This is a genomic window from Bacteroides sp. (genome assembly GCF_029057325.1).
In the GTDB taxonomy this organism is placed as follows: Bacteria; Bacteroidota; Bacteroidia; order Bacteroidales; family Bacteroidaceae; genus Bacteroides.
In genome coordinates this window covers 1-42,295 of sequence record NZ_JAICZW010000150.1, presented here as the reverse complement: position 1 = coordinate 42,295, position 42,295 = coordinate 1, and the positions used below count along the sequence as shown (strand labels likewise).

Below are 42,295 nucleotides of genomic sequence, written 5' to 3'. Positions count from 1 at the left end.
GTTTGTCAGTCAAGACCGTCACCACCGATTTATCCTCGGCCATGATGCTGACAGTCAGAAAGGCCTTTCCGGCGGCCGGTTTTTTGAAAGCACAAAAGAAGGAGACAATCCTGTTGTCATCGCCTATCGGGTTCGCAACAACCTGTTTTAATCTCCTTTTAAGAAAGCGGAAGCCCTTCAAACAAACATTAAAACGTGTGTTTCAAGTAGCTTTTTGCCCCTCCATTTTTCACCAGTATCGTTTTTTTTTGTAATTTTGAGACCGTAAACAAATAATCGATTTTAGAATGACTGAAGAACAGATTCACTCCAATAGCGGGAGCTATTCTGCCGAAAACATCCAGGTACTGGAAGGTTTGGAAGCGGTGAGAAAACGTCCCGCAATGTACATCGGTGATATTAGTAACAAAGGACTTCACCACCTGGTTTACGAAGTTGTGGACAACTCCATCGATGAAGCACTCGCCGGTTACTGCAACCATATCGAAGTCACCATCAACGAAGACAACTCCATCAGCGTACAGGACAACGGACGCGGTATTCCGGTGGACTTTCATGAAAAAGAGAAAAAGTCGGCACTGGAAGTTGTCATGACTGTACTGCACGCTGGAGGTAAGTTCGACAAAGGTTCTTACAAGGTGTCGGGAGGTCTGCATGGTGTAGGCGTATCGTGTGTGAACGCCCTGTCCACACACATGACCACACAAGTGTTCCGCAACGGAAAAATCTATCAGCAGGAATACGCCTGCGGGCATCCGCTCTACCCCGTCAAGGAAGTAGGCACCACAGATATCACCGGCACGCGCCAGCAGTTCTGGCCCGATGGCAGCATCTTCACGGAAACAGTTTACAGCTACGACATCCTCGCCACCCGCATGCGTGAACTGGCCTATCTGAACGCGGGTATCAAAATCTCACTGACCGACCTCCGCGTAAAAGATGAAGAAGGAAACGTAAAGCAAGAGGTATTCTATTCGGAAGAAGGATTAAAGGAGTTTGTCCGCTACGTGGACTCCTCACGCGAGCACCTGATGAACGACGTCATCTACATCAACACCGAAAAGCAAGGAACACCGGTAGAAGTAGCCATCATGTACAACACATCCTATAGCGAGAATGTCCATTCCTACGTAAACAACATCAATACCATCGAAGGAGGTACGCACCTCGCCGGTTTCCGCCGTGCGCTGACCCGCACACTCAAGAAGTACGCCGAAGACAACAAGATGCTGGAGAAAGCAAAAGTAGAAATCTCCGGCGATGACTTCCGCGAGGGTCTGACCGCCGTCATCTCCATCAAGGTGGCAGAGCCGCAATTTGAAGGACAAACCAAGACCAAGCTCGGCAACAACGAAGTAATGGGTGCCGTGGACCAAGCCGTGGGCGAAGCACTCTCCTACTACCTGGAAGAGCATCCGAAAGAAGCCAAGCTGATTGTGGACAAAGTGATATTGGCGGCACAAGCACGCATCGCCGCACGCAAGGCACGCGAATCCGTACAACGCAAGTCACCGATGTCAGGTGGCGGCATGCCGGGCAAGTTGGCCGACTGCTCCAGCAAAGACCCCGAAGAATGCGAATTGTTCCTCGTCGAGGGTGACTCGGCAGGCGGTTCGGCAAAACAGGGACGTAACCGTGCATTCCAAGCCATCCTGCCGCTCCGCGGTAAGATTCTGAATGTAGAAAAAGCCATGTGGCACAAGGCATTCGAAAGCGATGAGGTGAACAACATCATCCAGGCACTCGGCATCCGCTTCGGTGTGGATGGCGAAGACAGCAAGGAAGCCAACATCGACAAGCTGCGTTACAAGAAGATAATCATCATGACCGATGCTGATGTCGATGGGTCACACATCGGCACACTGATTATGACGCTCTTCTTCCGCTACTTCCCGAAAGTCATCCAGCAAGGCTACCTGTATCTTGCCACTCCTCCCCTCTACCTTTGCACCAAAGGTAAAATGAAAGAGTATTGCTGGACCGACCAACAACGCCAGAAGTTCATCGACACCTGCGGTGGCGGTTCGGAAAACGCCATACATACCCAACGCTACAAAGGTTTGGGTGAAATGAACCCGGAACAGTTGTGGGAGACCACCATGAATCCCGAAAACCGCATGCTGAAGCAAGTCCACATGGAGAACGCCGCCGAAGCCGACTACGTCTTTTCCATGCTGATGGGCGAAGACGTGGGTCCACGCCGCGAGTTTATCGAGAAGAACGCAACGTATGCAAACATTGACGCTTAAACAAGAGATAATAGAAAAATGATAATTTAATAACCAACCTCGCATCTTACAGCGAAGAAACCCCGGACAGGCAGGAGACTCCTGCTGACCGGGGTTTTTCTTTTGAACTTTAGGCTATCAATCTGAAAGTTCAAGTTCGAAATAAATATAATCCTTAATATTAAACTTTTCATACCATTCTGACGGATGTGTTTTTGAATTACGCACATCGCAAAAGCTCAATCCTGAATGATATTCTCCATCTATCAGAAACTTTTTCTCCGTTCCAGTTGTAAAAGCCATTATGGGCAGGCAGTCGGTATCAAAATAAGTTTTCGACGGATATGTTTCCATCAGTATTTGAGGAATAAGGAGTGCAGGAAGATTTATATTTACTTCCTCACGATACTTGCAACAAAGCTGTATCGTATCTTTAGACAAAGGTTTGGAAAGAAAGAGGCACTGTACACTATCAGCTCTGCAAGGCACTTTAGAACAAAGTTCTTTCCGTTCCGCTTTGTTTTCATGACATCGCACAATATATAATTTATAAAACTTATCCTTTAAGTTACCCTTCACTATTACTTCAAAACCGTCATTGAAATCTTACATCAACGCAGCATCCGGTTCTTTATAGTCTAACGAAAGGGGAGCTGCTTCTTGTGCAACCAACAATGTCAGATGAAGACTCATAAAAAACAAAGAGATTAGAATGCTTTTCATATACTTATTTTAGAATTAATAGCCTGATTACAAAGCTACTGATTTCCCGTAAATCCGCAAATTAATTTCTAAATGATGTATCAACACTGCCATTTCTTTCATTAATCTCACAGCATCCCTTGTTTCCTCAACTCCTCCGCTGCAATCTCCAGTTCCGCATACCACTCTTCACCGAACTTGCGGATAAGCGGTTCTTTCAGGAACTTATATACAGGTACGTTTTCCTTCTGGCCTAAGAACACGGCAGCCTTGCAAACATCCCAGCGATGGTAGTTCACCGCCTTGTAAGGTCCGTAATCCCCTACCCTTACCGGATAGAGGTGACAGGACACAGGCTTGTAGAAACCGATCCGCCCTTCCCGATAAGCCTTTTCAATGGCGCAATAGCAGCAGCCTTTCTCATCGTAGCAAGTAAAGACACAATCTTTGTTGTTGACAATGGAGGTCACCAGATCTCCTTCACAATCGGTATAAACAACACCCTGTTTTTCGATTACGGCACGGGCTTCGAGAGAAAGGTCATCCCAAATCTGCGGAAGCACTTCTTCCAGCTTTTCCACCTCGTCCAACTCCACCGGAGCACCGGCATCTCCCTCAATGCAACATTCGCCTTTGCAGGCATCCAGGTTACAAAGGAATTTCTCGCGCAACACGTCGAGCGAGATTACAACATCATCTATCTGAATCATACTTATTAAATTAAAAATTGAAAATTAAGAAATAAATGTTCCTGCCAAACAACTAAACATTCATTTATTTAAGGACTTTTTCATTGGCTTGACTATACTGACTAGTAAAGCTATTAATTCATTGCAATCTGCGGAAATGGAACAATAGGTACTTTCTTCTATGTAATGAGTGTCTTTCAGCAAAGAAAGCCAATAAGAGGTCTCGCTTACTTCTTTCAAAGCAATATTCATTTTGTTTAAGAAATCTGCACCGCTTTGCGCATGATGCGCTTCTGCCACCAATGCCCCAATAGCTGTGCCACTTCGAAGCACCTGTTTAGATAGGACAAACTCTTTTTGCGTACCCACCAAAAACTTGTATGCGTTTACTATACGAATAGCAAACGCATACGATTTAGCTTGGATAGGGTTATCCTCTGCTATCATTTTTTAATTCTTAATTCTCAATTTATCAGATCTTTACCCGTCATCTCCTCCGGCTGTTTCATACCCAGGATATGCAGGATAGAAGGAGCTACATCGGCCAGTACACCGTTCTCGACCTTGGCATCCTTGTTTGCCGTCACGTAAACAAACGGAACGGGGTTCAGGGAGTGGGCGGTGTTCGGAGTGCCGTCGGCGTTCAGGGCGTGGTCGGCATTGCCGTGGTCGGCAATGATGATGACTTCGTAGTCGTTGGCTTTGGCGGCCTCTACTGTCTCCTTCACGCAATCGTCGATGGCTTTCACGGCCTTTTCTATAGCTTCATAAACGCCGGTATGTCCCACCATGTCACCGTTGGCATAGTTCACCACGATGAAGTCGAACTTCTGCGTACGGATGGCTTCCACCAGCTTGTCCTTCACTTCGTAAGCGCTCATTTCCGGCTTCAGGTCGTAAGTGGCAACCTTCGGAGAGGGAACGAGGATGCGCTCTTCGGCATCGTAGGGAGTTTCGCGGCCACCGTTGAAGAAGAAGGTGACGTGCGCATACTTCTCCGTCTCGGCAATGTGCAGCTGTGTCTTGCCGTTGGCCGCAAGATATTCGCCCAGCGTGTTCTGCACGTTCTCTTTGTCGAAGAGGATGTGGACACCCGTAAAGCTGGCATCGTAGGGAGTCATGCAGTAGTACTGCAAGCCGGGGATGGTGTTCATGCCCTGTTCCGGCATATCTTGTTGAGTCAGGACGATGGTCAGCTCTTTGGCACGGTCGTTGCGGTAGTTGAAGAAGATGACTACATCGCCTTCCTTGATGGTGCCGTCGAATCCACCGTTCACAATCGGTTTGATGAACTCGTCTGTCACACCCTCGTCGTAAGATTCCTGCATGGCCTGCACCATATCGGTAGCCACCTTTCCTTCGCCGTTCACCAGCAGATCGTAGGCAACCTTCACACGTTCCCAACGCTTGTCGCGATCCATGGCATAGAAGCGTCCTACGATGGAGGCAATCTTGCCGGCCGACTGCGCACAATGTGCGGTCAGTTGCTCGATGAATCCCTTACCGCTTTTCGGGTCGGTATCACGACCGTCCATGAAGCAGTGGATGAACGTATTCTCGATGCCATACTCTTTGGCGATGTCGCAGAGTTTGAACAAGTGGTCGAAAGAGCTGTGCACACCACCGTTGCTGGTCAACCCCATGAAGTGGATGTTCTTGCCGTTCTGCTTCGCATACGAGAAAGCGGAAACGATTTCCTTGTTCTTCAGAATGCTTCCGTCGGCGCAGGCACGGTTGATTTTCACCAAGTCCTGATAGACGATACGTCCGGCACCGATATTGAGGTGGCCTACTTCGGAGTTTCCCATCTGGCCGTCGGGCAAACCTACGTTCTCGCCGCTTGCCTGAAGCTGCGAATGCGGATAGTCAGCCAACAGGCTGTCCCAATAGGGAGTCGGTGTATTGAAAATCACATCGTCTTTCTGATGGTCGCCACAACCCCAACCATCGAGAATCATTAAAAGAGCTTTCTTTGCCATACTATTAATCGAATTAAATTGTACAATCTTTTTCCATGACAGAAACGCTTCCACGGGGAAAGAGTTCGAATCATGCGGCAAAGGTACAAAAAAGAGCGGTTAAAGCGTACTGATTCAAGGGATTTATATTCTATTTAGGAAGTTATCGGGAGTTAAAAGGAGTTATCAGCCGACAAGTCGGCTTAGGAGTTAAAAGCCGGTACTTCTGTTTAAACAAGGCAACGATCGGCCGGGCGGCTTCATCAAATTTCCGGCAAAAACCACCCCATTATTTCCCGACTTGACAGACACTTGTGTCTGTCTTCCAGAAGTCCAGTGTCTGACGTGACAGACACAAGTGTTTGTCACGTTGAACACAAGTGTCTGTCAGGCCACCTATTCAACGCTGATAATCAATACATTAAAACATACCTTCATTTATATCCTCTCTCTAAAGAAGAGAGAGGCCTTATCCGAAATCCAGCGTCAGCTGCCCGTCCCCCAACAGATTGAACGTCATCCGATGATAGGGTGTGGTGCCGTATTCCGCAATGGCCGCACGATGCTTCTTGGTGGGATAGCCTTTGTTGCTATTCCAATCATAGCGGGGATACTCCGCATGCAGGCGGTTCATGTAGTCGTCGCGATAGGTTTTGGCAAGAATGGAGGCGGCGGCGATGGAAAGATACTTGCCGTCGCCCTTCACCACGGTGGTGTGAGTCAGGTCCCGGTACTTCTTGAACCGGTTTCCGTCGATGAGCAGATGCTGGGGACGCATCTGTAATTGGTCGATGGCACGGTGCATGGCCAGGAAAGAGGCGTTGAGGATGTTGATTTCGTCTATCTCTTCGGGAGAGACGATGCCTACCGCCCACGCCAAAGCCTCTTTCTCAATCACCTCACGCAAGGCATAGCGCTGCTTCTCCGTCAGTTGTTTGGAGTCGTTCAGCAGTTCGTTCTCGAAGTTTTTGGGCAGGATAACGGCGGCGGCATAGACCGCACCCGCCAGACAGCCGCGTCCCGCCTCGTCGCAACCGGCTTCTATCAGGTCTTTATTCAAATAAGGTAATAGCATATATATTCTTTTTTAAGGAGTTATCGGCCGATACTCCGCAAAACGATTGTTTTTTTGACTCCCGATAACTTCCTCCCATAAAGAGTCGCGGGCGCAAAGATAAATCTTTTTGGAAGAAACCTGACTTTTAAGAAGAAATAATTAAATTTGCAGACATAAAGGAGACCCTATGAAAAATGTGATGTATCTGCTGCTTGCCTGCTGGTTGATGCCGGTCAGCCTGCTTCAAGCGCAAAACACCCAATCAATCGAAACGCTGATTGAACAAGCCCAAAAAGACCTGTACAACAATCCGAAACAGGCTTCTTTCTATGCCGCCCAAGCCGAAGCCCTGCTACCGGAAAACGCATCGGACGAGAGCCGCGTACGGGCCATGCTGCTCTACTGCCACGCAGAGCAACTGCTGGGCAACTTCGACGTCAGCATCAAGCACCTCTACGATGCGGAAAAGTACATAGCTCCTGCCAACAAACAACAAAAAGCGCAACTCTATGCCCTGATGGGACGCATCTATACCAAACTGGGCGACCACAACAAAGCCATCGAACTGAACGACAAGGCAACCTCCATCTTCAAGGCCATCGGCGACTCCACCTCCATTGCCGACTGCTACAACCAACGCGGCGTGACACACCTTTTCATGAACGAGTCCGCCGTTGCCGACCGCTTCTTCCGCCGGGCATTGGCCATCAACCGCGCACAACGAGACCTGAAAGGGATAGCCGCCAACCTGAACAACCTGTGCCTGTATGAAGGGGACACGGAAGAGAAACTGACCCTTATCCAGGAAGCCATCACCATCAACAAGCACCTGGAAGCGCAATGGTCGCTCGGAGAGAACTACAACAACATGGGAAAGCAGTACTACTACGGCAAACGATACGTCCAAGCATTGGAAGCCTTGCAAAAAGCCTACGAATATGCCTACGACATCGGTGCCCGCGAACTGATTTGCGACAACTACGAATACTTGTCTATGGTCTATGCCGCCATCGGCGACTACAACCAGGCATACAAGTACCTGAACAAGATGTACAACCTGAGCACCGCGTTGCAAAGCAGCAACAAACTGCGCAACATCGAGCAGGAAATATCCTACAAAAGGCTGCAAGACCAGAAGCATGCCACCGAAATGCAGGAACAGGACTACAAGATAGAGCTGCTGAAACGCAACCTGTGGCTGCTGGGTTGTGTGCTGATGCTGGTGCTCGCCTCCTGCATCTTCATCTATATATGGTACAAACGCCGGAAAGACCTGCAACTGGTGGAGACGCGCTATCAACTGGAGCTGTCGGAGCGCGAAGTGTCGGAACTGAAGCTGCAACGGCAAGCGCAGGAACTGCAAAACGTGCAAAGCGCCCTCGACAACAGCCGCCAGGAAGTGACCAGCTTCGCCGTCTTCCTGAGAAGCCGGAACGAACTGCTGGATAAGATACGTGAAATGATAAAGGAGGGTTACAAGATGGATAGCCAGTCACTCGTCCCCCACCTGAAAAAGGTAAACGCCTTCATCAGCCAGTATCAAAGCGGCGACAAGACCAACAGCGCCCTGCTGCTGAACATCGAAGGGAAGAGCAAAGAGTTTTTGGAAAGACTCATGCAGAAACATCCCAACCTGACACAAGGTGAAAAGCACCTCGCCACGCTGCTCCGCGTCAACCTCTCCACCAAGGAGATTTCCATGATAACCGGCACCACCCCCAAGACCATCAACATGAACCGCTACCGGCTGCGCAAGGCCCTCAACCTTGCCCCCGAAGAAGATTTGACGGAATATCTGCAAAGCATCTGATGAAGCGGCTATCCACTTCGGCCGGATAACATAGGCAGTTGACCAACACAACATGCCATGTTTCCGGACGCTACAAAGCATGTTTTCGGATGAAACAAGCCATGTTTTCGAGTGATACGGCCATCGGTCTGCCTTCTTTCCGAAATGTTGTCTTGTAGATAGTACGAAGCTACATAAAAGCTGTATATCACATATTTACAAGAAAGCATGTAGATAAAAGAAATCCCCGGGAACGGAGTTTGTAGATACTTTATAGATAGTTCTCTTTTGCGTTCTTACTCTCAAATGCACTTTCTTTGCTGTCGTGAAAAACAAAGTAGAAACCTTAAAAAAACTTTATCACACATGAGTAAAATTACATTTATTTCCACGAAGCAAAGAGCATTGTTGACCCTACTCTTTGTTTGTCTGATGTCGCTAAGCAGTGCTTTGGCGCAAACCATTCAACTGACCGGTACAGTAACCGACACCAAAGGAGAAGCGCTGATTGGTGCCAGTGTGCTGGAAAAAGGAACCACCAACGGATGTATTACCGACATCGACGGTAACTTCACGTTGAACGTCTCTGCAAACGCCACGATGATTGTCTCATACGTGGGCTACGTGGCTCAAGAAATCGCCTTGAACGGACAGAAAAACATCAAAGTAGCTTTGAAAGATGATTCCGAGATGCTGGACGAGGTCGTAGTCGTAGGCTATGGTACGATGAAGAAGAGTGACATGACGGGAGCCATCACTTCGGTAGATACCGAAGAGTTGACTAAGCGTGCCACGACCAATCCCGCCGAAGCCCTGCAAGGCAAGATTGCCGGTGTCAACATCATGAAGTCGGGTGGCAATGCCGGTGCGGGCGTTTCCGTGAAAATCCGTGGCGTGAAGTCGTTCGGCAGCAACGAACCCCTCTACATCATCGACGGTTTTCCCGGCGACATCGACAACGTGAACCCGCAGGACATCCAGAGCATGGAAGTGTTGAAAGACGGTGCAGCCGCAGCCATCTACGGTTCGGTAGCCGCCAACGGTGTCATCATCATCACTACCAAAAACGGCAAGAAGGGTGAGACGCACATCGACTTCAATACATACCTCAGCATGACAAGCGTTGCCAACAAGCTGGAAATGGTAAACTCCGACCAGTACAAAAAGACCATCCTTGCCATGTTCGAGAACTACAACGCACAATATCCCGACGATGCCGCCACCATCCCGTCATACGCCACCACCAACACCGGTGTCAACACCGACTGGCAAGACCTGATGCTGCGCAACGGTTTCTCACAAAACTATATGTTCAGCGTGCGCGGGGGTGGCGAAACAGCCCAATACTCGGTTTCTTACAACCACGCCGACGATAAAGGTATCTTCCTGGGCAACCAGTTCCGCCAGGACAACGCCCGCATGAAGATGCACATGAACAAATACATCTTCGACATCGATGCCAACCTGAGCTTCCGCTACACCAAGAGCAAACAGCCTCAGTATAGCTTGCGCGAGATGTACGGTACGGCTCCGTTGCTCCCCGTTTACGACGAGAGCCAGAAGTATGGTTTCGCCCTGACTCAGACATTGGGTCTGCCCGCCAACAACAACGTAATGGCCGACCATCACTTCCGCGACGCCGCCACCAAGCGTTTCTACACCAACGCCAACGTATCACTGGGTGTGAAACTGGCTCCATGGCTCAACTTCAAGACCAGCTACGCTTACCGTGGCACACACTACCGCTACACGCTACACTATCCCGACTTCCTCTCTAACGAACAAAATCCCAGCACGCTCTATCCCTACCACGGTGAAAGCACCTACTATTGGGAAGAGCAGGTGATTGACAACGTGCTGAACTTCAACAAGGACTTCGACAAGCACAGCGTAAGCGCCATGGTGGGTTCTTCTATTACCGCCACCAAATATACCGAAAACGGCGTGAACGTAACCGGCAAGACTACCAAATACTACATAGACGATAACGGTAACCTCGCCACCCGTGACGAAGCAGCCGGTTTCCTCGATCCCGACTTCAGCACCATCAACGCCGGTACAGGTGGTACATACGCCGGCAGCGGTTCCAAGTACGAATACAACCGCGCTTCTTTCTTCGGTCGTGTCAACTACAACTACGACAACCGCTACCTCGTTCAAGCGACCATGCGCTACGACGGTTCTTCCAAATTCGGTTCCGACAACCGTTGGGGTTGCTTCCCCTCTGTGGCTTTGGGTTGGAGAATCAGCCAGGAAGCCTTCTATCCACAAGACTTTTTCATCAACAACCTGAAGTTCCGCGTCAGCTGGGGTCGCCTCGGCAACGAGAACGCTTTGGGATACTACGACTTCCAAGCCTTGATTACAAGCTACAACCGTTGGGAAGGTGGTTACATTCAGGGTGGAAACGCCTGGCCGGGCTCCGCATCCTGGGAGATGGAAAACCGCGGCCTGAAATGGGAGACTACCGATACAAAGAACATCGGATTCGATTTCGGTATGTTCAACAACAAGCTGACCGGTGCCTTGAACTACTACATCAACCAGACTGAAGACCTGTTGATTACCAAACGCCTCTCTCCGTCTGCCGGTTATCAGAACCCGATTCTGAACGTAGGTAAGATTCGCAACCAAGGTGTCGAACTGGAACTGAACTGGAACGACAAAGTGAAAGATTTCGAATACAACATCGGCTTCAACTTATCTACCACAAAGAACGAAGTTGTGGAACTCGCCGACAAGGGACAGGCACTTCCCTCTACCGGCTTGATTTACGATACCGACCACGTACCTGCCTACGCCAAAGAAGGAAAGCCCATCAGCGGTTTCTACCTCTACCGCACAGCAGGTATCTTCCAGAGCGATGCCGAAGCCGCCGCTTACGTAAACTCCAACGGCAACCGCCTGCAACCGGATGCTAAAGCCGGAGACATCCGTTTCGTGGACTTGAACGGCGATGGCGTGATTGACGAAGATGATAAAGACTTCTGTGGTACCGGAATTCCCAAATTCGAGACCAACCTCAACTTCTCCGGTTCTTACAAAGGTTTTGACCTCTCGTTCAGCCTGAGCGGTGTATTCGGCCACAAGATTTACAACGGCAACCGTTTCTTCTATGAATCCATGACCGCACCTATCAACATGCTGAGCAGCGTAGCTGACGCTTGGAGACCCGACCATACCAATACCGACATCCCTCGTCCGGTTTACAACGACCCCAACGGCAATGCCCGCGAAAGCGAACGCTTCCTGGAGAACGGCAGCTTCGTACGTCTGCGCCAGGCACAGATTGGCTACTCGCTCCCACAAGCTTTGCTGAAGAAGGTCAACATCGAGAAACTTCGCTTCTACGTCAGCGGTGAAAACCTGTTCACCATCACCGGTTACTCCGGTGTAGATCCCGAGTTCTCTACCAGCAGCCCGCTGAACGCCGGTATCGACCGTTACATCTATCCATTTACCCGTTCATTCACCGTGGGTGCACAACTTACATTCTAAATACTTAAACATAAAACGAAACAGATATGAAGAAATTTATATACTTGGCAGGTCTATGCCTCACGATGTCTTTCGCTTCCTGCGACGATTTCTTAACCGTTTCCTCTCCCGACCAGTTGACTACCGGCAACTTCTGGAGAGACCAAAAAGACGCTGAAGCCACTCTGGCATCGGCATACGCCCAACTCTATCACGGCGACAGCTACGCTACCAGTGAGGTAAGATGGCCGGTAGAAGAGTTCCGCACCGACCTCTACGACTTTGGTTACGATGCCACCAACTACCAGACTTGGACAGATATCTATAAGTTTACCTACACCAACGGTAACACACAATTCTCTTATTACTATCAGGATCTTTACCGTGGCATCAACTTTGCCAATCAGGTATTGGAATATGCTCCGCAGATTCCCGAAGGAAACATCTCCGAAGCCAAGCGTTCAGAGATTATCGCCGAAGCACACTTCCTGCGCGGCTACTATCACCTGATGCTGGTGTTGAACTGGGAGAAAATCATCATTCGCAACAATTATCTCTCTAACGCAGCCGATCTGAACAAGCCTTTGAGCGACCGCGTCACCTGCTGGGACTTCGTCATCGATGAATTGAAACTGGGTGCCGCACTTCCCGCTACCCGTCCCGGCAGCGAGCTTGGCCGTGCCACTTCCGGTGCCGCCAACGCTTACTTAGGTTTTGCTTACCTGACCCGTGCCTACGAAGAGCCGGCGCAGGAGAGCACTTACTTGGCCAACGCCTTGACAGCCTTGAACGCCGTAACCGGCTACGAGCTGGTAAGTGGCGAGAAACTGATTCAGATGTTTAACGGTAAGAACAAGAATTGCGCCGAATCAATCTTCGAATTGCAATACTCCAACAATACCGACAACGGTGCACGCTACTACTCTTGGATACACCAGTTCATAGCTTGTTCCGAAATGGGTGGTTGGGACGAGATTCTGCCTAACACACGCCTGATGGACGAGTTCAAGAAAGAGGGTAGAAAGGCTTCCGACGGTCTGTACGACCAACGTCTTTACAATACCATTTATTTCAAAGACGATTACTTCAACGATGCAGAGAATGGAGAATTGCTCTATGGCGAATATACTTACAATGAGATTTTCTGGAGTTGGAGACAAAATATCAACAAAGAGTATGTAGATGCAAACGGCAATGTTATCAAAATTCCGGCAGGAGAAAGTACATACGAATATCTGGAATCTCACGGAGGTGTAAAAGATGTATATGACCGCCCCAATTTCCGCCGCTTCACTGTGGAAACCACAGATGAGCTGGACGGCCGTTGCACATTCAACATTCCTTTGATGCGCTATGCCAACGTCATGCTGATGAAGGCTGAAGTGCTGAACAAGCAGGGATATCCCGAACAAGCCATCCCGTTGATTAACGAGGTTCGTGCAAAACACGGAAACATGCCTGCCATGACCGGCACCACACAAGCCGAAGTACAAGCTCAGATTGAGCATGAACGTATCATCGAGTTCCCGCTGGAAAGCTATCGCTGGTACGACCTGCGCCGTTGGGGCAAACTGAGCGAAGCGGTAGGAAACCGTGGCTACGTGAAGGGTACGCACGATTTCTTCCCCATCCCGTTGTGGGAAATCAATGCCAACCCTGCCTTGAATGACCTGGCCCAACCGGAAGAATAACCAATCTGTTTATCTAATACCTAATGCCACAAGGCGGCATTTGCATCCCGCAGTGCCGCCTTGTTTACATAGAAAGCCTTATCTTTGCCTACAAAATAAAGCGAACCAACCATGTTTACTATCATCGGACTGATGCTCACCGGCATGCTGGCGGGCTACTTCTTACGGAACAAAGACCTGAGCCGGATTCAGGCACTCATCACCCTGCTCATCTGGGTATTGCTCTTCATCCTCGGCATCGAGGTGGGAAGCAACGACAACATCATCAGCGGACTGCACACCATCGGGCTGGAGGCACTGCTTCTTACCTTGGGCGGAACGCTGGGCAGCGTCATCGCCGCCTGGGCGTTGTGGCGGAAACTGAGCCTCTCCCCCGACCCCTCCCCCGTAGGGAGGGGGGAAAGTGGATGTTGCTCTGCTCCCCTACCTACGGGGGAGGGGTCGGGGGAAAGACCCGAGGGGCTGCACGCCCTGAAGGGAAGCCTCATCATCGTGGGCTTCTTCGCCCTCGGCACGGTGTTCGGGCTGAGCCGCGTGCTGCCTTTCGACATCGCGCAGACTGATGTCAGCTTCTACGCACTGGCCGCGTTGATGTTCAGCGTGGGAGTGAGCGTAGGCAGTGACCCGCAGACATTGAAGAGCTTCCGTTCGCTGAACCCGCGGCTGGTCCTTCTGCCCGTAATGACCATCACAGGCACGCTGACAGGCTCGGCGCTCATCAGCCTGCTGCTGACGCACCGCTCGCTGGCCGACTGCCTCGCCATCGGATCGGGCTTCGGCTACTATTCGCTCTCCAGCATCTTCATCACCGAATACCGGGGAGCGGAGTTGGGCACCATCGCCCTGCTGGCCAACATCAGCCGTGAGATTCTGACCCTGCTGGCCGCCCCGTTGCTGGTGCGCTGGTTCGGTAACCTGGCTCCCATCTCTGCCGGAGGTGCCACCACGATGGACACCACACTGCCCGTCATCACGCGCACCGCCGGACAGCAGTTCGTGGTGGTCTCCATCTTCCACGGGTTCATCGTGGACTTCAGTGTGCCGTGGCTGGTGACGCTGTTCTGTTCGCTGTAATTATTAAAGAACACGGAGACACAAAGGCACGGAGAAAAAACTGAAAGAGGGAATAGAGAGATAACGGAGAGTTTATAAGGAAGGCTTCTCTCTCTTTTATCTCCTCAATCCCTCAAAAAAATATCCTCCGTTTCTTCGTGCCTCTGTGTTCCATTAACCATCAACTAAAAACAATATGAAAACCAGACTTTATACTTTTCTCCTCTCCTCGCTGCTCTGCACGGGTGCCTTCGCCGACAACGAGCCTTGGCAAGACCCGCAAGTGAACGAGCTGAACCGGGAACCGATGCACGCGCACTTCACGCCCTACACCAACGAGGCGAACGCGCTGAAGCAGCGTTCCCTGCCCGCCGAAGTGCGCTTCGACGTGAATCCGGCCGCCGAGCGGCGCATCTCGCTGGACGGCACCTGGAAGTTCCTCTTCTCGAAGAACAACGAACTTTGTCCCAAAGACTTCCATCGGCCGGGATACAACACCCGCAAGTGGAGCAAGATCGAGGTGCCCGGAAGCTGGGAACTGCAAGGCTTCGACGCTCCCATCTATACCGATACGCGCTACCCGTTTCCCGCCAATCCGCCCTACGTGCCCGCCGACTACAACCCTGTGGGTGCCTACCTCCGCGAGTTCACCGTGCCCGCCGGATGGGAGGGTATGGACATCTTCCTCGACTTTGAGGGAGTGGAATCCGCCTACTACGTGTGGCTGAACGGCGAACCGGTGGGATATGCCGAAGACAGCCGCCTGCCGTCCCACTTCAACGTGACCCGCCTGCTGAAGAAGGGAAGCAACACACTTGCCGTCAAGGTGTTCCGCTACAGCGACGGTTCTTACCTCGAAGGACAGGACTATTGGAAATACAGCGGCATCGAGCGGAGCGTCTATCTCTACGCCCGTCCCCAAAGCCGCGTGAAGGACTTCCAAATGACTGCCGAACTGGTAAACGGTTACAAGGACGGCGAACTGAAACTGGATGTGCTGCTCCACCAACCGCAGGCGGGAGAGACCGTAGCTGTGAAGGTGATGGACGGAACAAAGGTGCTCTATGAGCAGCAGAAATCCGTAGTATCAGTCACCGATACGCTCTTCAGCCTACAACAACTCTTCCCGAATGCGCATCCCTGGAGCGCCGAAACGCCTAACACCTACACCTTAGTGGTGAGCAGCTATGACAAGCAGGGCAAGCCGCTGGAATCGTTCACCCACCTCTTCGGCTTCCGCACGGTGGAGATGATGAACGGCATGCAGCTGATTAACGGCAAGACCGTGCTCTTCAAAGGGGTGAACCGCCACGAGCACGACCCGCACAAGGGACGCACCGTCAGCGTGACCTCCATGTTGCAGGACATCCGCCTGATGAAGCAGTCCAACCTGAACGGTGTGCGCAACTGCCACTATCCCAACAGCTACCCGTGGTATGAGCTATGCACCGAATACGGCCTCTACATGGTGGACGAGGCGAACATCGAAAGCCACGGCATGATGGACCACAAGGACGGAACCCTTGCCAACTATCCCGACTGGGAACTGCCCTTCATGCAACGCATGAGCCGCATGATGGCCCGCGACCGCAACTGCACCGCCATCGTCACCTGGTCCATGGGCAACGAGTCGGGCTACGGCAAGCACTTCGAAACACTCTACGACTATGCGAAGCAGACGGACCCGACACGCCCCGTGCAGTACGAAGGCGGCGGCTACAACGCCAAGAGCGACATCTACTGCCCCATGTACGCCCGCATCTGGCGCCTGCGCCAACACGTCAACCAGCGCGACGCACGTCCTATGATATTGTGCGAATATGCGCACGCCATGGGCAACAGCGTAGGCAACTTCCAGGACTACTGGGACCTGATTTACAAGTACGACCAACTGCAAGGCGGCTTCATCTGGGACTGGGTGGACCAGACCTTCGCCATCAAGGACCAGAACAACCGCGACATCTGGGCGTTCGGCGGTGACATGGGCTTCGTGGGCATCGTGAACGACTCCAACTTCTGCGCCAACGGACTAGTGGCCGCCAACCGCACCCCCCACCCGCACCTCTACGAAGTGAAGAAGGTGCTGCAATACATCCACTTCGAACCGGAGGCTTTCACCACCAACAAGATACGAGTGACGAACCGCCACGACTTCATCGGACTGGAGGGCTACACCCTGCGTTGGGCGGTGGAGTGTGAGGGCAAAGCCGTGCAGAGCGGCGAAACCGACTTCCCCACCGTGGCTCCGGGCCGCTCCGCCTGCATCGAGCTGCCGCTGAAGCCGCTGCCTGCCGACAGAAAAGAGTATTTCCTCACGCTGCGCGCCTTCACCAAGCAAGCCGCGCCGATGGTACCGAAAGGACATGAAGTCGCCATCGAGCAATGGCAACTCCCCACGGTGCCGTGTGCCGCACCGGATACCAAGCAGGTATGCACCGCACCGCCTGCCCGGTTGGACATCGAACGTTCTGCAGAGGCCGTCACGCTGAAGAACAGCAACTTCCGCGTAGTATTCTCCACCCGAAGCGGTGAGATGACTGAACTTGCCTACCACGGCAAGAACCTGATTCAAGCAGGACTGCAACCCAACTTCTGGCGTCCGCTGACCGACAACGACATCCCCAACGGACACCTGAAACGTTGCGCCACCTGGCGGCATGCCGGACGCGACGCCCGTCTGCTAAATTTTGAGGTGGCCGAAGGACAACCTGTCACCACGCTGACCGCCACCTACCGCATGGAAGAGCAGGAATCCGACTTACACCTTATATATAAGGTATGCTCCGACGGAAACATCCAAGTGACCATGCACTTCGTTCCCGGCAAGAAAGCGTTGGGCGAGATGCCTCGCTTCGGTATGCGCATGATTCTCAACCCCGAATACGAGCAGATGGAATGGATGGGCCGCGGTCCGCACGAGAGCTATGCCGACCGCAAGAGCAGTGCACTGATAGGCCGCTACCAAGCTACGGTCTGGGAACAGTATCATCCGTATGTACGTGCCCAGGAAACGGCCAACCATTGCGACGTGCGTTGGGTAGCCCTGCGCAACGCCGCAGGCGAAGGCCTGCTGATAACAGGCGAAGAGCCGCTGAGCGTCAGTGCCTGGAACTTCCCGATGGAAGACCTCGAATACCGTCCCTCGCAAGTGGAACGCCGCCACGGCGGAAGCCTCGTGAAGAAGGAGTTGGTATGGCTCAACATCGACCATCGGCAGATGGGTGTGGGCGGCGACAACACATGGGGCGCACAGGTGCATCCCGAATATACCATCACGCCGCACGAATGGAAGTATAGCTTCACGATATCGAAATTAAAGTAGAACACAGAGGCACGGAGACACAGAGAATATTTTTAGAGAGAGTAAGGAGATAAGAAAGAGAAAGAATCTTCTCCGTGTCTCTGTGCCTCTGTGTTCCATCATCCATCATAAATCATAAACCTGAAATGAAAACCAAACTTCATTCCTTTTTCCTCTTCGCACTGCTGGCCGCCGGCTTTACCGCCTGCACCCCCGGCACGAAGAACAAGGCGGAGCGCCGTTATGACTTCGCCAACATACTGGACATCGCCTATACCCCCGACACCCTGCACCGCTGCTACGGCTGGTTCACGGATGCGGGTTCGTGGATGGGCTTCACGCTGCCCGAAAAAGAGCAATGGGTCAACGGCTTCTGCGGACCGTTCAGTCTGGACATGTTCCGCCGCCAATGGATGGCGCAGTCGGCGGCGGTGGTCAGCTTCGCCAGTGACGCGCAAGGCGTTTTTGTTCCCGACTCCACCTGCTATTATCCCGGCGAGCTCTATCTGTCAGCACATTCCGACAACGGAAGCATCGTGCAACGGCTGAACTTCATCAGCGCTTCCACCGCCCTGCTGCGCATCAAGGCCGATACAGCAGAAGACCTGCTACTGACAGGCAGCCGTTGGGGCAAAGACGTGACAGTCAATATAGAACAGAATTCGGTCATAGCCCGCCATCCCTCGGGTGAATGTGTGGCGATGACCTTCGCTCCCGGCGTGGCACCGACACTGAACGGCAATAACTATACCGCCCTCATCCGTTCCCCTCGCGAGACCGTCAACGTGGCCATCTCCTTCTTCACCTCCGAAAAGGAGATGACAGCAGGCTTGCCCGCCCTGCCGGAGATGCTCAACAATCCCGCTCCCGCACTGCAAGCCAACTCCGAACGGTGGGAAGGCTACCTCTCGAAGATTCTGCGTAATGACATGAAACCGGAGTATGACCGTATCGCCGTAAAAGCTGTCACCACCCTCATCTCCAACTGGCGCACACACCGGGGCGGACTGCTCCACGAGGGTATCGTGCCCAGCCATGCTGTGGGCTACTTTGTCGGCTTCTGGGCATGGGACAGCTGGCGCTTCAGTGCAGGCACCGCCAAATTCGACCCCGAACTTGCCAAGAACAACATCCGCGCCATGTTCGACTACCAACTGCCGGACGGCATGATTATCGACTGCATCTATACCGACCCGTCGGAGAACAACGCCCGCGACAGCAAGCCGCCTTTGGTATGCTGGGCGGTGGACGAAATCTTCACGCATACCAACGACACCGCCTTTGTAGCCGAAATGTACCCCCAACTGCTCTCTTATTATAAGTGGTGGTACGAAAAGCGCGACCACAACCACAACGGTATATGCGAATACGGCTCCACCGACGGAACGCTGGAAGCTGCCGCCTGGGAAAGCGGCATGGACAACGCCATCCGCTTCGACGACGCCGTGATGCTGAAAAACGAAGGGTACGAAGATGCCTGGAGCACCGACCAAGAAAGTGTGGACCTCAACGCCTACCTCGCCCTAGAATGCAAGCTGCTGAAGAAGTTTGCCGGACTGCTGGACCTCCCGTTCGAGGCACCCGACTACAGCGCTCAAGTGGCCGACTACTTCTTCGACAAGGAGATGAATTTCTTCTTCGACCGCCGCCTGAAGGACGGTTCGTTCATCCGTGAGCCGGGCTGCGAGGCATACACCCCGCTTTGGACGCAAATCGCCACGCAACAGCAGGTGGACGCCATGCTGCCGATGCTTCAGGACACGGCGAAGTTCTCCACCTACATCCCCTTCCCCACCATTGCCGCCGACAATCCGAAGTACAACCCGCGCGGCTACTGGCGTGGCCCCATCTGGCTGGACCAGACCTACTTCGCCATCCGCGGCCTACGCAACTACGGTTACCATAAACTTGCCGATGAATATACGCTGCAAGTATTCGACCGCCTGAACGGACTGCAAGAGGGTGCTCCCATCCACGAGAACTACGGCACGCACACCGGCGAACGCCTGAAAGCGCCCCACTTCAGTTGGAGCTCTTCACATCTACTGATGATGTATGATGACTACGGGAAGTGATGCAAGAAAGAAATTTCTCAACAAAACAAGGTCTAAAATCCCCGTGCAAATCTGTGGTAGCCTCGGATAACGACTGAGGCTACCTCAAATAACGACTGAGGCTGTCTCAGATAACGACCGAGGCTACCTCAGATAACGACTATCCCTATCCCCCCTCAGAAGTACTTCTGAGAGGGGTGTTTTGTAAAGATTAAGAAAAAAGCGTCGTTTGGAGCGTTGGAGGAGAAAAATCAGGAATATTTACATAAAGACCTTGTTAGAACAAGCTCCACGCCACGGTCAGCCCCGCCATCACAATCGCCACCATACTCATCAGCTTGATAAGGATGTTCAGGCTCGGGCCGGAGGTGTCCTTGAACGGGTCGCCAACGGTATCGCCCACAACGGTGGCTTTATGCACCTCGCTGCCCTTTCCGCCGAAGTTTCCCTCTTCCACATACTTCTTGGCGTTGTCCCATGCGCCGCCGGCATTCGCCATAAAGATGGCAAGCACGAAGCCGCTGCTCAGACCGCCAATCAGCAACCCCATCACGCCGGGAACCCCAAAGACAAGTCCTGTGACAATGGGCGCGACAATCGCTATCAGCGACGGAACCACCATCTCGCGCTGCGCCCCCTTGGTGGAGATGGCCACACAACGTTCGTAATCGGGGTCGGCATCCCCTGTAAGGATGCCTTTGATTTCACGGAACTGACGGCGCACCTCGTCCACCATGTGGGCGGCGGCACGTCCCACCGCATTCATCGTCAGTCCACAGAACAGAAAAGCCATCATGCTGCCAAGGAACATGCCCGAAAGGACTTTCGGATTCATCAGCGTCACGTCATAATGGTGCATGAAGTCGAAGAAGGTGGCATCCTGCACGGATATATGCTCTCCACCGGAAGTCAGTTCGGTCAGACCGATGCGGGTCAAGCCGATACGAATCTCCTCGATGTAGGAAGCGAGCAGCGCAAGTCCCGTCAGGGCGGCGGAACCGATGGCGAATCCCTTGCCCGTAGCGGCGGTGGTATTGCCCAGCGAATCGAGCGCATCGGTACGTTTGCGGACCGCCTCGCCCAGACCGGACATCTCAGCGTTTCCGCCCGCATTGTCGGCAATCGGTCCGTAAGCGTCCGTAGCAAGCGTAATGCCCAGGGTGGAAAGCATGCCCACGGCGGCGATGCCGATGCCGTAAAGCCCCAGTCCCACGTTGGAGAAATCGAAACCTGCGGCGAAAAGATAGGAAACGATGATGCCCACTACCACGGCAATCACCGGAACGGCGGTGGAGAGCATCCCCAGTCCGATGCCGGAGATGATAACCGTGGCGGGACCGGTCTTCCCACTCTCGCTCAGCCGCTGCGTAGGACGATAGGACTGCGAAGTGTAGTACTCCGTGGAACGCCCGATAACGATGCCCACCACCAGCCCCACCACTACGGAGCAGGAAATCCACATCCAGTTGTCAATCTTCAGCAACCAAAGGATGAAAAAGGTGGCTATCACTATCAATACGGAGCTAAGGTTGGTACCGAAAGCCAACGAATTCAGCAAGTCCTTCATCTTCGCATCTTCTTTTGTGCGGACGGAGAAGATGCCGACGATGGAGAGAACAATGCCCACCGCGGCAATCAGCATCGGCGCGATGACCGCCTTGAACTGCATCAGCGTATCCCCCGAATGGATAAAGGCAGCGGCACCGAGGGCAGCTGTGGCAAGGATGGAGCCGCAATAACTTTCGTACAAATCGGCTCCCATACCGGCAACGTCGCCCACATTATCGCCCACATTATCGGCAATGGTGGCAGGATTGCGCGGGTCGTCTTCGGGAATGCCCGCTTCTACCTTGCCCACCAGGTCGGCACCCACATCGGCAGCCTTCGTATAGATGCCTCCTCCCACACGGGCAAACAGCGCCTGCGTGGAAGCACCCATACCGAAAGTCAGCATTGTGGTGGTGATGATGCAAAGCTTATGGGTGGGAGTCATCGCATCCTCCGGTATCACCGCGTTCAGCAACAGATACCAGAAAGAGATGTCGAGCAATCCCAGGCCTACCACCACCAATCCCATCACCGCCCCGCTGCGGAAAGCGATGCGCAACCCCGCATTCAGCGAATCACGGGCGGCATTCGCCGTACGTGCCGAGGCGTATGTAGCGGTTTTCATCCCCAAGAAGCCGGAAAGTCCGGAAAAGAAGCCACCCGTCAGGAAAGCGACAGGCACCCACGCATTTTGCACGCCGAAGCCATACGCCATCACGGAGAACAGCACGGCAAGCCCCAAGAACACCCACCCCACAATCTTATATTGCTGGCGCAGGTAGGACATCGCCCCTTTGCGCACGGCGGCGGCAATTTTAATCATTCGAGGAGTACCCTCACTCTCTTTCATCATCTCATGGTAGAAATACCAGGCAAAGCCAAGTGCCAGAACAGAAGCGGCCGGAACCAGCCAGAAAAGGATTTGAGCCATAGTAGAAATCGTTTAAAGGTTGAACGAATGCCTAAATATATTGATTCGGAACAACATAAGCAAACGAATCGGCTAAATTGTGAAAGCGGCAAGACAAAAAAAATAAAAAAGGTATAACAACATCAATCTTCCGAGAAAAAAAAGAATAGCATCCTATTTTAACAAACCGGATGCTATTCTGCTTTATCACAACTATTGTTGTTCTGTCACAACTATTTCGTCATTATTCCCAACCGGGGTTTTGCGTGATATTCGGATTAATCAAAATCACATTCTTTGATATCGGATTCAAATAACGCTTATCCGTTTCAGACCACGAACGACCTGCATCATTCAAGCCTTTTTGGTAAGGTCTGATATATTGTTTTCCCTGATATTCCACCAGAGGACGTCCCTTATCACCACCAAATGTGTTATCTTGATACAAAGAGATGACCTTGTCTGTCACCCGCATTCCTAAGACCGTCTTTGGATTTTCAAGCAACTTAACGCCTTTCCAACGAATGAGGTCATCATAACGAAAACCTTCAGCCGCTAACTCAATACGACGTTCACGACGGATTTCTTGCAATAAAGGATCTACGGTATATCCGTAATCAGGCCAGTTAGGATCTGTGAAACCGACAGCAATTGTCAAATGGGGCATTTCAACGCGATCGCGTAATTTGTTGATGGTCAAATCCAACACATCCTGACTCATTTCACCTAATTCGTATTTGGCTTCGGCATAATTCAGCAATACCTCTGCATAACGATAGACAAACCAGTCATAGGTAGAAGAATTGGCCACCCACTGAGTAGGATCTGCGGAAGTATATTTCACATTGGCATAACCGGTTACACTTCCATCAGGAGACACATTCGGTGCCGAAGCCGTAAAGTCGTTGATACTTTTGTTTACCTCAATTGTGCCGTCCGGCTGCACTGTGTATGGACGGTGTACGTTATCTATTATCTGATACATACGCGGATCACGATTTGCCATTTCAAGGTCAATCGTCTCGTCACCTTGATAATAGCTGCTGACAGCAATAGGCTTACCATCTTTGCACAAGAACGCTTCTACAAAATCCTTGGAATAGCCTACACCATTGTTACGTCCCAAACTATGCATCAAAGTACCCTTCACATAAGAACGATACATAATCGCTTCTTTATTGTCGCTCAGGTCTTCTTGTACGAACTGGTTCTGGTAATACATCGGATAGTCTTCGAAGGACTTCATGCCGCAACCGGCATCTTCGCCACGCACAATGTCATAACGACCTGTGTTTATCACAGCCAATGCATTGCTTGCAGCTTTCTGCAACAATTCCTGGCTGGTGGGAGTACCGCTCACATTGTGGTATTTCTTATATGTACCATAATACAAGCAGATACGGCTCAATTGAGTGCGGGCGGCATCCTTGTGCAAGGCACATTCCGCAGCGGCATTCTTTTCGGGCAACCAGGTAATGGCAAATTCCAAATCTTCGATAATCTTGCCCAATACAAAGTCACGTGAATCACGTTCTTTATACAACTCTTCCGTATCTCCATCGGTCAAATCTTTTTCATACCAAGGCACATCACCATACGACTTAATCTTTCCATAATAATCCAACGCACGGAAAAAGCGAATTATTGCCACCTGGGCATTGATGTCGGCTTCCGTACCTGACACGCGCTGGTAGCGGTTCATAAAGAAGTTCAGGTTACGGATATTGGAAAAGTTCCAGTCTGTGGCATCATCCAATAAATATTCGTTATACAACCATTTATCATAGCTGGTCGGTACACGGTTGTCACTTTGAGTATCGCCGCCATTCGACGGGGCACTCAGATTTGTATAGAAACGATTTGTATAGCGCTTCAAATCTTCGACAGACGTCCAATAAGACTCATCTGTGAAACTATCTAATGGCTTTAGGTCGATCACATCATTGCAAGCTGTATTCAGTCCCATGAAGCCTGCCAACGCAATTATATATTTTAATCTCATATTGATTATCTTTTTTATAGTGATTAGAATGTTAAGTTCAAACCTACTGATACCTTTTTAGTAATAGGATAAGACAGATTACCCAATGTTTCAGGATCAAAGGAGTCACACAAATTTGTGAAAGTAAACAAATTTTCGCCTGTTACATAGAATCTCAGTTTGCTGATGCCTACCTTGTTCAACACTTTTTTCGGCACGCTATATCCTAAAGTAATGTTTTTCAGACGCATATAGGCTGCATTCTGTAAATAGCGTGTACTGCATTCACGGTTAATCCACTTGTTCCAATCTGGTGCAGCATACAATGCATCCCTATTGTCGGGTGTCCAATAGTCCAAAGAATTTTCATAGGGAACATCCCATTGGCTGGTGAAACCGAAGACCTGGGCACCGCCCAACCAATAATCACGCTTGCCTATGCCTTGGAAGAATACCTCAAAATCGAAATTCTTGTATTCGGCACCCAAAGTCAAACCATACTGATAACGGGGAGTATTATTACCAATGATGGTCTTATCCGTACCTTCCTTATCGTAAATGGTTTCCTGTCCCCATGCCAATTTGCCATCACCACTTACGTCCACATACTTCACATCACCCGGACGGTAAGTTGTATTCTGCAAACCGGTCTGCGACATGTAATTGTCTATTTCTTCCTGAGACTGGAACAAGCCGTCGGCTACCAAACCCCAAATTTCACCCATCTTGCGGCCTACGTAATAACCGCTGATTTTGCCGGCTTTATTCCCATTATATTCGGTAATTTCAGACTGATAGTCTGACAAAGCGAATTTAGCCCAATAAGAGAGGCCGTTTTCAAGATGATCCCGCCATCCCAAAGAGAGTTCCCAGCCCACAGTCTTCATTGAACCGTTGTTTACGTTACCTAAAGTAGCACCCAATACAGCAGGAAGTTCATCCGGAGGAGTCAACATATCTTTGGTGTCACGGCGATACCAGTCGAACGAACCTGTCAGCCGATTGCTGAAGAATCCGAAATCAACGCCTACGTTGAATTGGTTGACAGTTTCCCATGTCAAAGAAGAAGAGACCAAATTTGTATAAGGATTTACAATTTGAGGCTTTTCCCCATCAAGCAAATAGTTCAAAGTTCCTGTTCCGTATGACATTAAATAGGGGAAATTGCCTTTTACTGCCTGATTGCCTAAAGAACCATAAGACACACGCACCTTTAGGTCGTTCCACCAATTCTTCATCGGTTCCCAAAACTTTTCTTGAGAAGCACGCCATGCTACAGAGAATGAAGGGAAAAATGCATAGCGGTCACCCGAGGGGAATTTTGAAGAGCCATCGTAACGACCATTAAATTCAAATAAGTAACGTTCATCGTAGTTATAGTTCACACGAACGAAGTAGCCTAAAGTACCCCAGTGTGTTTCCGTAGAACCTACATATTTGTCACCGGTAGCCATATCCAAATCTGGAACGTTGGTAGAAATCAAATTCTGACGTTGACCATAGAAATACTTGGAGTGTTTATACTCCTGATTGTAACCTACCATGAACTTAAAATTGTGTTTTTCCCATAGTGTCTTAGTATATTCGGCAAAAAGATTCAATGAGTTGTAATAGTCTTCCGAATTTTCATATTTCGCATAGCTTGGGTTGGTCCAAGGATAATACAGCTCGGTTCCCGCTACAGCACGATATTCGTAATAATTCTTACCTACGCCCTGAACACCCGAATTGTAGAAGTTCCAAGTATAATCGGCACTGATAACCAATCCTTCGACGGGAGTAAGCTGCAAGGCGCCTGTCATCCACAGGTCGTTCTTCTTGGTGCCGGTGGTACCTCCTAAACGAGCTACCGAATAAGGATTGGTATAACTTCCCTGTCCTGCATAATAATTGGATTCATTTTCTTCCACATATTTCAATCCTCCGGTAGTAACGATACCCATGGTAGGATCATCTATTGCACCGGCACTTTCATCGCGGACCAAACGTCCGGTATGAGCATGGACAATAGGCATCAATGGGCTTAAGTCATTCTTCAACATACCGCTGTAGCCACCTACGCCTGCATTTCCACTGCCTGTAGGGTGTTCCTCAGTGCTGTAAGTGTGCATGATTTTGGCAGAAGCCTTCATCCACTTGGTGATTTGGGAAGACACATTCAAATTGGCATTGAACTTGCGGTATGAATCGTCCGTCATCTTTAATACACCTTTTTGATTGGCAAAACCTACAGAAGCATAGTAAGTGGTCCTTTCGTCACCGCCATTTATTGACACATTGTATTGTTGTGAAAAATTAGTTTTATACAATTCATTGAACCAGTCTGTGTTTCCACAATACTGCCATTTGTTCTGGTTAAGTGTTTCATCAAAAAACTCGGTATATTTATAGGTACCGTTCATGTAGCCTTGTGCATACTCCCATAACTGAGGGCTGGCCAGAGAACCCGATCCGCCACCGTTTTGATAAGCGACATCACGCATGGTCAGGTAGTCAATAGAATTTACATTATGCATTTCCCGAGCCGGGCTACTCCAATAGCCGCTGGCATTGAATGAAATCTGAGGTTTGGTAGCTTTCTTGCCACTTTTTGTGGTAATCAAAATTACACCGTAAGCTGCACGTGCACCATAAATGGCGGCTGAAGCAGCATCCTTTAATACGGAGATAGAAGCTATGTCTTCCGGATTGACCAGATTCGGGTCCATTTGGACATTATCTACCAACACCAAGGGGGAACCACCATTGATGGAGGTATCACCACGAACATTGAAACTGGATCCTTGACCCGGAGCACCCGATACGGTTACATTCAGGTTAGGAACCACCCCCTGCAGCCCCTGACCAATGTTGGTAATAGGACGACTTTCCAACACATTGCCGTCAACAGCTGCCACCGCACCAGTCACGTTCACCTTTTTCTGTGTGCCATAACCTACCACCACTACTTCTTCCAGCATTTCGGCATCTTCTTTCAAGGTAATATTGAGCAGTTGCCCATCCCAAATTATTTCCTGACTTTGATAACCTACAAATGAGATGACCAAAACGTCACCTTTTTTCACATTAGACAGAGAAAAATCCCCGTCAATACTTGTAATTGTACCATTGGTCGTTCCTTTTATTACTACGGACGCACCAATAACAGCTTCTCCCATGACATCTCTAACAATGCCTCGGCATGAACCGGCCTGCTGAGATACTATTATCTCATTAGCCTGTCGGCCCGAAGTTGCATACATTGTTCCTGCTTGCATTGTGAAAAGGAACAGCAAAAGTCCAACTGATCTTGTTTTTTTTAACATAAATATCTTATTTAAAGTTACTAAAGATTTAGTTCTCTTTCTATATTTAAATTGTATCAACGATGCAAAGATATAAATTAATTCATTGAAGCCAAACATAAAAATAGAATTATTTTAAAAATATCTATTGCTTCATTAAATTTATCTATTTCAATAGAACATTTAACGGAATCTTTATTTAACAGATAAAAACAATAGCCATTAAATCTGCATCTAAAAATAAAAACAAGTCTTAAATGAAAACCATGAAGCGGCAAAGTAAAAAAACAAAAAGCGGATGATGTATCTGTCCGAACAGATCACCCGTTCCAAACAGATCCATCATCCGCCTAACGGGGACGAGGTTAAGAAACCTAAAGCTCCTCCTACTCCACCGTCACCGCCGTACCGCAAGCGGTCACCATCAGCATGCTGCCACTGCCGCCTACCGTTTCGTAATCAAGGTCAACGCCAATCACCGCATTCGCTCCCATGGCACGGGCATTTTCCTGCATTTCGCGCAACGCGATGTCTTTGGCCTCGCGAAGCACCTCCTCGTAAGAGCCGCTTCGTCCGCCCACCACGTCACGGATGCTGGCAAAGAAATCACGAAACACATTGGCACCGATGATTGTCTCGCCACTGACAATGCCATAATAACGGGTGATGCGTCCACCCTCGATAGTCGGGGTTGTTGTCACTAACATAATCTTATTGCTTTAAAGTTATTTGCATATTATTAGACGCATCAGAGGGCGAAAAGGTTGCAGGAGGCGAGTGTTTTTTTCTTAAAACATTTGCCGCACCCTATCTACGCCTGCCACCAGCACATCAACCTCCTCCTTCGTGTTGTAGAGTCCGAAAGAGGCACGCACCGTTCCTTCGATGCCCAGACGCTGCATCAGCGGTTGAGCACAATGATGTCCCGTGCGGACGGCGATGCCAAGGCGATCGAGCAGCGTGCCAATATCAAAGTGGTGGATGTCGCCCACCAAAAACGAGATGACACTCCCCTTCCCCTCCGCCTCACCGAAGATGCGCATGCCGGGAATCTCCTTCAGACGCTGCATGGCATAGCGAATCAATTCGTGTTCATAAGCGGCAATCCGCTCCATGCCGATGGCGGAAATATAATCCAGCGCCTTGGCAAGTCCGGTGGTGCCGATGTAGTCGGGCGTGCCCGCCTCGAACTTGAAGGGCAGCTCGTTGAAGGTGGTCCTCTCGAAAGAGACGTGCTGAATCATCTCCCCGCCGCCTTGATAGGGAGGCAGCTTGTCCAGCCATTCTTCCTTGCCATAGAGCACACCCACCCCTGTAGGTCCATATACCTTATGACCGGAGAAGACATAGAAATCGGCATCCAACGCCTGCACGTCCACCGGCATGTGTGGGATGGACTGTGCGCCGTCCACCAGCACGGGCACGCCCTGCTCGTGAGCGAAGGCTATCATCTCCTTGACGGGATTGACCGTGCCCAGCACATTGGAGACATGCGCCACGCTGACTATCTTCGTGCGCTCGGAAAACAACTTCTTATACTCGTCCAATAGCAGTTCGCCACGGTCGTTCATCGGAATCACCTTGATGGCAATCCCCTTCTTTGCCGCCAGCAGCTGCCAGGGAACGATGTTGCTGTGATGCTCCATCACGGAGAGAATCACCTCGTCGCCTTCCTGCATGAACTCCTCGCCAAAACTGGAGACGAGCAGGTTGATGCTCTCTGTCGTACCCCGTGTAAAGACAATCTCGTTGATGCTGCGTGCGTTGATGAAGCAGCGCACCGTCTCGCGCGATGCCTCATGCAGTTCCGTAGCCTGTTGCGAAAGGAAATGTACGCCGCGATGGACGTTGGCGTTCACCGAATAGTATTCGTCCGTAATGGCATCTACCACACAACGGGGTTTCTGGGTGGTGGCGCCGTTGTCGAAATAGACCAACGGCTTGCCATAGACCTCGCGGGAGAGGATGGGGAAATCGGCTCTTATGTTCTGAATATCCATGTGTTCTCTAATTATTTCATTTTACTTGCATATCGCACATCCCTTGCACTTATTCAACTCCCCCCGGAAGCGTTTCTCCACCAGCAGATGCAGGCGGTCTTTCAGGGCATCTAAACGAATGGTGTCGATGACTTCGTTGACAAAGGCGAACATCAACAACAGGCGGGCTTCGCGCAAGGGGATGCCGCGTTGCCGCATGTAGAACAGGGCGCTTTCGTCAAGCTGGCCCACCGTGGCACCGTGGCTGCACTTCACGTCATCGGCATAGATTTCCAACTGCGGCTGGGTGTACATGCGCGCCTCGCGGGTGGCGCAAAGGTTGCGGTTAGTCTGTTGCGAAGCGGTGTGCTGCGCGCCGGGGCGCACCAATACCAATCCGGCAAAGGCACCGACGGCCTGCTCGTCAAGGACGTACTTGTAGAGTTCGTTGCTGGTGCAATTGGGGACGGCATGGTCGATGGTGGTGTGGGTATCCACATGCTGATTCTTATCGGCAATGGCCATGCCGCAAAGGTTCAGTTCGGCATGTTCGCCCGCAAAAGTCACGTGGGTAGTGTTGCGGGTAGTGCCGTTGTGCAGGGTCATTCCGTTCAGCAGGACGTTGCTGTCCGCTCCCTGCTTCACGTACATATTGCTGATACGTACCGTACTAGTATGCGTCTCTTCCAATTCGTAGAAGTCGAAGGTGGCGTTCTCACCGACAAAGACTTCCACCACTTGCGTCGCCAGGAAATTGACGTTATCCATCGCATGGTCGCAGGCGAGCAGCCGGGCGTGCGCACCCTCTTCCAAGATGATCAATACACGGCGGCTTACCAAGAAGTTGACGTCTCCCCGCAAGATATTCACCAATTGGATGGGTTTCTCCAGCACTACATTCTTGGGGACATACAGCAATACACCGTCTTGCACGAAGGCCGTATTGAAAGCTGTCACTCCATCTTTAGAAGTATCGGCCAGCTTGCCATAGTATCTCCTCACCAACTCAGGATGCTGTTCCGACATCTCTTTCAGACTGCCGAAGACAACACCTTCGGGCAGTTTGGGAGACACCGTTTTCGTCCCTTGATAGAAAGCATCATTCACCACGAAATAGAGTGCCGTACTCATGTTGGGTACATCACACTTGAATACTTCGTAAGGATTCACCGGAATCTCCAACCGGTTCAAGTTCAAGCCATAATCCGGCTCAAAGAACTTGCTGACATCGGTATATTTGTATTTCTCCTGCTTGCGGGTCGGGAAGCCCAAACGCTCGAAGTCAGCGAAAGCAGCAGCACGCGGCGCATTCAGCACCTCGGCACTGTGTCGGCATATCATCGCCTCCGCATGGGAGAAAAGGTCTATGTATTGTTGTTCAGGTTTCATGTTCAAATGTATGAATTATGATTTCAGATTTCAGATTTATGACTTATGACGTATGGCTTTTCAGCATCCATAACTATAAATCATAAATCTGAAATCATAAATCCTCCGTCTCCTTCTTTATCCAATCGAAGCCACGCTTCTCTATCTCTTGTGCCAAATCCGGGCCACCGGTCTTCACGATGCGGCCGCCGAGCAACACATGTACGATATCAGGCTTCAGATAGTCCAGCAAACGCTGGTAGTGGGTGATGACCATCGCACTTGTCTTCTCCGTCTTCAGCTTGTTGAAGCCTTCCGCCACGATGCGCAGGGCATCCACGTCCAGACCGGAATCAGTCTCGTCCAGAATGGTGAAAGTCGGTTCAAGCATCGCCATCTGGAAGATTTCATTGCGCTTCTTCTCGCCGCCACTGAACCCTTCGTTCACACTGCGATTGGCAAGCTTGTTGTCCAACTCCACAATGGCACGCTTCTCGCGCATCAGTTTCAGGAACTCACCGGCCGACAAAGCAGGCAGATGGCGATACTTACGCTGCTCGTTCACGGCAGCACGCATGAAGTTCACCATCGAAACACCGGGAATCTCCACCGGAGACTGGAAAGAAAGGAAAATGCCTTCGTGGGCACGATCTTCCGGACTCATGGCAAGCAAGTCCTTTCCGTTGAAGGTCACCGAACCGCGAGTCACTTCGTAGGCGGGATGCCCCACCAACACATTGCTCAACGTACTCTTACCGGCACCGTTTTGTCCCATCAATGCGTGTACTTCACCGTCACGGATAGTCAGGTTGATGCCTTTCAATATCTCTTTGCCATTGATACTGGCGTGCAGGTCTTTTATCTCTAACATAATCTTTAAAATTAAGAATTAAGAATGAAGATTTCATTCTTAATTCTTCACCGTTCTATTTTAATTCTTCATTCTTAACTCCTCATCTATCCAACGCTTCCTTCCAGTGAGATGGCAAGCAACTTCTGCGCCTCTACGGCAAATTCCATCGGGAGCTTGTTCAATACCTCCTTGGCATATCCGTTCACAATCAGCCCCACGGCATCTTCCGTAGAAATGCCGCGCTGGTTGCAATAGAATATCTGGTCTTCGCTGATTTTGCTGGTTGTGGCTTCGTGCTCCACGATAGCGGTCTCGTTGTGGATGTCCATGTAGGGGAAAGTATGCGCACCGCACTTGTCACCTAACAGCAAGGAGTCGCACTGGCTGTAGTTACGTGCATTGTCGGCCTTCTGCCCCACACGCACCAGACCACGATAAGAATTCTCGCTCTTACCGGCAGAGATGCCTTTGCTTACAATCGTGCTACGGGTGTTTTTGCCGATATGAATCATCTTCGTACCCGTATCTGCCTGCTGATAGTTATTGGTTACCGCCACACTATAGAATTCCGCAATCGAGTTGTCACCCGACAATATACAGGAAGGATACTTCCAAGTAATGGCAGAGCCTGTCTCCACCTGTGTCCAGGAGAGCTTGCTGTCCACTCCCTTGCAATGACCGCGCTTCGTCACGAAGTTATAAACACCTCCCTTGCCTTCGGCATCACCGGGGTACCAGTTCTGCACCGTACTATATTTCACTTCTGCACGGTCGTGTACCACAATCTCTACGATGGCGGCGTGCAATTGGTTCTCGTCACGCATCGGAGCGGTACAGCCTTCCAGATAAGAGACGTAGGAATCATCGTCCGCCACAATCAATGTCCGTTCAAACTGTCCCGTATTGCGGGCATTGATGCGGAAATAGGTCGATAACTCCATCGGACAGCGCACGCCTTTCGGGATATAGACAAAAGAGCCGTCAGAAAATACCGCCGAATTCAGCGCCGCAAAGAAGTTGTCGCGATAGGGCACCACCGAACCAAGGTATTTCTGCACCAAGTCGGGATGCTCGCGCACAGCCTCGCTGAAGGAGCAGAAGATGATTCCCTTCTCCATCAGATTCTCCTTGAAAGTAGTCTTCACAGAGACGGAGTCCATCACGGCATCCACCGCCATGCCGCTCAGCGCCATCTGTTCTTCCAAAGGAATGCCCAGCTTGTTGAACGTCTTCACCAACTCAGGATCCACCTCGTCCATGCTTTTCGGTCCTTCTTTCTTCTTCGTAGGGTCGGCATAATAGGAAATAGCCTGATAGTCTATTTCAGGAATACGGAGATGCGCCCACGTAGGCATCTCCAACGTCAGCCAGTGGCGATACGCCTTCAAACGGAACTCCAACAACCATTCCGGTTCGTTTTTCTTCTCAGAGATAAGCCGCACGATGTCTTCGTTCAGTCCACGCTCGATGATGTCGGTATGCACATCAGTGGTGAAGCCGTACTTATACTTCTCTTGAGTGAGTTCCTTTACATATTTATTGGGTTCTTCTTGTTGCATCAGTTCTACAATTTCTCAAATTCCAAATTTACAATCTGTTGCGTCACTACTTTTGCCGCAGGCAAGAATATATCGGCAAACTCTTTTATCGGATAATATAACACCGATTCCTCCTTCTTTGTTTCGCCAATCAGCTTATCGTTTCCATCAACAAATTCCACAATCCCTATCATCAGGCTCACCAACAAGAGTGCTTTCAGAGCACCCAATCCGCTTCCCAACCAACGGTTGAGCCAGCCTATGGCGGTAGCGTCCATCGCCTTGGTCAGCAGAGAGGCCACCAACGAAAATCCCAAAGGAACGGCTATCCATATAAGGACAAACGCCAGCACTTGCGCCAACGTCATGGAATCTGTCACTGTGGTATAGATTCTCGCAGCCACCGTAGCATAGAGCATCTTCGCAGCCAACAGACCGATAATCAGTCCCAGGATGGAGGCCAGTTGCTTCACAAAGCCTTTCATCATGCCGACAATCGCACCAACCAGAAAGATTGCTACAATAATAATGTCTATAATTGCCATACTTCTATAAATTGACAATGGATAATTGACAATTGACAATTTCTCCTATCATCAACCATCAATTATCCATCATTTAATCATTCAAGCTCCGTAAGTTTGCATAAGCTGAAAGCCCAATAAGCCAATAGCCCGCCTATACAAAACCTGCAAAACCATAATTAATAATTAATCATTGTCAATTATCAATTGTCATAACGTTTGCTTCACTTCCACTTCTTCGTAAGATTCGATAATGTCGCCTATCTTGATGTCGTTGCAGTTCGTCAGGCTGATACCGCACTCGAAGTTGGTACCTACCTCCTTCACATCGTCCTTGAAACGCTTCAGGGCATTGATGGCACCCGTGAAGATGACGATACCGTCGCGAATCAGGCGAGCCTTGTCGCTGCGTTTCACCTTTCCGGTCTTCACCATGGCACCGGCCACGAGACCCACCTTCGTGATGTTGAACACCTCGCGCACTTCGATGGTTGCTGTCACCTGCTCCTTCAGCGTCGGTGCCAACATGCCTTCCATGGCAGCCTTCACCTCCTCGATGGCATCGTAGATGACGGAGTACTTGCGGATATCCACGCCTTCCTGTTCCGCCAACTTCGCGGCAGCACCCGAAGGACGCACCTGGAAACCAACGATAATGGCATCTGAAGCGGCAGCCAGCGATACATCCGACTCTGAAATCTGACCCACGCCTTTGTGGATGACATTCACCTGTACCAATTCGGTAGAGAGTTTTATCAAAGAGTCGCTCAACGCCTCTACAGAGCCGTCCACGTCACCCTTCACAATCACGTTCAACTCATGGAAATCACCCAATGCCAAACGGCGGCCCACCTCATCAAGCGTCAACATCTTCTGTGTACGCAGACCTTGTTCGCGTTGCAGCTGTTCGCGCTTGTTGGCAATCTCGCGTGCCTCCTGTTCGGTTTCAATCACGTGGAACGTATCGCCTGCGGCAGGTGCACCGTTCAAGCCCAATATCAAAACGGGTTCGGCAGGACCAGCTTCCTTCACACGCTGATTACGCTCGTTGAACATCGCTTTCACCTTACCATAGCTGGTACCCGCCAGAACGATATCGCCCATCTTCAGCGTACCGTTCGAAACCAATACCGTAGCCACATATCCACGTCCTTTATCCAGCGAAGATTCGATGATAGAGCCTGTGGCACGACGGTTGGGATTTGCCTTCAGTTCCAGCATTTCCGCCTCCAGCAATACCTTCTCCATCAGTTCCTCCACACCGACACCCTTCTTGGCCGAGATATCCTGCGATTGGTACTTGCCGCCCCACTCTTCCACCAGGAAGTTCATACCGGCCAGTTCCTCCTTAATTTTATCGGGATTGGCTGTCGGCTTATCAATCTTGTTGATGGCAAACACAATGGGTACACCTGCCGCCATAGCGTGGTTGATGGCTTCTTTGGTCTGCGGCATCACGTTATCATCGGCGGCCACAATGATAATGGCGATATCCGTCACCTTCGCACCACGGGCACGCATGGCGGTAAACGCCTCGTGACCCGGCGTATCAAGGAACGTAATCTTACGTCCGTCTTCCAGCGTCACGTTGTAGGCACCGATGTGCTGCGTGATACCACCCGCCTCACCGGCAATCACATTCGCCTTACGGATGTAGTCGAGCAAGGAGGTCTTACCATGGTCCACATGACCCATTACCGTCACAATCGGAGCGCGGGGTTCCAAATCTTCCTCATCGTCTTCCTCTTCCACGATGGCTTGAGCCACTTCCGCACTGACATATTCGGTCTTGAAGCCGAACTCTTCGGCTACCAGATTGATGGTCTCCGCATCCAGACGTTGGTTGATAGACACCATGATGCCAATGCTCATACAAGTAGCGATGACCTGCGTGACGGAGATGTCCATCATGCTTGCCAACTCATTGGCCGTCACGAACTCCGTCAGCTTCAGCACCTTGCTTTCCGCCATTTCCATATCTTCCAGCTCGTGCATACGGTTGGAAGCCTGGTCACGTTTCTCCTTCCGATACTTCGCGCCCTTGTTCTTACCTTTTGAGGTCAGACGTGCCAGCGTTTCCTTTACCTGCTTTGCTACATCCTCCTCACTAATCTCCTGTTTGAGAACCGGTTTCTTGAAACGGTCTTTATTGCGTCCACGTCCGTTGCCACTTGACTGATTGCCTCCCTGCTGACGGGCGTTCTGTCCCTGCTGATTACCGGAAGCGCCATTCTTAGGACGTTCGCCGCCACCACGCTGGAAGTTCGAGGCGTTGTTGATGTCCACTTTCTCTTTATTGATGCGGACACGTTTCTTCTTGCCGTTGCCATCGTTGGCATCTTTCTGCTTGCTGTCATCGCGGCGTATCTCCTTGATGATAGCTTCCTTCATCTGTTTCTTCTGGTCTTGGCGAATTTTCTCCTTCTCCTCACGCTCCTTGCGCTTTTCTTCTTTCGATTTCTTCCTTGGACGTGTGGACTGGTTCAGTGCCGCCAAGTCGATCTGTCCGATGACATTAATTTTAGAGACGAACTCGGTCTGACGTATCTTGAATACTTCTTCCTTTTTTTCCACCGATTCCGTTTCGGTATTCGGTTCAGGAGCGGTTGTTTCTATCATTTTTTCTTTTTTAGATTCTTGTTCAGCCTCAACAACGGCAGGAGCCGATTCCTCCTTGACCGGTTCCGGTTCTGCAATCCTCGCTTCAGGCTGGGAAACGGGTTGCGGTTCGGGCTGCAGCACAGGTTGCGGTTCAGGCTGCGGAGCAGGCGCAGGTTCGGGTTGCGGTGTCTCCGCCACTGTCGGAGCAGGTTCTTCCACCGGTTTCTCCTCCACCTTTTTCTCCTCTGCCTTCTCCTTTTCCGGAGCAGGCACGGGCTTACGTCCCAAATTGTCCAAATCAATCTTGCCTACCGGTTTGAACTTCGGACGCACGTCTTCAGGAATCACCGTCTTGATTTCATCAGGCTTGTTTTTCTGTTCCTTATAGCCGTCAATGGCCACCGACGCTTTGTTGCGTTCCTTGCTTTGGCGTTCCTGGCTGAAACGTTCCGATTTTATCTTAAGATCTTTATCTGTACTGAATTCCTTTTTGAGCAGTTCAAACTGTTCATCCGTAATCTTCGTATTCGGATTTGCCTCTACGGTAAACCCTCTCTTTTGCAGGAACTCGACGGCCGTCGTAATTCCTACATTCAAATCTCTTGTTACTTTGTTTAACCTTATCGTCATAAACTACAATGAATTAATGTGCTAATGGGCAAATGGGCAAATATGCTGATGAACAAATGCGCCATTGCCGGATGGGGAATAATGTACTAATGGGGAAGTGCGCTGTGAATGTGCTGCGCTACATGGATGGCGATAGCCCCACTATCTCCATTAGCACATTAGCACATTATCACATTACCACATCATTCTCCTTCTTCAAATTCTTGTTTCAAAATACGCAATACCTCATCTACGGTCTCTTCTTCAAGGTCTGTCTTTTCAATCAGCATCTCACGGGGAGCGTTCAGCACGGCTTTTGCCGTATCAATGCCGATAGCCTTGATGGCATCGATGACCCAACCGTCTATCTCGTCGCGGAACTCGTCCAGATAGATGTCCTCGTCCTCTACCGTCTCATCCAGTTCGCGGAACACATCGATGGTGTATTCGGTCAACATGCTGGCGAGCTTGATGTTCAGACCGCCCTTACCGATGGCAAGCGACACCTCTTCGGGTTTCAGGAACACTTCCGCCTTGCGTTCTTCCTCGTTCAGGCGAATGGAGGAAATTCTGGCAGGGCTGAGGGCACGCTGAATGAACAGCTGGATGTTTGACGTATAGTTGATGACATCGATGTTCTCGTTGCGAAGCTCACGGACGATACCGTGGATACGGCTTCCTTTCACACCTACGCAAGCGCCTACGGGGTCGATGCGGTCATCATAGCTCTCCACGGCAATCTTCGCGCGTTCGCCCGGGATGCGGGCAATCTTCTTGATGGTAATCAGGCCGTCGTTTATTTCGGGCACTTCCATCTCGAACAAGCGTTGCAGGAAGATGGGCGACGTACGGCTCAAGATAATTTTCGGATTGTTATTCTTGTTGTCCACACGTGCCACCACGGCGCGGGCTGTCTCACCCTTGCGGTAGAAGTCGCTCGGAATCTGTTCGGTCTTGGGCAGCAGCAGTTCGTTGCCTTCATCGTCGAGCAACAGCATCTCCTTCTTCCAAATCTGATAGACTTCCGCATTGATGATGGTGCCCACCTTGTCAATATACTTATTATAGAGACTGTCTTTCTCCAATTCCAGAATCTTGGAAGCCAGCGTCTGACGCAGGTTCAGGATGGCACGACGACCGAAGTTGGCAAAAATCACCTCATCTGTCACTTCTTCGCCCACCTCGTAGGAAGCGTCTATCTTCTGCGCTTCCGACAATGCAATCTGCATATTCGGATTTTCCAAATCTTCGTCTGCCACCACCTCACGGTTTCGCCAAATTTCGAAATCGCCCTTATCGGGGTTTACAATCACATCGTAGTTCTCATCTGTACCGAACATTTTCGCAATCACGCTGCGGAACGACTCCTCAAGCACACTCACCATCGTGGTGCGGTCGATGTTCTTCAGTTCCTTGAATTCCGAAAACGTATCTATCAAGCTGACAGTTTCTACTTTCTTAGCCATAGTCTTATTTAAAACTGATTAAGTATTTTGTATATTTTATCTCTTCATACGCGAAGTCCAGCTCCTCGTCCACCATTTTGGGACGCTTGGCTCCCTCCTCTTTCACTTTTTTCTGAACGGTGACCACGAAATGGCGTTCGTCCGCCTCCTTCAGCACGCCGCAGAGCTTGCGTCCGTCCTTTGTCAGCACCTCCACCTCTTCGCCAACGTGGTTGATGTACTGTTGCAACACCTTGAAGGGTTGTCCGATGCCCGCAGACCCAACTTCCAACTCATAATCCTCCTCATCACGGTTCAGGCGGGAGTCGATGTAGCGGCTCAACTCCACACAATCCTCAATCCAGACACCTTCTTTGTGATCTATTTCCACCAAAATTTTATTATCCGGGCCGATGGTCACTTCCACCAGGAAGTAGTCTTTTCCTTCCAGCCACTCGTCAACAATCTGACAAATAGTTTTCTTTTCTATCATAGATTAACCATTAGGAACAAAAAAGAGGAGCTTTATCGCCCCTCCACCTTTCATCCGTTTTCGCATGCAAAGATATAAATAATATGTTCGACTACAAAATATTAGAAGAAAAAGTTTCTTCCTTCTCACACACGGTCATTCATTTAAGGGAGTTAGAAGAGCTAGATCCGATACGCTTGTGTATGATGCCGTTACAGAAGTATCGACTTTAACTCCTAAGCCAACCTGTCAGCTGATAACTCCTTTTAACTCCTATAACTCCTTTTTTCGCTATTCAATCTCAGAACAATTGTTTCTGAAATCACTTCTTCAGCTTCCCTACAAACAGCACATTGTTTCCCTCTTCATCCAAAGAAGCAAGAAGTTTGTTCAATACCTCTTTGTCCTTCTCCGTGCAGCTGCTTTCGGACAGGCGTTTCTCTATCAGCATCATCAGCCGTCCCGGTTCGTACATGGCGAAGAAATAGCCGTCGGTGAAGTTGAACGGAGCAGGCAGGCCGCCCATGAGGGCGTTCTTCAGATTCGCAAAATAGCTTTTCCGCTGTTTCATGTCCGAAACGAGGGTACCTTTCCTATTATCATGGTCACATACTTGTCGGGCAGGGGGTTGATGATGAACCAGGTATTCTCGTCGCGCTGCAGATTGGCAAGGACGAAGTCGGCCTTCAGCGCATTCTTTTTTACATCGTAATGGTACAGGGTGTCGCAAACGGTCACCATGAACTTCAACTTGTCACATTTTTGCCATCAGCTTGCGCCGCTCTCCCGTCGCAACAGGACAAGGAGAGACTTAGCGCACAAGCGGGAATTAAATATAATTTTTTCTCATGCTTTTTCTATTCATCAGGATTAACAACGCACAAATATAGCGAAATCACTCACAAGAAAAACACATGAAAAAAATCGTACCGTTTTATTTTTCACTAACGTACGAATATCTCAGCGATTCCCATCGCTTCATCGGGCGCAATCATGCGGGTGGCTTTCAGCAGCAGGTAGCGTGCTGTGACCGGTGTGAAATAGACAGACTGCATCACGGGATTGTTCTGAATGTTGGAGAACTCGCCCGCCTTCACCACATTATCGAGCCGGTCGGCCGACGTACCCACCGAAAGCTCGTAATTGGCAATCAGCCCGCGGTTCGGCTCGCCCTGGTCGGGCAGGAAGTGGAAGGAGGAGATGGTACGTTCTTCGCCCAAATCAATCAGAAGTTTATCGCCGTTGACGAACAGGGTCGTCTTCTCGTTGCGGTCGGAAGCGTGAGCGGCCTCTTTCTCCGATACATCCGGCAGGCTGAAAGGCAGGCTCTTCATCTGCGCCACCGGTTCGACATAGGGCACATCGGCATCCTTACCCGCATCATAAACACCGACATTGTTGATGCAAAGCGGGCCGCGCGCGTCTGTAAAGCGGATGCGAATGCCGTCGGACACAACCGTCTCAAAACGCAGCAGACGCTTGTAGCCCACGGTGGTGGTCTCCTCGTTCAGACGAACAGGCAGCCACGTGCCATCCTCCGCCTTATACTCTACCGTGAAGGACTTCACACGCTGTCCCAGCGGAATGTATTCTTGCAGCATCAGACGGTTCATGCGTTGCGGAACGGAGAAAGCGAACTCCACATCGGCGGCACAGACACCGTCCTCCGTCGCCCAATAGGTGTCGTAGTCGGCATCGGTCATCGCAGCGGCGATGAACTTGCCGCCCCGTTCGTTGGAGACAGCCGGCGTGATGCCCGCCACCAAGTTTGTTTTCAGCTCCTCGCAGACAAGTTGATGGAACTTAACGGCATTGGCCGAGTCAACCGGATGAATCAAGCCGTTGCGGTCAACGGGGAAATTGAGTAGCAGCGTGCCGTTGTGTCCCACGCTGCGGTAGTAGAGGTCGAGCAGCTGTTCGGGAGTCTTCACCCGACCGTCTTCTTCGGGATGGTAGAACCAGCCCGGACGGATGGAGACATCGCATTCGGCCGGCACCCACTGATTGCCGTCCGCGTGTCCGTATTGCAGCTCACGGCTCTTGTCGTAACCGGGATAGACCTCGCCCTCGCGCAGGAACGCCCAGTTGGTGGCACCGGCAAAACCCCGTTCATTGCCCACCCAACGGCAACCGGGTCCGCCATCGGAAAATATCACCGCCTGCGGCTGGATGCTGTCCAGCATCTCATAGATGCGAGGATAGTTGTAATAGTTCTTGCGGTCGATGGTACGCGCCTCTTTGGCGCCGCCGTACCAGCCATCGCCGCCATTGGCGCCGTCGAACCAGACTTCAAACACTTCGCCGTAGTTGGTCAGCAAGTCGCGAAGCTGCGCATAGAAGTAGTCCAGGTATTCCGGCGTGCCGTAGTTTGCTTGGTGCCTGTCCCACGGAGAGAGATAGACGGCGAACTTCAATCCATATTTCTTGCAGGCATCTGAAAGTTCGCGCACGATGTCGCCCTTGCCGTCCTTGTAAGGAGAGCGGGCGATGGTGTAGTCCGTACCCGCAAAAGGCCAGAGGCAGAATCCGTCGTGATGCTTTGCCGTGAGGATAACGCCTTTCATGCCGGCGCTGACCAAAGTCTGCGCCCACTGCTCGCAATCCAGCCGGGCGGGGTTGAAGGTGGCAGGGTCGGAATCGCCATACCCCCACTCGCGGTCGTTGAAGGTGTTCAGGCCGAAATGGATGAAAGCATACGTCTCCATTTTCTGCCAATCCACCTGTTTCTGTTCGGGAACAGGCAAGATGGCTTCCGGTGCCTTGACATTTGTAGATGAACAAGATGCCATAGCAAGACCCATGGCAAGACTGAAAGCAGTCGATAAGAAGTGTTTCATAATACAGAAGTTTATTGATGATCGTGCTTGCAAAAATAGCAAAATGTTGGCACTCTCCTGCTGTCAGGCCAATATTTTATGAAAAAAGGCACGGCCTTTTCACACGACTCTCTTCCAAAAATTGCCAACGGACGCGAAGAATGACATCAAGCCGGGCGCTTCATCCTTCCAGTATGTAAAGCATTTTCCATCCTCTTCCCGCAGCAGTCGCATTCCGGTGAGAAAAACGCCCTTTCCCATATTCTCCCCCTACTTTTCCTACCTACATCTTATCCGACCCCTACCAGAGCCTATTCGGCTTCGGACGTTCTTCGGACAAACTCCACTCCCTAGGACCGAAGAATGTC

27 protein-coding genes and 1 pseudogene are annotated in these 42,295 nt (G+C 50.7%); 8 read left to right on the top strand and 20 right to left on the bottom strand.

The genetic code is table 11. The features are described from left to right. The first annotated feature begins 287 nt into the window (after positions 1-287). Complete coding sequence (gene gyrB, locus K2G43_RS09470) at positions 288-2,249, top strand: DNA topoisomerase (ATP-hydrolyzing) subunit B (RefSeq protein WP_297642317.1); 1,962 nt, start codon at positions 288-290, stop codon at positions 2,247-2,249. A gap of 117 nt (positions 2,250-2,366) precedes the next feature. On the opposite strand, the gene K2G43_RS09465 is transcribed toward gyrB, so the two are convergent. From K2G43_RS09465 to K2G43_RS09445, 5 genes are all read right to left on the bottom strand, one after another. Next, a complete protein-coding gene (locus K2G43_RS09465) occupies positions 2,367-2,807 on the bottom strand; it encodes a hypothetical protein (RefSeq protein ID WP_300154545.1) in 441 nt (146 codons plus the stop codon). A gap of 251 nt (positions 2,808-3,058) precedes the next feature. Next, a complete protein-coding gene (locus tag K2G43_RS09460; RefSeq protein WP_300154542.1) occupies positions 3,059-3,640 on the bottom strand; it encodes a DUF3109 family protein in 582 nt (193 codons plus the stop codon). A 60-nt stretch (positions 3,641-3,700) separates the two neighbouring features. Further along, the gene (locus tag K2G43_RS09455) at positions 3,701-4,066 is read right to left on the bottom strand and encodes a four helix bundle protein (RefSeq protein ID WP_300154539.1); all 366 of its coding nucleotides are present in this window, start codon (positions 4,064-4,066) and stop codon (positions 3,701-3,703) included. 17 nt (positions 4,067-4,083) lie between these two features. Continuing rightward, the gene (gpmI, locus tag K2G43_RS09450; RefSeq protein WP_300154536.1) at positions 4,084-5,598 is read right to left on the bottom strand and encodes a 2,3-bisphosphoglycerate-independent phosphoglycerate mutase; all 1,515 of its coding nucleotides are present in this window, start codon (positions 5,596-5,598) and stop codon (positions 4,084-4,086) included. Between the two features lie 448 nt (positions 5,599-6,046). Continuing rightward, positions 6,047-6,652: a ribonuclease HII gene (locus K2G43_RS09445; protein ID WP_300154533.1), complete on the bottom strand. Its 606-nt coding sequence runs from the start codon at positions 6,650-6,652 to the stop codon at positions 6,047-6,049. A gap of 169 nt (positions 6,653-6,821) precedes the next feature. Here K2G43_RS09445 and K2G43_RS09440 point away from each other — a divergent pair, with 169 nt between their 5' ends. From K2G43_RS09440 to K2G43_RS09410, 7 genes and pseudogenes are all read left to right on the top strand, one after another. Beyond that, positions 6,822-8,444 carry a tetratricopeptide repeat protein gene (locus K2G43_RS09440; protein WP_297642328.1) on the top strand — a complete coding sequence of 541 codons (1,623 nt, stop codon included), beginning with the start codon at positions 6,822-6,824 and terminating at the stop codon, positions 8,442-8,444. Positions 8,445-8,789: 345 nt separating this feature from the next. Continuing rightward, positions 8,790-11,921 (top strand): TonB-dependent receptor, encoded by a 3,132-nt coding sequence (locus K2G43_RS09435; RefSeq protein ID WP_297642329.1) that lies wholly within the window; start codon positions 8,790-8,792, stop codon positions 11,919-11,921. Positions 11,922-11,947: 26 nt separating this feature from the next. Continuing rightward, the gene (locus tag K2G43_RS09430; protein WP_297642330.1) at positions 11,948-13,591 is read left to right on the top strand and encodes a RagB/SusD family nutrient uptake outer membrane protein; all 1,644 of its coding nucleotides are present in this window, start codon (positions 11,948-11,950) and stop codon (positions 13,589-13,591) included. 111 nt (positions 13,592-13,702) lie between these two features. Then, positions 13,703-13,936, top strand: a pseudogene (locus tag K2G43_RS09425) (LysO family transporter); the annotation flags it as partial. 126 nt (positions 13,937-14,062) lie between these two features. Continuing rightward, positions 14,063-14,665 carry a lysine exporter LysO family protein gene (locus K2G43_RS09420; RefSeq protein WP_300154549.1) on the top strand — a complete coding sequence of 201 codons (603 nt, stop codon included), beginning with the start codon at positions 14,063-14,065 and terminating at the stop codon, positions 14,663-14,665. A 175-nt stretch (positions 14,666-14,840) separates the two neighbouring features. Then, on the top strand, positions 14,841-17,966 hold the full coding sequence (locus K2G43_RS09415) for a glycoside hydrolase family 2 TIM barrel-domain containing protein (RefSeq protein ID WP_300154528.1): 3,126 nt from the start codon (positions 14,841-14,843) through the stop codon (positions 17,964-17,966). Positions 17,967-18,091: 125 nt separating this feature from the next. Next, entirely contained in the window at positions 18,092-20,020 is a 1,929-nt protein-coding gene (locus K2G43_RS09410) for a trehalase family glycosidase (protein WP_300154525.1), read from the top strand. A 256-nt stretch (positions 20,021-20,276) separates the two neighbouring features. On the opposite strand, the gene K2G43_RS09405 is transcribed toward K2G43_RS09410, so the two are convergent. The 15 genes from K2G43_RS09405 to K2G43_RS09335 all read right to left on the bottom strand — a co-directional run bounded on the left by K2G43_RS09405 (position 20,277) and on the right by K2G43_RS09335 (position 41,912). Continuing rightward, positions 20,277-22,478, bottom strand: a complete 2,202-nt coding sequence (locus K2G43_RS09405; RefSeq protein ID WP_297642334.1) for a sodium-translocating pyrophosphatase — start codon at positions 22,476-22,478, stop codon at positions 20,277-20,279. Between the two features lie 223 nt (positions 22,479-22,701). Then, positions 22,702-24,459: a RagB/SusD family nutrient uptake outer membrane protein gene (locus K2G43_RS09400; protein WP_297642335.1), complete on the bottom strand. Its 1,758-nt coding sequence runs from the start codon at positions 24,457-24,459 to the stop codon at positions 22,702-22,704. Between the two features lie 23 nt (positions 24,460-24,482). Further along, a complete protein-coding gene (locus tag K2G43_RS09395) occupies positions 24,483-27,695 on the bottom strand; it encodes a TonB-dependent receptor (protein WP_366525026.1) in 3,213 nt (1,070 codons plus the stop codon). A 413-nt stretch (positions 27,696-28,108) separates the two neighbouring features. Continuing rightward, positions 28,109-28,429, bottom strand: a complete 321-nt coding sequence (locus K2G43_RS09390; RefSeq protein WP_297645264.1) for a heavy metal-binding domain-containing protein — start codon at positions 28,427-28,429, stop codon at positions 28,109-28,111. Between the two features lie 81 nt (positions 28,430-28,510). Further along, positions 28,511-29,722 carry a cysteine desulfurase gene (locus tag K2G43_RS09385; protein WP_300154516.1) on the bottom strand — a complete coding sequence of 404 codons (1,212 nt, stop codon included), beginning with the start codon at positions 29,720-29,722 and terminating at the stop codon, positions 28,511-28,513. A gap of 21 nt (positions 29,723-29,743) precedes the next feature. Next, positions 29,744-31,090 (bottom strand): Fe-S cluster assembly protein SufD, encoded by a 1,347-nt coding sequence (gene sufD / locus K2G43_RS09380; protein WP_300154513.1) that lies wholly within the window; start codon positions 31,088-31,090, stop codon positions 29,744-29,746. 94 nt (positions 31,091-31,184) lie between these two features. Continuing rightward, on the bottom strand, positions 31,185-31,940 hold the full coding sequence (gene sufC, locus K2G43_RS09375) for a Fe-S cluster assembly ATPase SufC (protein WP_297645255.1): 756 nt from the start codon (positions 31,938-31,940) through the stop codon (positions 31,185-31,187). 86 nt (positions 31,941-32,026) lie between these two features. Then, positions 32,027-33,481 carry a Fe-S cluster assembly protein SufB gene (sufB, locus tag K2G43_RS09370; protein WP_300154508.1) on the bottom strand — a complete coding sequence of 485 codons (1,455 nt, stop codon included), beginning with the start codon at positions 33,479-33,481 and terminating at the stop codon, positions 32,027-32,029. A 5-nt stretch (positions 33,482-33,486) separates the two neighbouring features. Then, the gene (locus tag K2G43_RS09365; protein ID WP_297644044.1) at positions 33,487-34,005 is read right to left on the bottom strand and encodes a CvpA family protein; all 519 of its coding nucleotides are present in this window, start codon (positions 34,003-34,005) and stop codon (positions 33,487-33,489) included. 189 nt (positions 34,006-34,194) lie between these two features. Beyond that, positions 34,195-37,215: a translation initiation factor IF-2 gene (gene infB / locus K2G43_RS09360; RefSeq protein WP_297644043.1), complete on the bottom strand. Its 3,021-nt coding sequence runs from the start codon at positions 37,213-37,215 to the stop codon at positions 34,195-34,197. Positions 37,216-37,397: 182 nt separating this feature from the next. Next, a complete protein-coding gene (gene nusA / locus K2G43_RS09355) occupies positions 37,398-38,660 on the bottom strand; it encodes a transcription termination factor NusA (protein WP_297644042.1) in 1,263 nt (420 codons plus the stop codon). A gap of 4 nt (positions 38,661-38,664) precedes the next feature. Then, entirely contained in the window at positions 38,665-39,132 is a 468-nt protein-coding gene (rimP, locus tag K2G43_RS09350) for a ribosome assembly cofactor RimP (RefSeq protein ID WP_297644041.1), read from the bottom strand. 301 nt (positions 39,133-39,433) lie between these two features. Continuing rightward, on the bottom strand, positions 39,434-39,682 hold the full coding sequence (locus tag K2G43_RS09345) for a hypothetical protein (RefSeq protein WP_300154503.1): 249 nt from the start codon (positions 39,680-39,682) through the stop codon (positions 39,434-39,436). Beyond that, complete coding sequence (locus tag K2G43_RS09340; RefSeq protein ID WP_300154500.1) at positions 39,679-39,852, bottom strand: hypothetical protein; 174 nt, start codon at positions 39,850-39,852, stop codon at positions 39,679-39,681. The genes K2G43_RS09345 and K2G43_RS09340 overlap by 4 nt, the downstream gene beginning before the upstream one ends. 203 nt (positions 39,853-40,055) lie before the next feature. After that, positions 40,056-41,912 carry an alpha-L-fucosidase gene (locus K2G43_RS09335; protein ID WP_297644046.1) on the bottom strand — a complete coding sequence of 619 codons (1,857 nt, stop codon included), beginning with the start codon at positions 41,910-41,912 and terminating at the stop codon, positions 40,056-40,058. Positions 41,913-42,295: the final 383 nt, after the last annotated feature.

What these genes read in the sequence shown, in the direction of transcription:
- K2G43_RS09415 (WP_300154528.1), top strand. Translation starts at nt 14,841, where the DNA reads ATGAAAACCAGACTTTATACTTTTCTCCTCTCCTCGCTGCTCTGCACG.
- K2G43_RS09460 (WP_300154542.1), bottom strand. Translation starts at nt 3,640, where the DNA reads ATGATTCAGATAGATGATGTTGTAATCTCGCTCGACGTGTTGCGCGAG.
- K2G43_RS09400 (WP_297642335.1), bottom strand. Translation starts at nt 24,459, where the DNA reads ATGAGATTAAAATATATAATTGCGTTGGCAGGCTTCATGGGACTGAAT.
- K2G43_RS09435 (WP_297642329.1), top strand. Translation starts at nt 8,790, where the DNA reads ATGAGTAAAATTACATTTATTTCCACGAAGCAAAGAGCATTGTTGACC.
- gyrB (WP_297642317.1), top strand. Translation starts at nt 288, where the DNA reads ATGACTGAAGAACAGATTCACTCCAATAGCGGGAGCTATTCTGCCGAA.
- K2G43_RS09430 (WP_297642330.1), top strand. Translation starts at nt 11,948, where the DNA reads ATGAAGAAATTTATATACTTGGCAGGTCTATGCCTCACGATGTCTTTC.
- infB (WP_297644043.1), bottom strand. Translation starts at nt 37,215, where the DNA reads ATGACGATAAGGTTAAACAAAGTAACAAGAGATTTGAATGTAGGAATT.
- K2G43_RS09405 (WP_297642334.1), bottom strand. Translation starts at nt 22,478, where the DNA reads ATGGCTCAAATCCTTTTCTGGCTGGTTCCGGCCGCTTCTGTTCTGGCA.
- K2G43_RS09340 (WP_300154500.1), bottom strand. Translation starts at nt 39,852, where the DNA reads ATGGTGACCGTTTGCGACACCCTGTACCATTACGATGTAAAAAAGAAT.
- sufB (WP_300154508.1), bottom strand. Translation starts at nt 33,481, where the DNA reads ATGCAACAAGAAGAACCCAATAAATATGTAAAGGAACTCACTCAAGAG.
- rimP (WP_297644041.1), bottom strand. Translation starts at nt 39,132, where the DNA reads ATGATAGAAAAGAAAACTATTTGTCAGATTGTTGACGAGTGGCTGGAA.
- K2G43_RS09385 (WP_300154516.1), bottom strand. Translation starts at nt 29,722, where the DNA reads ATGGATATTCAGAACATAAGAGCCGATTTCCCCATCCTCTCCCGCGAG.
- sufC (WP_297645255.1), bottom strand. Translation starts at nt 31,940, where the DNA reads ATGTTAGAGATAAAAGACCTGCACGCCAGTATCAATGGCAAAGAGATA.
- K2G43_RS09440 (WP_297642328.1), top strand. Translation starts at nt 6,822, where the DNA reads ATGAAAAATGTGATGTATCTGCTGCTTGCCTGCTGGTTGATGCCGGTC.
- K2G43_RS09365 (WP_297644044.1), bottom strand. Translation starts at nt 34,005, where the DNA reads ATGGCAATTATAGACATTATTATTGTAGCAATCTTTCTGGTTGGTGCG.
- gpmI (WP_300154536.1), bottom strand. Translation starts at nt 5,598, where the DNA reads ATGGCAAAGAAAGCTCTTTTAATGATTCTCGATGGTTGGGGTTGTGGC.
- K2G43_RS09345 (WP_300154503.1), bottom strand. Translation starts at nt 39,682, where the DNA reads ATGAAACAGCGGAAAAGCTATTTTGCGAATCTGAAGAACGCCCTCATG.
- K2G43_RS09395 (WP_366525026.1), bottom strand. Translation starts at nt 27,695, where the DNA reads ATGCAAGCAGGAACAATGTATGCAACTTCGGGCCGACAGGCTAATGAG.
- sufD (WP_300154513.1), bottom strand. Translation starts at nt 31,090, where the DNA reads ATGAAACCTGAACAACAATACATAGACCTTTTCTCCCATGCGGAGGCG.
- K2G43_RS09455 (WP_300154539.1), bottom strand. Translation starts at nt 4,066, where the DNA reads ATGATAGCAGAGGATAACCCTATCCAAGCTAAATCGTATGCGTTTGCT.
- K2G43_RS09410 (WP_300154525.1), top strand. Translation starts at nt 18,092, where the DNA reads ATGAAAACCAAACTTCATTCCTTTTTCCTCTTCGCACTGCTGGCCGCC.
- K2G43_RS09390 (WP_297645264.1), bottom strand. Translation starts at nt 28,429, where the DNA reads ATGTTAGTGACAACAACCCCGACTATCGAGGGTGGACGCATCACCCGT.
- K2G43_RS09445 (WP_300154533.1), bottom strand. Translation starts at nt 6,652, where the DNA reads ATGCTATTACCTTATTTGAATAAAGACCTGATAGAAGCCGGTTGCGAC.
- K2G43_RS09335 (WP_297644046.1), bottom strand. Translation starts at nt 41,912, where the DNA reads ATGGGTCTTGCTATGGCATCTTGTTCATCTACAAATGTCAAGGCACCG.
- nusA (WP_297644042.1), bottom strand. Translation starts at nt 38,660, where the DNA reads ATGGCTAAGAAAGTAGAAACTGTCAGCTTGATAGATACGTTTTCGGAA.